Annotated in this window: 47 protein-coding genes and 2 pseudogenes (2 of these 49 cut by a window edge); 33 read left to right on the top strand and 16 right to left on the bottom strand. The window is 60.2% G+C overall.

What is annotated here, in order from left to right:
* Positions 1-893, top strand: partial view of a putative bifunctional diguanylate cyclase/phosphodiesterase gene (locus tag NKI10_RS24215; protein ID WP_023808103.1) — the 3' end only. The gene continues 1,018 nt to the left of window position 1, outside the view; 893 of the gene's 1,911 nt are visible here — the last part of the coding sequence; the start codon falls outside the window, past its left edge; its stop codon occupies positions 891-893.
* A gap of 94 nt (positions 894-987) precedes the next feature.
* Here the strand turns inward: NKI10_RS24215 and NKI10_RS24210 are convergent, their stop codons facing one another.
* Positions 988-1,269 carry a DNA -binding domain-containing protein gene (locus tag NKI10_RS24210; protein ID WP_081725593.1) on the bottom strand — a complete coding sequence of 94 codons (282 nt, stop codon included), beginning with the start codon at positions 1,267-1,269 and terminating at the stop codon, positions 988-990.
* 104 nt (positions 1,270-1,373) lie between these two features.
* Here NKI10_RS24210 and NKI10_RS24205 point away from each other — a divergent pair, with 104 nt between their 5' ends.
* The 10 genes and pseudogenes from NKI10_RS24205 to NKI10_RS24155 all read left to right on the top strand — a co-directional run.
* On the top strand, positions 1,374-1,607 hold the full coding sequence (locus tag NKI10_RS24205) for a helix-turn-helix domain-containing protein (protein WP_023694857.1): 234 nt from the start codon (positions 1,374-1,376) through the stop codon (positions 1,605-1,607).
* Positions 1,608-1,980: 373 nt separating this feature from the next.
* Entirely contained in the window at positions 1,981-2,943 is a 963-nt protein-coding gene (locus tag NKI10_RS24200) for an ArdC family protein (RefSeq protein WP_352862145.1), read from the top strand.
* 248 nt (positions 2,944-3,191) lie between these two features.
* Entirely contained in the window at positions 3,192-3,611 is a 420-nt protein-coding gene (locus NKI10_RS24195) for a DUF2958 domain-containing protein (RefSeq protein ID WP_352862144.1), read from the top strand.
* A gap of 78 nt (positions 3,612-3,689) precedes the next feature.
* A complete protein-coding gene (locus tag NKI10_RS24190) occupies positions 3,690-5,411 on the top strand; it encodes a ParB/RepB/Spo0J family partition protein (protein ID WP_352862143.1) in 1,722 nt (573 codons plus the stop codon).
* Positions 5,412-5,958: 547 nt separating this feature from the next.
* Positions 5,959-6,282: a DUF736 domain-containing protein gene (locus tag NKI10_RS24185; protein ID WP_023747246.1), complete on the top strand. Its 324-nt coding sequence runs from the start codon at positions 5,959-5,961 to the stop codon at positions 6,280-6,282.
* A 170-nt stretch (positions 6,283-6,452) separates the two neighbouring features.
* Positions 6,453-6,722: a helix-turn-helix transcriptional regulator gene (locus NKI10_RS24180; protein ID WP_023672373.1), complete on the top strand. Its 270-nt coding sequence runs from the start codon at positions 6,453-6,455 to the stop codon at positions 6,720-6,722.
* Entirely contained in the window at positions 6,719-7,267 is a 549-nt protein-coding gene (locus tag NKI10_RS24175) for a S26 family signal peptidase (RefSeq protein ID WP_023808109.1), read from the top strand. The genes NKI10_RS24180 and NKI10_RS24175 overlap by 4 nt, the downstream gene beginning before the upstream one ends.
* The gene (locus tag NKI10_RS24170) at positions 7,255-7,941 is read left to right on the top strand and encodes a lytic transglycosylase domain-containing protein (protein WP_352862142.1); all 687 of its coding nucleotides are present in this window, start codon (positions 7,255-7,257) and stop codon (positions 7,939-7,941) included. The genes NKI10_RS24175 and NKI10_RS24170 overlap by 13 nt, the downstream gene beginning before the upstream one ends.
* 186 nt (positions 7,942-8,127) lie before the next feature.
* Positions 8,128-10,095: a relaxase/mobilization nuclease RlxS gene (gene rlxS / locus NKI10_RS24165; RefSeq protein WP_352862141.1), complete on the top strand. Its 1,968-nt coding sequence runs from the start codon at positions 8,128-8,130 to the stop codon at positions 10,093-10,095.
* 1,288 nt (positions 10,096-11,383) lie between these two features.
* Positions 11,384-11,776, top strand: a pseudogene (locus NKI10_RS24155) (nodulation factor fucose acetyltransferase NolL); the annotation flags it as partial.
* Positions 11,777-12,183: 407 nt separating this feature from the next.
* On the opposite strand, the gene NKI10_RS24150 reads toward NKI10_RS24155, so the two are convergent.
* Positions 12,184-13,830 (bottom strand): MFS transporter, encoded by a 1,647-nt coding sequence (locus NKI10_RS24150; RefSeq protein WP_023704122.1) that lies wholly within the window; start codon positions 13,828-13,830, stop codon positions 12,184-12,186.
* A 548-nt stretch (positions 13,831-14,378) separates the two neighbouring features.
* Positions 14,379-15,458 carry a trans-sulfuration enzyme family protein gene (locus tag NKI10_RS24145; protein ID WP_352499323.1) on the bottom strand — a complete coding sequence of 360 codons (1,080 nt, stop codon included), beginning with the start codon at positions 15,456-15,458 and terminating at the stop codon, positions 14,379-14,381.
* Positions 15,459-15,471: 13 nt separating this feature from the next.
* Here NKI10_RS24145 and NKI10_RS24140 point away from each other — a divergent pair, with 13 nt between their 5' ends.
* A complete protein-coding gene (locus tag NKI10_RS24140) occupies positions 15,472-16,257 on the top strand; it encodes a helix-turn-helix domain-containing protein (protein ID WP_245260669.1) in 786 nt (261 codons plus the stop codon).
* A 49-nt stretch (positions 16,258-16,306) separates the two neighbouring features.
* Complete coding sequence (locus tag NKI10_RS24135; RefSeq protein ID WP_023672382.1) at positions 16,307-16,945, top strand: FMN-binding negative transcriptional regulator; 639 nt, start codon at positions 16,307-16,309, stop codon at positions 16,943-16,945.
* A 51-nt stretch (positions 16,946-16,996) separates the two neighbouring features.
* Here NKI10_RS24135 and NKI10_RS24130 read toward each other — a convergent pair whose 3' ends face one another.
* The 4 genes from NKI10_RS24130 to NKI10_RS24115 all read right to left on the bottom strand — a co-directional run bounded on the left by NKI10_RS24130 (position 16,997) and on the right by NKI10_RS24115 (position 23,464).
* Positions 16,997-17,350 (bottom strand): hypothetical protein, encoded by a 354-nt coding sequence (locus NKI10_RS24130; protein ID WP_023806673.1) that lies wholly within the window; start codon positions 17,348-17,350, stop codon positions 16,997-16,999.
* Positions 17,351-17,588: 238 nt separating this feature from the next.
* The gene (locus tag NKI10_RS24125; protein WP_023708043.1) at positions 17,589-19,652 is read right to left on the bottom strand and encodes a carbamoyltransferase family protein; all 2,064 of its coding nucleotides are present in this window, start codon (positions 19,650-19,652) and stop codon (positions 17,589-17,591) included.
* 1,139 nt (positions 19,653-20,791) lie between these two features.
* Positions 20,792-23,002 (bottom strand): xanthine dehydrogenase family protein molybdopterin-binding subunit, encoded by a 2,211-nt coding sequence (locus NKI10_RS24120; protein WP_023806675.1) that lies wholly within the window; start codon positions 23,000-23,002, stop codon positions 20,792-20,794.
* A gap of 3 nt (positions 23,003-23,005) precedes the next feature.
* Positions 23,006-23,464, bottom strand: a complete 459-nt coding sequence (locus NKI10_RS24115; RefSeq protein WP_023689394.1) for a (2Fe-2S)-binding protein — start codon at positions 23,462-23,464, stop codon at positions 23,006-23,008.
* Between the two features lie 392 nt (positions 23,465-23,856).
* Between NKI10_RS24115 and NKI10_RS24110 the strand changes: the two genes are divergently transcribed.
* Positions 23,857-24,099, top strand: a complete 243-nt coding sequence (locus NKI10_RS24110; RefSeq protein WP_023806676.1) for an ATP-dependent DNA ligase — start codon at positions 23,857-23,859, stop codon at positions 24,097-24,099.
* A gap of 527 nt (positions 24,100-24,626) precedes the next feature.
* On the opposite strand, the gene NKI10_RS24105 is transcribed toward NKI10_RS24110, so the two are convergent.
* Together NKI10_RS24105 and NKI10_RS24100 are read right to left on the bottom strand one after the other, a co-directional pair.
* Positions 24,627-25,529 carry a dihydrodipicolinate synthase family protein gene (locus NKI10_RS24105; protein WP_023806677.1) on the bottom strand — a complete coding sequence of 301 codons (903 nt, stop codon included), beginning with the start codon at positions 25,527-25,529 and terminating at the stop codon, positions 24,627-24,629.
* 52 nt (positions 25,530-25,581) lie between these two features.
* Positions 25,582-26,814, bottom strand: a complete 1,233-nt coding sequence (locus tag NKI10_RS24100; RefSeq protein WP_023806678.1) for a trans-sulfuration enzyme family protein — start codon at positions 26,812-26,814, stop codon at positions 25,582-25,584.
* A 74-nt stretch (positions 26,815-26,888) separates the two neighbouring features.
* Here NKI10_RS24100 and pdxR point away from each other — a divergent pair, with 74 nt between their 5' ends.
* The 4 genes from pdxR (at position 26,889) to NKI10_RS24080 (ending at position 32,450) form a co-directional block, all read left to right on the top strand.
* Positions 26,889-28,394: a MocR-like pyridoxine biosynthesis transcription factor PdxR gene (gene pdxR, locus NKI10_RS24095; RefSeq protein WP_023697829.1), complete on the top strand. Its 1,506-nt coding sequence runs from the start codon at positions 26,889-26,891 to the stop codon at positions 28,392-28,394.
* A 159-nt stretch (positions 28,395-28,553) separates the two neighbouring features.
* Positions 28,554-29,045, top strand: a complete 492-nt coding sequence (locus NKI10_RS24090) for an MOSC domain-containing protein (protein WP_031198755.1) — start codon at positions 28,554-28,556, stop codon at positions 29,043-29,045.
* Between the two features lie 6 nt (positions 29,046-29,051).
* Positions 29,052-30,002 (top strand): PDR/VanB family oxidoreductase, encoded by a 951-nt coding sequence (locus NKI10_RS24085; protein WP_023806681.1) that lies wholly within the window; start codon positions 29,052-29,054, stop codon positions 30,000-30,002.
* A gap of 51 nt (positions 30,003-30,053) precedes the next feature.
* The gene (locus NKI10_RS24080) at positions 30,054-32,450 is read left to right on the top strand and encodes a hypothetical protein (protein ID WP_023806682.1); all 2,397 of its coding nucleotides are present in this window, start codon (positions 30,054-30,056) and stop codon (positions 32,448-32,450) included.
* Positions 32,451-32,618: 168 nt separating this feature from the next.
* Here the strand turns inward: NKI10_RS24080 and NKI10_RS24075 are convergent, their stop codons facing one another.
* From NKI10_RS24075 to gmd, 3 genes are all read right to left on the bottom strand, one after another.
* Positions 32,619-34,040, bottom strand: a complete 1,422-nt coding sequence (locus NKI10_RS24075; protein ID WP_023806683.1) for a phosphomannomutase — start codon at positions 34,038-34,040, stop codon at positions 32,619-32,621.
* 352 nt (positions 34,041-34,392) lie between these two features.
* Entirely contained in the window at positions 34,393-35,337 is a 945-nt protein-coding gene (fcl, locus tag NKI10_RS24070; RefSeq protein WP_352862140.1) for a GDP-L-fucose synthase, read from the bottom strand.
* Positions 35,337-36,407, bottom strand: coding sequence for a GDP-mannose 4,6-dehydratase (gmd, locus tag NKI10_RS24065; protein ID WP_023806684.1), 1,071 nt, complete (start codon positions 36,405-36,407; stop codon positions 35,337-35,339). The genes fcl and gmd overlap by 1 nt, the downstream gene beginning before the upstream one ends.
* A gap of 974 nt (positions 36,408-37,381) precedes the next feature.
* Here gmd and NKI10_RS24060 point away from each other — a divergent pair.
* Both NKI10_RS24060 and NKI10_RS24055 read left to right on the top strand, forming a co-directional pair.
* Positions 37,382-38,368 (top strand): nodulation protein NodZ, encoded by a 987-nt coding sequence (locus tag NKI10_RS24060; RefSeq protein WP_023711832.1) that lies wholly within the window; start codon positions 37,382-37,384, stop codon positions 38,366-38,368.
* Between the two features lie 240 nt (positions 38,369-38,608).
* The gene (locus tag NKI10_RS24055; protein WP_023711831.1) at positions 38,609-40,024 is read left to right on the top strand and encodes a mannose-1-phosphate guanylyltransferase/mannose-6-phosphate isomerase; all 1,416 of its coding nucleotides are present in this window, start codon (positions 38,609-38,611) and stop codon (positions 40,022-40,024) included.
* Between the two features lie 201 nt (positions 40,025-40,225).
* Here the strand turns inward: NKI10_RS24055 and NKI10_RS24050 are convergent, their stop codons facing one another.
* Positions 40,226-40,600, bottom strand: coding sequence for a hypothetical protein (locus NKI10_RS24050; RefSeq protein WP_245263882.1), 375 nt, complete (start codon positions 40,598-40,600; stop codon positions 40,226-40,228).
* Between the two features lie 413 nt (positions 40,601-41,013).
* Here NKI10_RS24050 and NKI10_RS24045 point away from each other — a divergent pair, with 413 nt between their 5' ends.
* The 4 genes from NKI10_RS24045 to NKI10_RS24030 all read left to right on the top strand — a co-directional run bounded on the left by NKI10_RS24045 (position 41,014) and on the right by NKI10_RS24030 (position 46,210).
* Positions 41,014-41,496, top strand: coding sequence for a hypothetical protein (locus tag NKI10_RS24045; protein ID WP_023711829.1), 483 nt, complete (start codon positions 41,014-41,016; stop codon positions 41,494-41,496).
* Between the two features lie 313 nt (positions 41,497-41,809).
* Complete coding sequence (locus NKI10_RS24040; protein WP_245260670.1) at positions 41,810-42,322, top strand: hypothetical protein; 513 nt, start codon at positions 41,810-41,812, stop codon at positions 42,320-42,322.
* Complete coding sequence (locus NKI10_RS24035; protein ID WP_023711827.1) at positions 42,319-44,310, top strand: hypothetical protein; 1,992 nt, start codon at positions 42,319-42,321, stop codon at positions 44,308-44,310. Before NKI10_RS24040 ends, NKI10_RS24035 begins: the two co-directional genes overlap by 4 nt.
* 10 nt (positions 44,311-44,320) lie before the next feature.
* A complete protein-coding gene (locus NKI10_RS24030) occupies positions 44,321-46,210 on the top strand; it encodes a hypothetical protein (RefSeq protein WP_023711826.1) in 1,890 nt (629 codons plus the stop codon).
* A 103-nt stretch (positions 46,211-46,313) separates the two neighbouring features.
* On the opposite strand, the gene NKI10_RS24025 is transcribed toward NKI10_RS24030, so the two are convergent.
* The 3 genes from NKI10_RS24025 to NKI10_RS24015 are packed head-to-tail and all read right to left on the bottom strand — an operon-like array spanning position 46,314 to position 48,366.
* On the bottom strand, positions 46,314-46,970 hold the full coding sequence (locus NKI10_RS24025; RefSeq protein ID WP_023806687.1) for a hypothetical protein: 657 nt from the start codon (positions 46,968-46,970) through the stop codon (positions 46,314-46,316).
* A 4-nt stretch (positions 46,971-46,974) separates the two neighbouring features.
* On the bottom strand, positions 46,975-47,844 hold the full coding sequence (locus NKI10_RS24020; protein WP_023711824.1) for a hypothetical protein: 870 nt from the start codon (positions 47,842-47,844) through the stop codon (positions 46,975-46,977).
* Positions 47,845-48,366, bottom strand: a complete 522-nt coding sequence (locus NKI10_RS24015; protein ID WP_023806688.1) for a KwaA family protein — start codon at positions 48,364-48,366, stop codon at positions 47,845-47,847. It abuts the gene before it with no gap.
* Between the two features lie 245 nt (positions 48,367-48,611).
* Between NKI10_RS24015 and NKI10_RS24010 the strand changes: the two genes are divergently transcribed.
* From NKI10_RS24010 to trbE, 9 genes and pseudogenes are all read left to right on the top strand, one after another.
* Entirely contained in the window at positions 48,612-48,881 is a 270-nt protein-coding gene (locus NKI10_RS24010; RefSeq protein ID WP_023806689.1) for a site-specific integrase, read from the top strand.
* Positions 48,882-49,138: 257 nt separating this feature from the next.
* Positions 49,139-50,140: a ParA family protein gene (locus NKI10_RS24005; protein WP_023711822.1), complete on the top strand. Its 1,002-nt coding sequence runs from the start codon at positions 49,139-49,141 to the stop codon at positions 50,138-50,140.
* Between the two features lie 337 nt (positions 50,141-50,477).
* Positions 50,478-51,495 (top strand): annotated as a pseudogene (locus tag NKI10_RS24000) (IS110 family RNA-guided transposase).
* A 438-nt stretch (positions 51,496-51,933) separates the two neighbouring features.
* Positions 51,934-53,964 carry a conjugal transfer protein TraG gene (locus tag NKI10_RS23995; RefSeq protein WP_023711821.1) on the top strand — a complete coding sequence of 677 codons (2,031 nt, stop codon included), beginning with the start codon at positions 51,934-51,936 and terminating at the stop codon, positions 53,962-53,964.
* A gap of 119 nt (positions 53,965-54,083) precedes the next feature.
* Positions 54,084-54,497 (top strand): hypothetical protein, encoded by a 414-nt coding sequence (locus NKI10_RS23990; protein WP_023711820.1) that lies wholly within the window; start codon positions 54,084-54,086, stop codon positions 54,495-54,497.
* Positions 54,494-55,462, top strand: a complete 969-nt coding sequence (gene trbB / locus NKI10_RS23985; RefSeq protein ID WP_352862139.1) for a P-type conjugative transfer ATPase TrbB — start codon at positions 54,494-54,496, stop codon at positions 55,460-55,462. Before NKI10_RS23990 ends, trbB begins: the two co-directional genes overlap by 4 nt.
* Before the next feature lie 11 nt (positions 55,463-55,473).
* On the top strand, positions 55,474-55,782 hold the full coding sequence (locus NKI10_RS23980) for a TrbC/VirB2 family type IV secretion system protein (protein WP_023711818.1): 309 nt from the start codon (positions 55,474-55,476) through the stop codon (positions 55,780-55,782).
* Positions 55,782-56,054, top strand: a complete 273-nt coding sequence (locus NKI10_RS23975) for a VirB3 family type IV secretion system protein (RefSeq protein WP_023689361.1) — start codon at positions 55,782-55,784, stop codon at positions 56,052-56,054. The genes NKI10_RS23980 and NKI10_RS23975 overlap by 1 nt, the downstream gene beginning before the upstream one ends.
* Positions 56,048-57,671, top strand: the 5' portion of a protein-coding gene (trbE, locus tag NKI10_RS23970) for a conjugal transfer protein TrbE (RefSeq protein ID WP_023711817.1). 827 nt of this gene lie beyond the right edge of the window; the window shows 1,624 of its 2,451 coding nt (coding positions 1-1,624); the start codon lies at positions 56,048-56,050; its stop codon lies beyond the right edge, outside the window. Before NKI10_RS23975 ends, trbE begins: the two co-directional genes overlap by 7 nt.

The raw sequence follows: 57,671 nt of genomic DNA, 5'->3' as shown, positions 1-57,671 counted from the left end.
CGTCGAGCCTGACTGAAATGCTGTTGCGGGCCGATATCGCCCTTTATACGGCCAAGCGCCATGGCAGGAACGAATTTTGCCTGTTCGATGCCGAACTCGACCGGGAACTCCAACGCCGCCAGTCCATCGAACGGGACCTTCATTCGGCGATAAAGACGGGAAGATTGCAACCTTGGTTCCAGCCGATCGTGAAACTCGACACCGAGGCCGTGGTCGGTTTTGAAGCCTTGCTGAGATGGTCCCATCCGACACATGGTGCCATCTCTCCACCCGAAATCATCACAGCCGCACGCGAAACCGGAATGCTTCAGCTGCTGACGCAAACCGTATTCGCCGACTGTTGTGCTTTTATCGACGGCTTGGTGAAAGCTGACCGTCGTAACATTCGTGTGGCGATGAATGTTTCCCCGCGCGAACTGGAAGCCGGCGATATCGACGACATGGTTCTGGATGGTCTGGCGGCAAGAGGCCTGCCTGCAACGATGTTCGAAATCGAGATTACCGAAGAATCGCCGGTGGACCCGGACAGAGTGGATGAAAAGCTCGGACGGCTTTCGCATGCCGGTATTTCCATCGCGCTCGATGACTTCGGCACCGGCTTTTCTACCTTGGCATCTCTCAAGGATCGCCGGATACGCAAGGTGAAAATAGACCAGGGCTTCATTCGCGGCTTGGCTAAGTCCAGAGAGGACCGACTGCTTGTCAAATCGGTCATCGAACTCGGTGACATGCTCGGGATCGAGGTCATGGCCGAGGGCGTCGAAACAGAGGCGGATCGGCAAACCCTGCACAAGCTTGGCTGCCGAACCGCTCAAGGCTTCCTCTTCTCCAAGGCTGTGCCTTTGATGCAAGCACTGGAAATGGCAGTCAAACAGCACGCGAACCAGTTGTGACCGCTCCCGCAGCGCCGGCTGTCGCGGCCGTGCGCTGCCGAATTTGGCTACAGAGACTTGCCTGCTCGAAACACGTGGCAGTGGGCGCTGTGCATCAGCCGGCGAACAGTTCCTTGTAGCCGGTCGTCATCATCCAGTTCGCACGGTCGATATGGCTCCGAAGAGCTTTGCGGGCGCGGACCGGGTCAATGGACGGGTCTATGCCGAGAATGCGCTCGGCCATCTCCTTTTCGCTGGCATTGTCGGCGCAGGCATCCAGGATCCGCAGGTAGATCTTGAAATGCTCCCTGTCGTAGCTCGTGAGGTTCTCCGACCAGGGGACTTCATCGCTCAAAGTTGAGCTTCGCGTCTCATCTGTTCCCATTGGTCCATTCATGCCTGCGGATCTCGCCTGTGAGCGCACGCAGTATATCCCAAAATGGGATAATCCGAAACCGGGATTAGTCGCTGATCCGGTCTTTACCCGACCGGTTCGCCTCCATGCCCAAATCCCTTCGATCGCCCCGCCACCAGCGGTTCCTGGCCCGGCTGGTTTTGCTGCGCAAGACCAAAGGCCTGACCCAGAAGCAGCTGGCTGACAAGCTTGGTCGTCCCCAATCCTTCGTGGCCAAGTACGAGGGCGCAGAGCGGCGTCTCGACGTCATCGAGTTTCTCGACATAACTGCGGCCCTTGACGCTGATCCGTGCGAGATTCTGTCCAGCCTCCGGTCCTAGCGGGCGCCCGCGCGCCTGACGACGCGCATCAGGTGCTCGTGAACCGAGCCCGCTTTTCTTCGGCAAGCTCAGGCGGTCTCGGCCATTCGGCTTCGCCCCTTGGCGTGGGCAGCCCTTCGGGCTGAGACGGTCGCCGCCCTTGCGGGCGGCGCGGTTTGTCGGTTGGCCTTTCCCGGTGGGCGCGGGGTGGGCGGCACTCCCTTCTAGGCCCGCCGCGGCAGCCCGCAACCCTTCGCGTGCCGCGCAGGGTCCTCCTCTTCGTTCCGGTCCTTCGGATGCGGTCCGCCTACCACGGCGGGCCTTTCCGGTCGCGACTCGCCGCCCACCCCGCTTCCGGGGAAAGGCGCGGCGATTGGTGAGCGGAGGATAACACATGCGTGCAAACAGCAAGCGTACCACCAGCACAGAGGCTGGCGCAGGCAAGGGCAGGCGCCCGGGCGCCAGCCTCTATCAGGAGATCACCGACCGCATCATTGCCGAACTGGAGCGCGGTACCGTGCCATGGGTCAAGCCATGGGGCAGCGCAAAAGCAGGCCTTGGCCTGCCGAGGAATGCGTCCACGGGGCGCACCTATTCCGGCATCAATATCCTCATCCTGTGGGGCGCCGTCATCGAGCGCAGCTATCCCAGCCAGAACTGGCTGACCTTCCGGCAGGCGCTTGCCCATGGCGGCAACGTCAGGAAGGGCGAGCGCGGCACGACCATCGTGCATGCCGACCGCTTTGTCCCCAAGGACGAGAAGGAGCGCGCTCGCCACGAGGGCGATGAACCACTGGCGGTGCCTTTTTTGAAGCGCTTCACGGTCTTCAATGTCGCGCAGTGCGATAATCTTCCGGAAGAGCTCCATGCCGCCGCCGAGCCTCTGCCTCAGTGCGAGATCGTGCCGCAGGCCGAGACGCTCATTCGCGCCAGCGGTGCGGATTTCAGGGTCGGCGGCGATCGCGCTTTCTACATGCCGGGCAGCGACCACATTCAGGTACCGCCGCAGCCGGCGTTCCATCAGCAGATCGACTATTACCGAACCTGCTTTCACGAGCTTGGCCACTGGACCGGCCACCCGACGCGGCTTGCTCGCGACCTCTCCGGCTCGTTCGGCTCCAAGGCCTACGCGCGTGAAGAATTGGTCGCCGAAATCGCTGCCGCCTTCGTCTGCGGCAATCTCGGTATCGAGCCGACCGTGCGTCACGCCGATTACATCGGCTCATGGCTGAAGGTGCTGCGCGAGGACAACCGCGCCATCTTCCGTGCCGCCAGCCTCGCCTCGAAGGCCGCCGATTTCGTGCTTGGCCTTCAGGCCGATGCCGAAGGCGAGGCGCAAGAAGGGATTGCGGCATGACGATGCGCGATCCTCAACTGGCCGCGACCGAGCCGACGCCGCAAAGGAGCAGATGCTCATTCCTGGCGTCCAGCCCATCACCACGCGGGCAAACCCTCCTGATGGACGCGCCGATGTGTCCGCGCGCGGCGCAAAGCTGCTCGAAGTCGGCCTCTTAATGGTGAGGCGGATCAGAGGAAGGTCCAGGGAGCCTTTCTCCCGCCGGACGCAAGAAATCAACGCGACCCGTTCTGACAAGGAGTCTTTCCATGATCCTGATCACCAATCCACTGCGCGCACGACTGCTCGCCCATGGCGCCGCCGGCGCCGACATCGACCATTTTCCCGTTGTGAAACTGTTTAATCCGACAGGTGCCGCGACCTGGCTTCTGAGCGAACTCGACGCCGATGGCGACACTCTGTTCGGTCTTTGCGATCTCGGCTTCGGCTTCCCCGAACTTGGCAGCGTCAGTCTGGCCGAGCTTGCATCCGTAAAAGGTCCGCTTGGCTTCGGCATAGAGCGCGACCTGCATTTCCAAGCGTGCTTTCCGCTCTCCGTCTATGCCGAAGCCGCCCGCATTTGCGGCCACGTCACCGAGGCCGAGCGACTGATGCTGCAGGCAGCAGACGCCCTATCAAAGCCCCATTCCGAGCTTCCGCCCGACACGGCGGAACAGCAGCGCCGATAGGCGCAAAAACGTCCCGCCGCGCCGGCCTTCGGCCTCTGCGGCGGGGACAACCTTATCCAAAGCAAAAGGAGAGTAACCATGCAGCTTGCCCACATTCCCTTGGATCAGCTCAACATTTCCGCGCTCAACATGCGCCATGGAAAACGCGCGCCCGACATATCCGACATCCTGCCCTCCGTGCGTGCGCGCGGCGTGCTGGTGCCACTCCTTGTGCGGCCGAACGGCCAGCCGGAAACCTTCGAGATCGTCGCCGGCAGGCGGCGCTATTTCGCCGCGAAATCGCTTGCCGACGAGCGCGGCGAAGGCGATCCCTTGCCCTGCGCCATCATGGAGGACGGTGACGACGCCGATGCGCTGGAAGCTTCGCTGATCGAAAACCTCGCCCGCCTCGATCCTGACGAAGTATCGCAATGGGAGACGTTTTCGCGGCTTGTCAGGCAAGGCCGCACCGTTCCCGACATCGCGGTGACCTTCGGCATCACTGATCTCAAGGTCAAACGCATTCTGGCGCTTGGCGACCTCTTGCCCAAAATCCGCGAAGCCTATCGGCGCGAGGAGATCGATACCGAGACGGTGCGCCATCTCACCATGGCTTCCAAGGCGCAGCAGAAGGACTGGCTGGCACTCTGTGCCGATCCCGATCAATACGCGCCGCGTGGCTATCAATTGAAGCAATGGCTGTTCGGCGGCCAGTCGATTTCCACCAAGGTGGCGCTGTTTGCCATCGAGGAGTATCACGGCCTGATCACCTCGGACCTGTTCGGCGAGGACAGCTATTTCGCCGATGCCGACCTGTTCTGGCAAAAGCAGAACGAAGCGATTGCCACCAAACGCGACACCTATCTCAACGAGGGCTGGAGCGAGGTTGTGCTGCTGGAACCCGGCCAGTATTTCCACGCATGGGACCACGAGAAGACCCCGAAGAAGAAGGGCGGCAAGATAGTCATCACTGTCTCGCATCGCGGCGAGGTCGAGTGTCACGAGGGCTGGCTGTCACGCAAGGAAGCCCGCCGCGCCCGCGAGGGCGGCGAGCAAGAAGAAACAGCCGCCAAGCTGCCGCGCCCCGAAGTCACCGGCCCGATGCACAACTATATCGATCTGCATCGCCATGCCGCCGTGCGCGCGGCCATGCTCGACCATCCCGCCGTGGCGCTGCGCCTCGTGGTGGCGCACGCCATCACCGGTTCGGGCCTGTGGCAGGTGCGGCCCGAGCCGCAGCGCGCAGCCAACGAGACGGTGACTGCCAGCCTTGCCGGCTGCAAGGCTGAAGCCGCATTCGGCAAAAAGCGGCGAGAGGTATTGGCCCTGCTCGGATCACCGGATGAGGATAGCTTGGTCGCCGGCGGCAATGGCGACGCCGTTGCTATCGCCGGCGTGTTCGCGCGCCTCTTGGCGCTCTGCGACGACGATGTCATGCGCGTTCTCACCCTTGTCATGGCCGAGACGCTTGCAGCCGGCAGCGCCGTCATCGAGGCGCTCGGCAACCACCTGAACGTCGACATGGGCATATGGTGGCAACCGGACGATGCCTTCTTCGACCTCTTGCGCGACAAGGAAATCGCCAATTCGATGCTGGCCGACGTCGGCGGCAAGCTGGTCGCGGACGGCAATGTCGCCGAGAAGGTCAAGACGCAAAAGAACATCATCCGCGACTTCCTGGCGGGCGAGAATGGCCGCCCCAGGGTCGAGACCTGGCTGCCGCGCTGGATGAAATTCCCGGCCGAAAGCTACACCAGCCGCGGCGGCTTCCGCACCGCCGATCAGTGGACACAGGTGCAGCCGCTGTTCGTGCGCGAATAGTCGATCAGGGCCCGAGCGGCGGTTCTCTCGATTACCGCCGCTCAGGTCGCGCGCGCCGCTATGGGCCACGCCGGCTGCCGATTGGGCGTCTTGTCGAGCCAGTGCCGCGCGCGAGAAATTCCGACGCCAGTTCGCCCCATTTCGGCAGCCCCGCACCGCGCCGGGTTGCTTGCTGAGGCGCCAAAGGCGCATGGGGCCAATTGTCCGATCCGGTTGCGGACAGAGCCCGCGCAGCCGGCGCCCTGCATTGCCGCCGGCTTCTTGTGTCACCGATCGCGCCACCTGTCTCCATTGTGTCTCAGGGACCATTCCCCTGCGGCTGGCTTGTCGACCTATGGGCGGATCCGGCCCGCCCGAAACCCTCGCCGGCAGCTTTTTTCCCCGCCGCCTGCGGCGGCTTCCTCGCGCCGCTTCGCTTCAAAAAAGCTGCCCGCGCGGGTCCTCCGCTATCGCTGCGGCCGTCCCGGTTCCGGCGGTCCGGACGCGCCCATCACGGTCCGCCATCGCAGGGGAATGGTCCCCTGCGAGCACCAAGAGGAGACTGGAAATGACCGCGATCGGATACGTCACCAAACAGGAAAACGGCGGCTACAAGGGCCAGCTCAAGACGCTCAGCGTCCGCGCCGACATCGATATCGTGCCCAATCAGGCAAAGAGCGCCGACACCCATCCCGACTTCCGGGTGCTGACGCAAGGGATCGAAGTGGGTGCGGGCTGGATCCGCACCGGCGAGACCTCCGGCAAGGACTATGTGAGCCTGTCGATTGCCGCCCCCGAGTTTGGCCCCCGCAAGCTCTACGCCAATCTCGGCCGCGCCGCCGGCCAGGATGACGACGACACTTACGCCATCATCTGGAACCCGGTCGACTGACCGGCCGATCCGGAAAGCCCCGCGCCGCCACCGGCGCGGGGCCTCTCTCAGGACCCGTGAGGCCGCCGAAGGGGGCGGCGAAAACTCGCCCCCCACTCTTCGCCCGTCCCCAAAACGATCTCGCTCGCCGATCCTCGCCTTCGCTTGTCCGTAGCGAAACGAGGATCATCATGGACGACGAAAACGAACGCGCAGCCCGCGCCAAGAAGGGCAGTCCGTTTCTCAATACCGCGCAGGCGGCCTTCTATATAGGGCTGTCCCAGCGCACGCTGGAGAAGATGCGCCTCAAAGGCGGCGGCCCGCAATTCCGCAAGCACGGCCGCTATGTCCGCTATCACATCGACGAACTCGACGATTGGTCGAAGGGGCACGCGCAGGAGACCGGGCCCGAGGACGGCGGGCACGATTCCGGCTCGGCCGGCGAGGGAGGCCGCTCATGAGCCGGCGTCCCACCATCCATCTGATCGGCAGCCATCTGCGGCGCATTCGGGCGCGCAAGACGATCGCCGTGGCCACGATGGGCCTTGCCCTGATCGGCTTCGCCGCCTTCGGCAAACCATCGCCCTGGCTGGTCTGGAACGCCTCGGCGAGTGCGCCGGTCGGCCTCTATCGCGTCGCGTCCGGATCGCCGGCTCTTGGTGATCTCGTACTCGTCCGCCCGCCAAAACCGGTCGTCGATCTGGCCGCCGAACGCTTCTATCTGCCCAGCAACGTGCCGCTGGTCAAGCACCTTGCCGCGCTGCCTGGCGAGCATGTCTGCGCCTTCGGCGACGCCATCATCATCCGCGGCGAGATTGTCGCGCGCCGGCTTGCAACCGACACGCAGCACCGCCCGCTGCCTTGGTGGAATGCCTGCCGAAAGCTCGCCGCTGCCGAGGTTTTCCTACTCGGCAGCGACAAAAATCGCTCGTTCGACAGCCGCTATTTCGGGCCGGTGCCGACCGAAAATATCATCGGGAGGCTCGTGCCGCTATGGACCGAGTGACCCTCCTGATGCTGGGCATGGTGTCTCTCGCACCATGCGCCTGTTCCGCGGCGACCAACACGAAGCCGGTCGTCATCTCCCATAGTCCGCAGCTTGCAAGATGGCAGCCCTTCGTAGCCGAAGCAAGCCGGCGTTTCAGCATTCCACAGACCTGGATTTATGCCGTCATGGATGCCGAAAGCCGGGGGCAGACAAGGCTCAATGGACGGCCGGTCACGTCGAGCGCCGGTGCCATTGGCCTGATGCAGGTGATGCCAGGCACCTACGAGGAGTTGCGCGCAGAGCTTGGCCTGGGAGCCGCCCCGCACGACCCTCGCGACAACATTCTGGCAGGCACTGCCTATCTGCGCGCCATGTATGACCGCTTCGGATTTCCAGGCCTGTTTGCAGCCTATAACGCCGGGCCGGAGCGCTACGAACAGCATTTGCAGCGTGGGCGGCCACTGCCCAGCGAGACGGTTTCGTATCTGGAAGAGGTCAAGGCGGCGGGCATTTCGGCCGCCGATATGGACGCGCTCACCGACAAATCCCGTTCCAAAAGCGCGCCGGGAATCCCGTCCGGGCAGTCGCTGTTTTTCCTCCGAAACGGTGTTTCCGTGACCGGCCCGAATGGCCAAATCCTGGTGCCGCTCGGATCGGAGCGAGCAAGGTCAGGCCGGCCGGATCGCAGGTGAGGGCAGCGGCTACCGTGGTTCGGGCGGGGGGCAGGGAGGCAGGTCCGCGGAAGGCAAGATAAAGGCATCGCCTCCTGAGGCGGCGAAGTGTTTGTCTGCACATCGTTTTCCCGGGAGGTTGCCTGCGGGTCCAGGAGGGTCTGGCGCGCAAGCCTCTGATTTTGCTGCTGGTTCATCGGAGGCCGCATGCAGGATGACGAATTCACGCCGAGGCTCGGCAAAATTGGCTCGCGCGGCTCGAAGGCGGGCAAACGCTACGCTGGCCAGGTCCAGGCCGCGGTCAACCGAGCAGGCGGCAGGAGCGGACGCGGCAGCCGCTTCATCGGAAGCCGGGTGGGGCGCGGCGGGGCTGCTGCCGCCGTTCTTAGAGCACGCGACCGCCACGCGGCGTTTCGGCAGCGGCGCGCAGTCGTCAAGGCACGCATCGTCAAGCTGGCCGGCAAGGGAGTCGACGGAGCTCGTGCGCACCTCCGCTACCTCCAGCGCGACGGCGTCACCCGGGAAGGCGAGCGTGGCGAGCTCTACGCTGCCGACAAAGACCACGCGGACGGCAGGGCCTTTCTCGATCGCGCGAACGGTGACCGTCATCAGTTCCGCTTCATCGTCGCCCCTGAAGACGGTATCGAGTATGATGACCTGAAGCTGCTCACCCGGCGCCTCATGGCGCAAATGGAAGAAGACCTCGGCACCAGGCTAGACTGGGTGGCCGTCGACCATTTCAACACCGGCCATCCTCACACCCACATCATCGTGCGCGGCAGGGACGATCACGGCGAAAACCTCGTCATCGCGCGGGACTACATCTCCTCTGGCCTGCGCGAGCGCGCAGCCGAACTGGTTAGCCTCGACCTTGGCCCGCGCACCGACCGCGAGATCGAGCAGCGCTTGCGCCAGGAGATGGAGCAGGAACGCTTCACCAGCATCGACCGGCAGCTGATGCGCATGCGCGACGAGGGGCATGTCTCACCAGCCAGCCGAGACACCTTTCGCCAGACGCTGCACCAGGGCCGCCTGCGCAAGCTCGAGCGGATGGGCCTCGCCGAGGAGATGCCTTCGGGTCGCTGGCGCCTGGAGGATGATCTCGAAGCCACGCTACGCCGCATCGGCGAGCGCGGCGACATTGTCAAGACCATCCATCGCGAGCTGACCGGCAAGGGGCTCGTCCGCAGTGCCGCCGACTATCTTATCCACGATCGATCCGACGGGTCGGCCCAAACCGTGGTCGGACGTGTCGTCGGGCGCGGGCTGGCCGACGAAATCACTGACCGCCATTACCTCGTCGTCGACGGCGTGGACGGCAAAAGCCACTATTTTGATATCGGCAAAGGCGGGGCCACCCAACCGACACCAGAAGGCTGCATAGTGCGGATCAGGCCGAGGGACACCGGGCCAAGAAAAGTCGACCGCACAATTGCCGGCATCGCCACGGTCAACGACGGGCGCTACAGCATCGATATCCATCTCAAGCATGACCCCTCGGCCACCGAACGCTTTGCCGAAACGCACGTGCGGCGACTGGAGGCGATCCGCCGTGCGACCGGTGGCGTCGAGCGCGAGCCGGACGGCACATGGAAAGTCGCGCCCGACCATCTCAACCGCGTCGCGGATTACGAGCGTCAACGAGCGAGGGCCCAGCCTGTTGTCGTCGACAAGCTCTCATCAATGCCGCTGGAGAGCCAAGTAGGCTTTGACGGCGCCACCTGGACCGACCAGGAGCTGGTATCAGCCCACCATGAGTCCTTGCGCGACTCTGGCTTCGGTCGAGAAGTACGTCAGGTCCAGGCCCGCCGACAGCAGTGGCTGATCGCGCAAGGTCTTGCCCAAGATGCGCAGGATCGGGTCATCTATCGCGCCAACATGCTTTCAATGCTGCGCCAACGAGAGCTGAACCGTGTTGCCAGTCAGCTCTCGGACGAACTCGGGCTCTCGTATTCTGAAGCGCAGCATGGCAATCGAATAGACGGTACGCTGCGCCGCTGCGTCGAGCTCGCCGGCGGAAAATACGCTGTCATCGAGAAATCGCGCGAGTTCACGCTGGTGCCCTGGCGGCCGGTGCTTGAGCATCATATCGGCAAGGAGGTGTCTGGCGTGGTGCGCGCCGAGGGGATTTCCTGGACGATCGGACGGCAGAGGAGCGGGCCTGGCGTTTCGTGAACTGGCTACAATTTATTTGTTCACGTTGAAACAGGTACTCAGCCCAGACGGAGTTCCTCCGCCTGCTGCTTGCTCGCAGCATTCATTTGGCGGAGAGTCAGTGTTCTGCATTTTGTAGTTCGCTCTGTCAAAAAGCGCTGGGAATATGCATCATGTTCTGCGTTGACACGGAAGCCGGGCCGACAGGTGCCGCCCTGTGGTTGCGGATCGGCTCCCGATGGCTGCCAGCTAGAAAGGTGGGCTGACTCGTGATAGCGCAAGGGGCTATGGCGGCCGCGGTACGGCGAAGCGAGCTCTGGCATCGAGGATGAAGCCGCACTTCCCGATCTTATTCTACTCGCAGGACCGGCAGACGCGGCGGCCGCCCCTGCGGGTGCTGTTGGCCCTGGCGTGAACTGGCAGTCCGTCCCGCGGGGACTTTGTAACGGAGAAAAGTCGCTGCGATGGCCCGGGTGACGATGCGGTCAGCGACCATGCCAGACGAGATCGGCAGCTTTCTGCCGCGGCACGGCGCCGGAGCCATCAGGCCGCCGCGACATCGGGTCTGGCGCACCTTCGGATGTTGGCTGGCCGCGGTTTACTTCGAGCAGCGCCGGGTGGGTCATGCGGTGCCGCTACTGGGCACCGAGGCAGCTTTGGGCATGAGACCCGTTCAATCGCGCCGGCCACGTCGGTCATCGCGACATCTGGAGTCGAGGCCAGGTCAGACCGGGAAAAAACCTGCTCGTCGCGCGGGAGCCCCGGGTTGCGCCGTCGATCCTTCCGCCCAACTCAGCGCCGCGCGACCAGCAATAGCCCCTTGCCCCGAAACTGACGCCAAGCCGACGGACCCGCTCTGCGCATACCGATGCCGTCCGCGCCGTCGTCGGCGGAAACCAGCGAGCCGTGGACCTCACACAATCTGAGCCGCTGGTGACGATGTGCATCGCCTACTTCCATCCGCACTCCTATCGACGAACTCGCCCGCTGCCCGCGGTGATGCGAACCCGTGGATGAATATTTCGCCGAAGCCGCAGTGGGGGCTCAGCCTCGACGATTTTTTTGCCTTGCCCCGGCGGGCGGCGCAACCGAGCATCGAGACAAAAAACGGGAAAGGGAGGGCACCAGCCCGTTAGAGCCGTGGCCATGATGATGTGGGGACGATCTCCTGGAAGAAATGTGGAGATCGACGCTCTCCTGACGCGCTCATCGAAGATTTTAGGCCGCGCCGACGTGGCTGCTTGAGCGATAACACTCACTCCGGAGGCCCCAGTGCGGCTCCTTGGCCAAGCTGCTCGGCACGCCGTGAGTGTGCTTTCTTGTTTGGGGAAGGGACTTACGTCTACAACAATCTCGTTTCGATCTACGATGGAGAGTCGGCGAGACAAGTGTTGCTGATGTTCATTGGCTCCGTAGCAACTTCTGCAGTCACAATGCAGCTTATGTTCCTATGCTGGAGAGTTGGCCATTCAACTCGCGTAGCTCGCTTTGTTGCGGTGGAGCTTGGTCAGAGCACACTGCTGCTTTACCTGCTTCAGGGCGCCGTGTTTCGCTTCATGGATCTAATAGGGTTCGGAGAGCTTTGGGATCTCCCGAGCAGAATCGGGTTCGCCACTTTGCTTGGTGCCGCGATCGTTGTCTCCGCTTGACAATTCGCAGGATTGCGCGTGACCACGGATGGTTGTCGCGCGGCTACGCTTAATATGTGACGACGCTTGCGCCTTGTAGGCAATTGTTGCGGCCGCCCACGGCCGACATGAACGTGCTTGGCCGCACGTTTTCTAAGTGAGGCGGAAAGAGGCGCGCGACCCCTCTCCCCAGCAACCCGCCTTGCGGATTCCTCCTCTGCCCGCTTCGCAGACGGGGATACCCTCCGCCCCCTTGCTATTCGTTGCCCGCCGCTATGCAAAGGACGGGCGACCTGAATCCGTGCTCAAGCCGATCTGGCGGCAGAGGGGGGCGGGCTGAACATGGGACCCGTGATTGACATAATTGCCGCGCGAATTCTCATGCTCGCCTAACCGGCCGGAACGATTTGCAATCCGGGCAGGCTCGACAAATCAAGGAGTAGCTCGTTCCGTGTCCAAGCCCAGACAAGTCTTGGTTATCTCACGGGCGCGATACAAAAGGCACAGGCTGGACTTGGCTGCCGGGGGCGGGGCTTGTCGACCGCTCGATTGAAAGTGAGATGCGAGGCGGAGAATCACCCATGTGCAGAGCGGCAAGGCGCTCGCCTACCTCCCTGTCATTCACCGTCAGCCGATGGTTTAGACGAAGATAGTCCGTCCATGTCGGCGTGCGGAATGTCTCGGTCCAAAGCGTCGACTTCTGAAGGTCGCGCTGGAGGGTCCAGTCCCGCGCACCGGCGCGGCTCTGAACGCGCCGCCTTTCGCGCATGCAGCTCAGAAATTCATCGATACTCTCCTCGGGTATCGAGTACTCCACCTTGATCACGATCGGACCGCTCCTGGGTTTCAAAGGGAGGGCCAGTTCTGGTGGCCTGAAGTCGACGGCCGCTTGATCCGATTCCTCCCATAGCCGCACTGGCAATAGCTTTCCCACAGCCGCGACCAGCAACAGTGCCGCTGCAGCACCTTCCAAAGCCCACGTCAGCGAATAGTACTGCGCGACAGCACCCCAGATCCAGCTGCCCGCTGCCATGCCGCCGTAGGTCAGGGCGTAATAGATGGACAGGGTCCGACCAACGACCCACCTGGGGCTTGCCAACTGCACACACACGTCGGTTCCGGTCCAGGTGACAACCCAGCCAGCGCCACCGATTGCAAGCGCGATCGCCGCCACAGCCACCGACGATGTGAGGGCCATCAAAAGGCAACACGTTGCGCAAGCAACGGATGCGAGCGTGATCAATCGGTTCTGGGACGTAATGCGTCTCAAGTAGCTGCTGCCAATGCCGGCTATGAAGGCGCCTGTGCCGAAGCCAGCCAATAGCACCCCGTAAACAATTGGCCCTCCCGCCAGCTGGTCGCGAACCAGGAGGGGGAGCAGAGCAAGGATCGAGATGCTTGACAGCCCGAATAGGGTTGCACGCACAATCGCCACTCTGATCTCTGAGGATATTGCCGTGAATCGCATGCCATCATGAATGGCCGTAGTCATCCGCTCGCGCGGAAGAGGCGAAAAGCGAACTTGCCACTTTGAGCGCAGAACAGCGCTCAACGGGACCAAGTCACTCAGCGCAGCGAGGGCGAAAGCCGTAAGGGGGCCTAGCAAAGCTAAGATTACACCGCCCAGCGCCGGTCCTATGCTCCGAACCACGTTGTAGCCCACCGACATCAGCGTCACTGCGGCGGGTATGTCGCGCTTTTCCAGGATATCGCCTACCGACGCGTGCCATGCTGGATCGTTCAAGGCAAAGCCGCATCCGGCCAAGAAACTCAGTCCCAGGATCAGCCATGGACTAACAAAGCCCAGTCCCACAGCGAGTGCCAGCGCCGTGGATGCCAGTGCGATAAGGCAGTGTCCGGCAAGCATCACGCCGCGGCGGCTGAAGCTGTCTGCAATGGCTCCAGCAAGGATCGACAAGAAGAACGCGGGCAGTGTCGATGCAGCCTGTACGAGCGCAACCATTAGATCGGAGGCTGAAATCGTCGCCATGAGCCAGCTTATAGCCACGCTCTGCACCAGCCAGCCAAGGCTGGATATCTGCGTGGCTGTCCAGATAGAACGAAAGACCGGGTTGTGAAGAGGGATCAGTGTGTTTGCCGCAAAGCGCGGAGGATCTTGACGCCGCATCACTTCTCTCCTCCACTGGGTGTCGTTCGTCCGCTCATTTGCTTACAGCGGTGCGCTCTGTGCACAGACTGCGTCACAACGAAGTTCCGAAATCGCGCTCGCAACAAGGACAATGTGACATCCATGGTGCTGATGCGCCTTGAGGTACCAACCTGGCCGTTAGCTGATGGGTCCCGCAGCCCGCTGGGTGCGGTCAGTTCTGCCCTGCGACTCTTGGCTTTGGACGGTGCTAGCGCCCCGATGGCCGGCTTGTCAAACTGCCGTAGTGCCAGCACATCCATCCCATCTGTTGACCGCGATCTCCGACGAGGTCGAGCAGCAGTAGGTCAACGGCAAATCTGGGTATTTCCGCTATCCGGTCGAGCGCGTGGCCATCGTCCGGAAACCCGAAGACGTTCATCACCCAGGCGACCACCACGCCCGAGACAATGCGACACGGCGGTAGCGGTTCACCAGAGGACGTGCGTTCTACTCAGCAGGAACATTGTTCTGCCGATCGTCGGCTGCGCCAGCCGTCACGTAAAGCGGCGCCAGAGTTCTTGCACCCGTCATTGGACTCCCGCTTTGCAGGTTTCGCCTAGGGCCTGCATCAGGTCATCTATAATGTCCTGAGGATGTTCAAGCCCTACAGAAATTCGCAGCAATCCGCCTGGCGCTTTGGACTTCGCACCTTCAACGGATGCGCGATGCTCTATCAGAGAATGCGTCCCGCCAAGGCTTGTCGCCCGGACAACAATCTTCAGGCGGCCGGCCACGGCCATTGCAGCATCGGCTCCGCCCTCGACGATAAAGGATAGCATCGCTCCGTAATGGCTCATTTGCCGCGTAGCAAGATCGTGTCCCGGATCAGTTTGCAAACCAGGAAAGAGCACTTTTTCGACGCGCGGATGAGACGCCAGGGCCTCGGCCACTTTCTGGGCGCCTTCGCAATGGGCGCGCATGCGGACCGGCAATGTCTGCAGGCCCCGCAACGCCAGCCAACAGTCGAAGGGCGCTGCGACGCTGCCCTTGTGTTTCTGGACCATCCGCAATGGGCGACCGAGGGGTGACGCGTTTGGGACAATGACGACACCGGCCATCAAATCCGAGTGGCCGCCAATGTACTTTGTCGCCGAGTGCATCACCGCGTCTGCCCCGATTTCGAGTGGCAGTTGAAGCACTGGGGTGGCCCACGTATTGTCCACCACCGCCAAGGCGTCTGCCTCGTGCGCGATTGCGCAGATGGCCGCAATGTCGACAACGCGGATCATCGGGTTTGACGGCGTCTCGACCCAGACGAGGCCAGTCCGCTTCGATGTCACCGCGGCGCGCAAAGCGTCCAAATCGCGCATGTCGACGGGGGCAAAGTCGAAGCGAGACCCAATGTCGGTCTCTTCGATCAGCGAACGAATGCCGAAATACATGTCATCCGGCAGAACGATCCGACCCGCCGACGGATGGCTCTCGAAAATTGCAGCGATTGCGGCCATGCCCGAAGCGAAGGCGATGCCGTCTCCCCCTCCCTCAAGCGTCGCCATGGCCGCCTCGAACGCATTGCGTGTCGGATTTCCATCCCTTGTGTATTCGAAGCCGGACGGAAATGACCCGTTGGCGCCTCGTTCGAACGTCGTGCTGGTGTGCAGCGGCATGGATACGGCCCCCGTGGACGCGTCGACACCTCGGCCGCAGTGGATCGCCTTCGTCTCAAAACGCATCGGTTATTCCTTCCTAACGGGCAGTTGCAATTTCGTGCCGGTCATTATACTGACCGCAATACGTGAGCCGAGGACCCAAGTCAATATAATGACCAATGTTACGGAAGCGTTTGATGCCGAGCAAGCGCTTGGGCAAGCGATAGCAGCCCGGATCCGAGACTTGAGGCGTGACCAAAGCCTGACCCTGGATCGCCTGGCTAAACTAAGTGGCCTATCGAAGGGAACCGTGGTCGCGCTGGAGCAGGGTAGGGCGAACCCCAGTATCGGCATACTGTGTCGGCTGGCGGCGGCGTTTTCGCTCTCGGTGGCCGATTTGTTGAACGAGCACCTTTCCACGGTGCGCCTTCCGATCGAGCGGACAGAGACCAGGAGGCTTTGGACGAGCGCCAAGGGAAGCTCTGCGCAACTGCATTCGTCGACCTCGGGACGCACGATGTTCGAACTGTGGAGCTGGGTCATGATGCCGGGCGATGTGTTTTCCGCGGACGCTCATAGTCCGGATACGCGCGAGCTGATCTCGGTCAGTCAGGGTGCCCTGAGCGTTGTGGTAGGTACCCACGTGGAAATTTTAAGCGAAGGCGAGAGTGCGCGGCTTGTCACTGACCAACCTCACTCATATGCGGCGGCATCTGATGTGCCCGCCCACTTCACGATGGCGGTGCTTGAGCGTGGTGGACACCGAAATCCGGGGCACTCGTCGACGGCAGCGAAGATTCAGGGGCACGTTCCGTAAGGCCCCGCCGATTACTAACAACCGCACATTCGCGACAGGAGATAAACCGTTGTACGTTCCGCCTCATTTTGCCGTCCCTGATCAGAACGCCCTGTTTGACCTTATCGAGAGACACCCGCTGGGTATCCTCGTCACCCAAAGCAAAGGCACGCTGGACGCGAACCACCTCCCTTTCGAGCTTGACCGCTCGAAGGGAGACAAGGGCGTTCTCAATTGCCATGTCGCTCGCAAGAACCCAGTCTGGGAGGAAGTCGCCAATGGCGATGAGGTTCTCGTAATCTTCCGTGAGGCCGACGCTTACATCTCGCCGAACTGGTATCCGAGCAAGCATGAATTCCACAAGCAGGTGCCGACCTGGAACTATCTCGTCGTCCATGCCCACGGACGCATCACTGTCCGGGATGATGAGCGGTATGTGCGCCGCAACGTGGCGAAGCTCACTCACATGCAAGAAGCCTCGCAGCCGGTCCCATGGAAGATGGGCGACGCGCCGAAGGACTTCATCGACACGATGGTCAGGGCAATCGTCGCCTTGGAGATCGAGATCACCGGCCTGGTTGGAAAATCAAAACTCAGCCAGAACAAAGAGTTGCGCGACATTCAGAACCCTGGCGAAATGCTGCGTGCCCAAGGGGCCATTGCGATGGGAGAAGCGATGCTCGCGGCTGCGGCGGTCAAATCCCAATAGCATGTGTCTTGTCCCGACAAAGCCGCTGGTGCCGGCTTCCCGACGGGTCACCTAGTCCGCCTTGACGCACGGCAATAGCGTTTGACGGCCTGAAGCGACGCTGTGGTCACCCTTGTGATGCTTTTCCACGCGCCTGGTCAGGCGACAGGATTGCTCCGTCGTGAGGACAGGCGGGAGTTTGCAGGTTGCGGTGGGCGGGTTCGTTTCCGGCGCCTGCGCCCCGTCGTATGTCGCGAGTTGAGGAATGCGATCGAGGGCGATGTGCAGGATGCGCTGCGGGAACGTCGTCGGCTGGCACAGACGGACTTCCGATTTCACCTCGACCACCCGCGCAGCGGTTTTGAATGAGCGCAAACGCACGCGTGTCGAATTGGGCGATTTCCCTTGGGCGCCGAGCTCGACCATGCGCGATGATGCGCTCGACGCAGCTCCAGCTGGCGGCGCCTTCAACGAACTCCTTGAACCTGCAGACCTTGCCCGAAAGCACTTGCTCTTACGGGAGATGATTGGCTTTGTCGCCGAAGCGACTGATGGAGATGTTGGTGGGCGCCGCCGCGTAGGCGACGACCCCGTAATCACAGCGGGAGCTCGCAGGCGGGGTCGACAAACACCCTTGATTGGCCGAGCTTGAGGTGCATCTCTATCAGGCTGATTGCTTATTGGGCTGGTCCAGCGTTTGATCGGACCCATGATCCATCCGACCAGCTTGTGAGGGATGCAACCGAACCAGGCGCTGCTCCCACAGTCTTCGCAGGCCCTCCATTAGAGCTGCATGCCTGGCCTGATCCGGCTCAATCATATTGAGGTGATCTCGCAACACGGCTTCGCCCTCGATCCGCATCAGTAGATTAAACAAGTCGTTTGAAATTCGCACACTGTCAATGCTGGAGTGGTTCGGAATAATCTCGCAGACAGTCTCCTGATGATCTCGCGCTGTGTAAGCACGGGTTTGATGGAGGGAGACTGAGGGAGGCAATGAAATCGCAAGCGCAGTCCAATCCTGCAGCGTTGCAGCCCGTTTTTTTACCAGGAAGGGCCCGACCACAAGTCCATCCAGCTCTGTCGTCAAAAATGTGGCAATCGCGTCTGCAACCGTATCCACGATCGGTTCAGCATTGTTGTTAAAGGACGTATTGAGCAGAATTGGAGTGCCTGTCCGCTTCTTGAAGGCATTGATGACCTCCCAGTAAGCTGGGTTGGCATCGCGCGATACTGTTTGCAGCCGAGCCGTACCGTCGACGTGCGTAATGGCACCCAACAAGGCGCGCTTTGAGTCACGCACGCGAACGACGAAATTCATGAATGGAAATTCGTGCTTACCGTCCGGGAGGTCGAAAAATTCGCTCGCATCCTCTTCCAGCACAGATGGTGCGAAAGGCCTATAGCCTTCGCGCTTCTTGACCATGGCATTGATCCGGTCCTTGTTTGCAGCGGGCCGAGGGTCGGCAAGAATGCTGCGGTTGCCCAGCGCACGTGGCCCAAACTCCGAACGACCCTGCACCCAGCCGATCACGGCGCCGTTGGTGATCCAGTGGGCTGCACTGCTCGCTACGTCATAAGAGCGTTCAACCTCGAGATGTCCGGACCATGCATTCAGTTCCTGTTCCACGGCGCGGTCGCTCCCGAGATCAGGACCCCAATAGACCTCCTGCAGTCGCTCACGCGGCGCGGGGCGGCCCATCTCGTTAGAGACTATCAGCGCAGCTCCCAATGCGCAGCCAGCGTCGTGAGACGCGGGTTGCACGAAGATGTCTTCGAAAAGCCCTGAATACAGCAGCTTGCCGTTCATCGTGCAGTTGTGGGCTACCCCTCCCGCCAGACACAACCGCTTCATGCCGGTGGCCTCACGGTGGTGCCGGAGAATGTGGAACACGATCCGCTCAAGCGCTTCCTGCAGTGACGCACTCACATCTCGATGCTGCTGGGTGAAAGGCATTCCCTTTCGCCTGATCTCGATGTTGCGGAGCAACGCCGGACCGATGCGGTCGAGGTGAACACGGTAGCCACCGTTGGCGGAGAGCTCGTACAACTGCTCGAAGAGCTCGCGATAGGGAGCGGGGTCGCCATAGGGCGCGAGTCCCATTACCTTATACTCGTCGAACATGCCGTAGCCGAGACAGCGGATCGTCTCGAGATAAAACAGCCCAAGAGAATTGTCCTCCGGGAAAGCCTCGATTTGCGTAATTTCTGTGCCAGACCCTACCGCCACAAGGCCCGACAGGAAATCACCACAGCCATCAATCGCTAGAATGAGACTTTGTTCGAAGCCCGACATTGCAAAGGCGCTCACGGCGTGCGCCTGATGATGACCTACGAATGAAATACGCGAACTGTCCAACTTAGTGCCGAACTCACGCGCTAACAGGTTCTGCACCAACATTTTAGCATCCAACGGAGTGGAGAGAATGTCCGGTTGGGAAGCGGACATACCTTCAAGCATGGCGTTGGCATAGGGCTCGCTGGCGTAGACCGCGACACGATCAATGTCGCTGAGCTGAACCCCGGCCGTCGAGAGACAGTATTGAATCGAACCACTTGGCAGCTTGTTCGAGTGCTTGATTCGATTGAGGCGTTCCTCTTCTACGGCGGCTATCACCTTTCCGTCTCGGACGAGCACCGCGGCGCCATCGTGCATAAAGGCGTTCGGACGCTCGAATCGGTTTTCATGGACTTGGTCAAGTCCGCCGCTGATTCCTAGGCACAGCATTTCTTTCTCCAAATAGTAACGGGAAGCCAAATTGGCTTACCTCGACTGTTTCCAATTAAATAGGCGTGTTGTCGCCTGCAGCTGCGACCGCCCGTCAGGCATCAGCGGCATCGAAGAAAGCCTCATAAACGATCAATGAGATGCTTCGACTGTGACGCCTACAGTGCCATCACGCCGAGAGCTTGGCTGGATCATCCAATCCTGAGCGGCTGCTGACATGTATCCGGCGATGTCGTTTTCATCGGCAGAACCAACTTGCGATGCCGCCTGTTCTTGGGAAGGGCGGCCGTCGACGAATAACAGTACCGCCCCCGTGAACTGGCCCGATTTCATTCTCCGAAGCGACCATGGTCGCACCGCCCGACATTGTCGGCCAGTTGCAACTCACTTTCTCGGCACGACCTCCACTGCACGTCAGGGCGCATCGAAGATTTTCTCCTTTGGATTATACCTAAGGCAGCTTTCGTCACGCGTTAGAGCAGCGTGTGATTGGTGCGTGAGGCTCTTTTTTGTCCATGCACGATTCCGGAAGAGTGATGAAATCGATTGTTTTGATCAAAGTCATCCACGCTATGAATAACAGCCGCAGCACATGCGTTTTCAAAGCGCTTCAGGCTTCCCGGATGGCTACTCCGATGTGAAGCGCATGGCATTCCAAGCGCTCTGTCAACCAAACGATGAGTATCGGCGTCGACCCTCATTGCCTTCGTCTTCGCGACTCCGTGACAGCGGCTGGCATTGTGTTTGTAGGGCATCGGGCGAAGATCATGTCGATCGGCCATCTCGCCTGCCTATTGACAAACCCTTGAACAATGATCCACGCACCAGCGCGATTGTGATCACGAGCGCCTCTGAGCTCTGGAGGTTCGGTTTTCTGGGGGTTCCTGGGTCTCCGAAGCGATGGAGGTAGCTAGCCTTCCTGGTGCTATACGGTTGTGCTCTTCATGGAGTGGACGCATTTGCGTCTCGAAAGCGGTTCTTCAGTGGAACCGGCGCCAAGGCCCGTCTGTGGTCGTTCAGAACACGGGGTGCCGTCTCCAAACCGGATATTGGAGCGGGCAGCCGCCGGAATTTGACCCATGGAAATGAGCGCCTGTCAGGAGGCGTTCGAAAACGGCGCGATCTTCATCGCGGCTGTTTCATGGTGTCATTCCTGACATGTTCTTTATAATCGGCAGCTTGCGGATAGTCTTGCCCGTCGCCGCCCGTAGCGCATTGGCGACGGCCGGGCCGATCGGCGGCACACCTGGCTCACCAACTCCCGTGGGCGGCTCCTCGGACGGCAAAATGTGCACCTCGACTCGCGGCATCTGCTCGATCCTGAGCGGTGTATAGGTATCGTAGTTCTCTTGGTCTACGACACCGCCCTTCAGGGTCAGCTCCTCCTGGAGGATCGCACCTAGCCCGAATCCGATACCGCCCTCCATCTGAGCGCGAATCTGGTCAGGATTTATCGCGGTGCCGCAATCTACCGCGCAGACGACGCGGTCGACCTTGAAACCATTTTCATCGTTGAGGGTGATCTCCACCACATCGGCGACATAGGTCGAGAGGCTTTCATGCAGGGCCACGCCGCGGAAACGGCCTTCCGGCAGAGGCTTGTCCCAGCTTGCCTTCTCAGCAGCCACTTTAAGCACGGCGGCATGCCGTGGATGGTGACCGAGCATTGACAAGCGGAAGTCGACCGGATCACGGTTCGCAGCGGCGGCGAGCTCATCGATCAGGGTTTCCACCGCGTAAGCGGTGTGGGTGGAGCCTACCGAACGCCACCACAGCACCGGGATGTTCACGTCCGTGGTGGTCAGCTCGACCTTCAGGTTCGGGATCGCATAGGGCAGGTTGGTGGCGCCCTCTACGGAGGTTGGATCGATGCCGTTCTTGATCATCGCCGCAGAGGTCGAACCGCCCAAGACCGATTGACCCACGATGTGGTCATGGAGAGCGACGACATTGCCTTTCTTGTCGAGCCCCGCCTTGACTGCGTGCACATAGGCCGGCCGGTACCGCCCACCCCGCATGTCATTCTCGCGGGTCCACTGCACCTTCACTGGCTTGCCGCGTCCCAGTGCACGCGCTGTGGAAACAGCTTCGATAATGACATCTGCATCCAAGACCGCGCGGCGGCCGAAACTGCCGCCGGTCTTCATCACGTGCAGCCTCACCTTGTCCGGCGTGGTGCCGCCTACCTGAGCGGCAGCCGCCTGATAAAGGTCGGGCATCTGGTGTCCGCCCCAGACATCGATGGTGCCGTCTTCGTTGATTCGGGCGGCCGCGTTGAGTGGCTCGATCGAAGCATGGACAAGATAGGGGAATTCGTAGTGCCCCTCGATGATTTTCTCAGCACTGGCGAACGCTGCGGGAGTGTTACCGTCGTCGCGCGCGGTGGCCGCGCCCAGATCGTCTGCTGCCTTGTTGTATTCGGCCATGATCTCGGCCGTGCCGCGCTCTTCGGCCTTCTCCTCGTTCCAGGTCACCTCCACGACGTCGCGGCCCTTCAGCGCCGTCCAGGTGTCCCTGCCAACCACGGCAAGGCCTCGCGGCGTCTGGACGACATCGACAATGCCGTCGAGTGCCTTGGCCTTGGTTGCGTCGAAGCTCTCGATCTCGGCGCCGAACTTCGGCGGATGGATCATAACGGCCGTCTGGAGTCCCTCCATCATGAGGTCGATCGTGTAGGTCTGCGCGCCGTTGGTCTTGCCGGCGGAATCGTAGCGCTTGAGGCTGTCCGATCCGATCTGGGCCCACTTGTCGCGCGGCTTTAGCGGCACGTCGTCGGGAACCGGCATTCCCGCTGCGGCTTCAGCCAGGTCACCGTAGCGCGCCTGCATCCCTGAGGCGTGCGACACGACCCCGGAAGCGACTTTGATCTCGCCGGCTGGCACGTCCCACCGCTGCGCCGCGGCCGCCACCAGCAAGGCCCGTGCGGCAGCACCCGCCTTGCGGTAGCGTTCCCACGACGAGCCCATCGACGTGGAGCCACCAGTTGCCTGTGCGGCCCCGCCCCAGGCGAGATTGCCGTAGAACGCGGTATTGCCATATCCGCCGACCACGTCCACCTGCGCCCAGTCGCCGTCGAGCTCTTCCATAACCAGGGTGGCGATGCCGAAATAGGAGCCTTGTCCCATCTCGAACTGCGAGGAGTGGATGATGATTCGGTTCTCCTTTGTGATCTCGACATAGGTCTGGAAGGGGTTCGCCGGAACCTTTGCAGGGGTCGTTTGTGCGATGTCGGGCGCGGCCAGCACTGGCCGGTAGCCCACTGCGAGGCCGCCGGTGGTAACGCCCGCGCCGACGAGGAACCAGCGGCGCGTGGGCCGCACGGCAGTATGCTTCGAGAGAAACTGCGACATGCCTCAAGTCTCCAGCCGGTTGGCGGTCTCGTGGATGGCCGCGCGGATGCGATGATAGGTGGCGCACCGGCAGAGGTTGCCGCTCATCGCCGAATCAATATCATCGTCCGTCGGCTTAGGCGTTTCTGTAAGGAGGGCCACGGCCGACATGATCTGGCCAGACTGGCAATAGCCGCATTGAGGTACGTCGAACTCGGCCCACACGGCCTGGACCGTTTCGCCTATCTTGCCCGACACACCCTCAATGGTGGTGATCGAGGCTCCTTCGATGTCGCCGACTGCGGTCTGGCACGAGCGCGTCGGCATGCCGTTAACGTGAACCGTGCAAGCGCCGCACTGGGCAAGCCCGCAACCGAATTTCGTTCCCGTGAGTCCGATGACGTCACGGACCGCCCAGAGCAGCGGCATCTCTGGATCGACGTCGAGTGTTCGCGCCTCGCCATTGAGGGTAAAAGCGACCATTGCTTGCTCTCCTTGTCCTGAGCTGGCTATCTCGTTGAGCCTCCGCCCGCCTGGCAACCGAGCTCTTGTTGCTGAGGCCTAGCGACCACACCGTAGGAACGCGCAGCTCAAGCAACAAGCCGCTAGGTTGGCGAGTTACGAGATCGTGAAGTGGGTCGTGTCGAAAGGCTGGAGGCAACTGAATGTCATTTTTTGGGCGGACAGGCCGCTTTAGGCTGGGTTACACGAGACTGGACATTCGGGTCGTCGCGAACATCGACCGCTGGTCGGCCGCGTCCGGCAGGGCCCTGATTGGCTACACGAAATGAAATGGGACTACTATCGACGGGGGCCTACCTCGACCCGCAACCTCCACGACTGGACCCTCAGGTTTCCGGCTATCGTCCCGGGCGGTGGCCGAGCTCGGCGCCTCGGACGCGATAATAGACGGTGAGGCGTTCGTCGTTGACCAGAAGGCTTGTCGCGCATTCCAAGTCTTCAGAGGGCTCTTGGCCGCGGCGGGAGACGTCAGGACCATGCTTGCCGGCTTCGACCTGCTCAAGATCGACGGCGAGGGTCTTCGCGATCGGCCACTCGTCGATCGGCGCAAAGCGCTAGTTAACCTGCTGAGACGCCGCGAAACGGCATCGTTCTGAGCGACGAGATCAGCGGCGGCAGCGACATTCTCGCGCAAGTCTCCCAGTTCGGCCTCGAGGGCATCGTCTCCAAGCTGCGTGTCAGTCCATATCGATCCGGCCGGCGCCAAGAATGGGTGAGACAAAATGCGTGCTGAGTGATGAGTTCATCGTCATCGGCTGCGAACCCGGCAACAGTTACGGCGGTCGGGAAGCGTGCTCTGGCGAATGTCGAGGACGGAAATCTGGTGTTCGCCGGCGGCATTGGCACCGGCTTCAATGCGCGCACCGGGCCGGAAGTAAAGCGCCGGCTCGATGCCATTCCAATGGATAAACCACCGATTCCTAGTTTGAAGGCGAACGGTGCGGCATGGGCGGAGTGCCCTGCGCAGTCTGTACCTCCGCAGTCGATTGTCGAGTTCGAAGGGGGTGTGATTGGCGTCGAGACCGCTCCAGCCATGGCTATCAGCACGCCGAGTGCGTTGTTTTCGATCAGTTCTCGAAATGAGCGGGTAAATACCTTTCACTTGCCGAACGGGGTTTGCTGTTCACCGGCTGGCATCCGATGGCAAACCTTTCAACGCGGCGGCGATCTGGCGCTTCGCTGCTGGGGGCAGAGGCAGGATGGGACGCGGGGGTTCGGCACTGCAAATGTCGAGCAATTCAGCGAGTGCATAGACGACGCGAAGGCTCGAGAACTCCTTGAAGACGCTCCAGATCGGGACCAGCGCGGCATTGATCCGTCGCGCTTCGGCCGCATCGCCCCGTTGCGCCGCTGTGACGATCGTCATGCAGACCTCGGGCAGGATGCCCGCGAGGACGCTGTACCATGTGTCGGCGCCGGCGATCATGGCCTCGGCGGCGTTCCAGTCGCCGCTGTAGCCAATCGAGAACCCTTCCGGCAGTGTGCGCCTCTGGGCGGTCAGGTGGTTCTTGATCGCATCGCTTTTGTCTGTCGGATTCTTGATGGCGACAATCCCAGCCACCTTTGCCAGGCGGCTGACAAGGGGTGGACTGAAATGGAAATGCGTCGTTCCTGGATTGTCGTAGACGACGATCGGCAGGCCACTTTCGCGCGCCACAGTGGAGAAATGATCGAACACCTCGTCATCAGTAAGCGGGGTGTAGGAGGCGGCGGCAAGCAAACCCGCAGCTGCTCCAAGGGCCTTGGCGTCTTGCGCGAGCCCCACGGCTTCATCGGTGCGCAGCGCGCCCACACCCACCACGACCGGCATTTGCCCCGCCGTTTGGTCCAAGGTCTCGGAGAGCGCCCGCCGCCGTTGCTCGCGCGACAGATAGATGTATGTGCCGGTGCTGCCGAGAAGACCGATGGAATCGACCTGAGCAATGCCAAGCCGAGCAATCAGCCTGCGCAAGGCAACGCTATCGACGCGGCCGTCACGATTGGTCGGGGTGATGGGGAACGCGGAAAGACCGCTCAGGAATGCCATGGCAAGGCTCCAGATCTATGTGTGAGCGCAGAGATGGCCGCACGCCAGGTCATTACAAGACGTCCAAAGCCCGCCGCAGATCGGCGATCAGGTCATCAGCGTCTTCAAGCCCCACCGAGAGACGCATGAGATCCTCGCCGACTCCATCGGCCAAATGGGCATCCTTGCGGATCGGCTGCCGAGCACGGGTGAGGCTTGCTGGATGATAGATGAGGCTGTCGGCATCGCCGAGGCTGACGGCGCGAATGATCAGGTTGAGCCGGTCCATCATCCGGCGCGCTCCTTCGTATCCAGCGTGGAGGCCAAAGGCCAACATGCCCGATCCGTTGGACATCTGTTTTCGCGCCGTCACCTGATCAGGGTGCGAGTCGAGGAACGGATAACTCACAAATGCCACCGCCGGGTGCGCTTCCAGCGCCCGAGCCACCGCAAGGGCTGTGGCGCTGTGCCGTTCCATACGCAGCGTCAGCGTCTTGAGACCGCGCAGGATTAGGAAAGCTGACAGGGGCGAGAGCGCTGCGCCGGTGATGTAGCGCAGGCCCGTTTCATGCAGCGTACGGAGCGTTTGGGCGTCGCCGAGAAGCGCCCCGCCAAGGGCATCGCCATGACCATTGATGTACTTGGTCATCGAATGGAGCACGATGTCCGCCCCGTGCTCAAGCGGTCGCTGGAGCGCGGGCGAGGCGAAGGTGCTGTCGACTGCAACCCTTACACCGCGCGCGTGAGCGCGCTCTGCAATTGCCGCTATGTCGAGGATGCGGCTCAGCGGATTCACCGGCGTCTCGAAGAAAACCAGCCGCGTCCGCTCGGTGATCGCAGCATCGAGATTGTGGGGATTTGACAGATCGACCGCGACGACCTTGATGCCGAAGCGGGGGACCGCCTGTTCGACCATGGCAAGCGTGTTCGCATAAAGCGTCTTGTGGACGATGAGTTCATCGCCCTGGGACAGGAGCGACAGGATCAGAGTGCCGAAGGCCGCCATCCCCGAGGCAACAACCAGCCCCGCCTCGGCTCCTTCCAGATTCGCGAGCCGCTGCTCGAGGATCTCGGTCGTGGGATTGTATTCGCGCGCATAGAGCCTTCCACCAAGGGCGGCGGCGGCATCGTTTGCTGCCACGCTTTCGAACCCATAGGTTGACGTCAGGAACACTGGCGGCTGGACGGCATTGGAAAAGCCGGCCGGATCGTAGCCATGATGGATCGCCCGGGTGGCAAATCCGGGGCTGGTGCGGTTGAGCGACCCCGTGGGAGCATCGGTTTCGGATTGATGGGAGCTGGTCATTCGGCCTCTGCGATCTCTCTTGGGGTTCCGAAAGATTGACGGCAACCTGGCCAATGTGAAATATCCAGTTGGCGATGAAAGAGATGGTCCAGTCTTCAAGTGCCGGGTCTGCAGCGCGCTCGCACGCGATGGGTGCACGCCAGATATACGAAGCCCTTCGCGAGCAAATCCTCGGCGGCGTCTACGAAACCGGCAGTCAGTTGCCATCCTCCCGGGCCCTGGCAAATGACCTCGGCGTTTCGCGAACCACGGTGACGGTCGCCTATGAGCAACTGGCTGCGGAGGGTTTCATCGAAGTCCGTCAAGGCGCACGACCTCGCGTTGCGTCTTCGTTGATGGGCCATGGGACGGGGCGCACTCACGCGCAACGGGTCGGCCCAATCCACCTGTCCGCATATGGCGAGCGGCTGCGCGCGACGTCACCCTGGCCAGATTATCTGCCGACTGGGCTGAAGGTCGAGTTCCGCTATGGCGACCTCGCGCCGTCGGATTTCCCTTCATTGGTCTGGAAACGCGCGATGAACGAGGCGATGGGGCAGCGCCCGCTGCGTCTTGCCTATGACGATCCTCGCGGCTCGCGCCGGCTTCGCCAGGCGCTTCAGGGCTATCTCTGGCGCGCCCGGACCCTGAGCTGCGACCTCGACCAGATCATAGTTGTGAACGGTTCGCAGCAGGGCCTTGATCTGTGCGCGCGCCTGCTTCTCGATCCCGCCGACCGTTTCGTCATCGAGGATCCGTGCTACAGGATGGCGCGTCAGGTCTTTGCCAGTACGGGTGCCTCACCCATCCCGGTCATCGTCGACGAAGACGGGATGAGGACCGAGTTGCTGGCGGGGATCGGAGCACGACTGGCTTATGTGACGCCATCGCATCAGTTTCCGCTGGGCGGCGTCATGCCGATCGCGCGCCGCCATCAGCTTCTGAAATGGGCGCGGCACAACAACGCCTATGTGATCGAGGACGACTACGACAGCGAATATCGCTACGACATCAATCCGGTCCCTCCGCTGCACAGTCTCGAGGACCACGGGGCTGTCATCTACCTCGGCACGATCTCCAAAACGCTCTCGCCGATGCTGCGCATCGGCTACCTCGTCGTCCCGCCCGAATTGCAGGAGGTCTTCGCAACCGCCAAACAATTCGCAGACCGGCATTCGCCGGTCGCTGAACAGGAAGCGCTGGCATCGTTGATCGAGAGCGGCGGCTACGAAAGCCATGTGCGCCGTGTGCGCAGGCTGAACGGCGAGCGTCGGGAAACGTTGTTGGGTGCCTTGCAGCACAGCTTCGGGGATCGCATCACTGTCCAGGGAGCAGATGCGGGACTGCACGTCGCCGTTTGGTTCAATGACCTGCCACGATCGCGGGAAACGGCCTTGGTCGAATCCGCCCGCGACGCTGGCCTGGGGCTACACCTGATCTCGCCGCTCTACGAACGGCCATCGGACGAAGGCCGCACCGATCGCGTCGGACTTGTCATGGGCTATGCCGCCTTGAGCATTCGGCAGATCGGGAAGGGCGTTGAGGTCCTGCGAGAGGTTGTCAAGCAGGTGCAAGACGCGATGCCGGCGCGGAACAACTGAGCCGGGGCGACGCCGAAAGCTGGCGCTGAAAACGGTCCGAGGGCCCCCCGTATTTCTTTCCAAACAGCCAACTGGACCGGGAAAATGCCATGCAACTGGCGCTGTTGATCAGGCCAGTTTTGCAGCAGGTTTCCACGAGACGAATTTCCGAGAGCGATGATGACCTGGCGAGGAAAGCTGCTTCACGTCCATATCGCGCCTGCCGCCTCCTATGAAATGGAGGAGCTGGCGCAGGCGCAGCTTATTGCCGGCCAAGGCGTTGTCGGAGACCGCTACTACCTGGAGACGGGGACCTATTCCGCGCGTCCTGACGTTCGCGAAGTGACGCTGATCGAAGCTGAAGTCTTGGACGCCATCGCGCAGGGCGAACCCAGAATTCCGGGCTTCAAGGCCAAACTCGCACCCGAAGATCACCGGCGCAATCTGACGACACGAGGCGTTCCGCTTAGCCATCTTGTCGGCAAACGCTTCCGGGTCGGGGAAACGATTCTCAGGGCCGCCCGGATGAATGTGCCGTGCAAGTATATCGAGGAGTTGCTCGGGCTTCCGGGTCTCTACGAGGGGCTTCTGAACCGCTCCGGCCTGAACTGCACAATCGAGGTCGGGGGCGTGATCCGCCCCGGTGATCTGATCTTGCCCATCGACGAATGAAACGCCATGGCCTCGCCGCGCATCATCATGAAGCTGACCGTGACCGCCGCCCGCAAGGAGCCGGGCGACGTGCTGGTCATCGACCTGAAACACCCACGCAAACCTGTGCTGCCGGCGTTCGAAGCGGGTTCTCACGTCGACGTCCATCTGCCTGAAGGGAAGGTGCGTCAGTATTCACTTTGCGGCGACCCGACCGAGCTTGGCCGCTACACCATCGCGGTGAAGCGCGAGAATGACGGCCGTGGCGGCTCGGCGTGGATCCACGAAATCATTGCCGTCGGCTCCACACTGCCTGTCTCCGCGCCACGCAACCATTTTGCGCTCAAGCCAGGCGAGGGGCCGAATTTGCTGCTGGCAGGGGGAATCGGGATCACCCCGATTCTGGCCATGGCGCGCGCGCTCACCCGGCAGGCCAAGCCCTTCGAGTTGCACTATTTCACCCGCAGCCGGGCGCTCACGCCACTCTTGGCGGCGATCGGGAGCGATCTTCCTGGCGGCAATGTGCGGATCCATTTCGACGACGAGCCTCAGACCCGGCAGAACATCGCCGCGCTGCTGGCGAACCGTTCGGACGACGCGCAGACATACTACTGCGGACCGCCTGGCTTCATGGCGGTTGTGGGGCGCGCGGCTCAACACTGGCCCGAGGGTACTGTTCATTTCGAAACTTTCCAGCCTCCCGAGTTTGATGGCGCGCCACCGGAACCGTTCGTCATAGAACTGGCTGAGGGCAGGGTGGTTGAGGTTTCGGCTGAGACCACGGCACTGGCCGCCTTGCGTGCGGCCGGTGTGCCGTTGATGGCCTCGTGTGAGAACGGGGTGTGCGGGACCTGCGAATGCGCAATGCTGGGGGGACAGCCGATCCATCGGGATGCCGTCCTGTCCAAGGAGGCACGCGGCCACCGCTTCATCCCCTGTGTGTCGCGCGCGACAGGTGTGTTGAAACTCGATCTTTGACCATTTGGGCGGGGGTCCTGTGAGACCGGCAGCTGATTTGCGGGAAACTGAATGACGAGGAAACTGGAATATCTGAACGAGATCGAGCGCTGCGTCTCCTGGCTCGCAGCCTGGACGATCCACCACGCCAACCACGTCCGCGAGGGCGATGAGATCAAGGTCGGGGGGCATCAGGCCTCGTCCGCGTCGCTGAGTACCATCATGACCGCGCTCTACTGTTCGGTCCTGCGCCCGCAGGATCGGGTGGCGGTCAAACCCCATGCGGCGCCGATCTTCCATGCACTTCAGTATCTGGCGGGCAACCAGACCCACGAAAAGCTCATGAACTTCCGCGGCTACAAGGGCGCGCAGAGCTACCCTTCGCGGACGAAGGATGTCGACGATGTCGACTTCTCGACCGGGTCGGTGGGTCTCGGCGTTGCTCAGACGCTGTTCTCGTCGCTGGTGCAGGACTACGTCTCGGGTCACGGCTGGATGAAGGAGCGTGCCGAGGGCCGAATGGTCAGCCTGATCGGCGACGCCGAGATGGATGAGGGCAACATCTACGAGGCCCTGATCGAAGGCTGGAAGCACGGGCTCAGGAACTGCTGGTGGGTGGTCGACTACAATCGCCAGTCGCTCGACGCCGTGATCCGGGAGGGCCTCTGGCAGCGTTTCGAGCAGATTTTTCGCAACTTCGGCTGGGACGTGATGGTCCTGCGCCACGGCGCTCTGCAAGAGGCTGCCTTTGCCGAGCCGGGGGGCGAGAAGCTGCTCGAGTGGATAGAGCGCTGTCCGAACCAGCTCTATTCGGCGCTGACCTTCCAAGGGGGTGCTGCCTGGCGCAAGCGGCTGCTCGACGAGATCGGAGACCAAGGGCCGGTCACCACTCTGATCGAACGCCGCTCCGACGACGAGTTGCAGGCGTTGATGACGAACCTTGGCGGGCATGACATGCCGAGCCTCCTCGAAGCCTTCGAGGCGGCGTCCAGGCATGACCGTCCCGTCTGCTTCATCTGTTACACCATCAAGGGCTACGGTCTGCCGCTTGCCGGACACAAGGACAACCACGCGGGGCAGATGACGCCCACGCAGATGGAAGACTACCGCCTGCAAATGGGCGTAAAGCGGGGTGAGGAGTGGGACAAATGGGCGGCCGCCACCTTGCCGGAAGCGGAACTTGACGCCTTCTTCGCAAAGGCGCCGTTCTTCAGTGAGGGGCGTAGGAGGCTGTCTGCGCCGTCGGTGCCGGTGCCTGAAACCCTTCCGTCACCGGGGCAGCCCGGCAAGCCGCTCTCGACTCAGATGGGCTTCGGCCAGATCCTGAACGACATCGCACGCGAGCGCAGTCTGCTTGCCGACCGCATTGTCACCACCTCGCCCGATGTGACGGTCTCGACCAATCTCGGTGGCTGGGTCAACCGGCGCGGCCTTTTCGCCCGGGAGACCATGGCGGACACCTTCAAGGCCGAACGCATTCCGTCGACCTTTACCTGGGAATTTGGGCCGAAGGGGCAGCACCTCGAGCTCGGGATCGCCGAGTCGAACCTGATGATCATGCTCGGGGCACTCGGTCTCTCGCACTCGATCAATGGCGTGCGCCTGCTGCCGATCGGGACAGTCTATGATCCCTTCATCTACCGATCGGCCGACCAGCTAAACTACGCCTGCTATCAGGATGCGCGCTTCATGCTGGTCGCAACGCCCTCGGGCGTGACGCTGGCGCCCGAGGGCGGGGCACACCAGTCGATCGGCACCCCATTGATCGGCATGGCGCAGGATGGGCTTTGCGCCTTCGAACCGGCCTTCGTCGACGAACTGTCCGTGATCATGCGCTTTGCCTTCGATTACATGCAACGTAATGGCGAGGGGGATCCGGATGAGACGACGTGGCTGCGTGATCAGACCGGAGGATCGGTCTATCTTCGCCTGTCAACCCGGCCGCTCGAGCAGCCGCTGCGCGACATGAACCCGGCGCTCGCGCGGGACATCGTCAATGGCGCCTATTGGCTGCGTCCGCCTGGGCCCAACGCGAGTGTCGTCATTGCTTATCAAGGCGTCGTCGCGCCGGAGGCGATTGCCGCGACGGGTCTTCTGGCGGAGGACAGGCGCGATGTCGGGCTGCTCGCGATCACCTCCGCGGACCGGCTTAATGCGGGCTGGCAGGCGGCGGAACGTGCCCGGCAGCGTGGCGCGATTGGCGCCCTGAGTCATATCGAGCGGCTGCTCGCGCCGCTATCGCGTGACTGCGGCATCGTCACCGTGATCGACGGCCACCCGGCGACGCTCGCGTGGCTCGGTGGGGCTAACGGGCATCGCGTGAAGGCGCTCGGGGTCGAGCAGTTCGGCCAGACGGGGACTATTGCGGACCTATACCGTCACCACGGCCTGGACACCAACGCCATCGTACATGCGGCGCAGGCGGTCAGTGCGGGACCGGCTGTTCGCTTCCGGAAGGCGCTGCCTTGACCATGAGCTAACGGATGCTCCGTGGCTGGTACGGATCGGCTGTTTCCACGGGCGTTCCGGTTCGCTTCAAAGCGCACAGGGCCGGGACACTGTGGACGTTCTGATCGCGCTTGAGTAGCTTGTGCGACCCCCAGGGTCACCTGGAATACGCAGGGAGGCGGCTTTTATTTAGCCTTGCGTCCAATTACGAACTCGATCCAATCCAGTCCGGAGCAAAAGCTCCGCGTCCTCCCGATTTTCGGCTTCGACGTAGCACCGCATTTCCGGGGCATTTCCGGATGGACGCAAATGCAAGACACGCTTATCCGCGAGAGTGATACGAAGTCCGTCAACATCGCTAACCTTGCTTACCACTCCAATCGACCCGACGAAGGCGGCAATGTTAGTTTCCGCTGTACGAAGGTATGTCATGAGGCGAGTGCTGCTTTCGACGGAAAAATTTTCCAAGCGATCCGCCGCCGCTGCCGGCAATTGAAAGGAACTGCCAATCTCTGACAGTGGCTGCCCACTTGTATTAACAAGGGAAAGTGCCGCGAGGATGGGGAGAAAACTGTCGCGTGTAGGTAGCGCTGGCAGTTTAGTTCCGTTCGGGTCAAAGTCCGTGCCGGTCAACAAACCACCGTTTGCTTCGAAACCAACCACGCGCTCGTGACCCGACGCAACCAAATCGAGCATGGCAGCAATAACAAATGGCGATCCAACCTTGGTACGCACGACTTTAAAAGAACCTGCGGTCTCGATACCAGAGTTTGATGTGACCGGCGTGACGACTGCCTTCGCTTGCAGGAAGTTCGCCGTAATCAGGCCTAACAAATCACCGCGAAGGGGGTCTCCGTGGTCGTCAGCTACCAGTGGGCGGTCACCATCGCCATCTGCCGAGACGACCGCATCAAGCCGATGCTCTTTGGCCCAGAGCTTGAACTGTTGAGCAGTCTCGTCAGAGACCGCTTCAGTGTCGACAGGAATGAAACCTTCCGAACGTCCCAGGGTTACGACCGTCGCACAGTGATATGAGAGAATGTCAACCAAGAGATCGCGCGCGACTGTGCTGTGCTGATATACGCCCACCGTTAAGCCCTTTAGAGCATTAATCTCCATAAGCTTTCGATTGCGCGCCGTGAAAAAGGCCTTGCATTCGGCCTCCCGGTGCTGCCGACGTGCAACAGCACCTTCAAGGACGTATCCGCGCTTCTCCAGCTGCAAGGCGATGCGCGTTATCTCCCGCTCATCACCCTTGTCGATCTCACCGTCGGGTCGATAGAATTTTATTCCATTACGGTCGGCCGGAATGTGCGAGCCTGTGATCATCAAACAACCACTCTTACGCGCCTGAGCATACAGTGCCAGGGCAGGGGTGGGGACTGCGCCGCAATCGACTACGATGAAGCCGAGCGCGGACAGTGCCGCCGCACAGACGGCGGCGATGGCCGGACTCGAGGCGCGAAAGTCGCGCCCTATGAGTATCTCGTCGCCAATTCTGGCCAGGCCGGATTCCAGCAGGAATGTCGCGAATGCCGTTGCATATAGGGCAGAGGCGGCTCCTGCCAATTCTGTCGCCAGGCCCCGTAATCCACTTGTTCCGAATTTCATACCAAATCCGACGTTGCTAACCGGGTTTTGAAGGTAACATGCTCAAACTTTGGCTCGTCCGGAATGCCCATCGACAGATCCCTCGGACGAGAACAAGAAGTACATTCGGTTACCGTAGACGCGTTCGGTTATCGACGGTTACCCTTGTGAGGATTGACGCAGTCGGCGTCGGCGTGGGCAGCGCACCGTGACCTTCACGGCGACGAGGTTGGAGCGGATGGGGTCCGGGTCCGGCGGGGCTCCTCGCGGCTGGCTCACATGAGCGCTATCGCCATCGAGTGATTGTCTCAGTCTACATTAGCTCTGGGTCCCGAAAGCGCGTACAGGCCTGAGACGCAGCAAATCCTCTTATCTACCGCCGTTCGGTGTAGCTCCCGTTTAGAAATGCATGATAGACACTCTCGATGCCTTCCATGAGAGTGATCTTTGCTGCCCATCCCAAAGTGCGCAGCTTGTCGACGCTCATCAGCTTTCGCGGTGTACCGTCAGGTCTAGAGTGATCATGCGCAATCTCCCCAGTAAATCCGACTACACGGCAGATCATTCTAGTCAGCTCTAGGATCGTGATGTCCTGTCCGCAGCCGAGATTGACGTGATCATGGTCAGAGTAGTTCTTCAGAAGGAAGACTAATGCGTCGGCGCAGTCGTCGACGTGCATGAATTCCCGACGTGGTGTGCCCGTGCCCCAGATGGTGATTTGCTTATCACTTATGAGCTTAGCTTCATGCGCTTTCCGGATCAGCGCTGGGATGACGTGGCTTGACTGCAAGTCATAATTGTCGCCTGGCCCGTAGAGATTCGTCGGCATAGCGGAGATGTAGTCGCGGCCGTATTGCTGGCGATAGGCTTGAGCCATTTTGATGCCGGTGATCTTGGCGACGGCGTAGCATTCGTTGGTGCGCTCTAGTGGCCCGGTCAAAAGCGCGCTTTCAGGAATGGGCTGTGGTGCCATCTTCGGATAGATGCAAGACGAGCCGAGGAAGAGGACGCGGTCGACATTGTTTTCGTGGGCTGCCGCGAAGATATTGGCCTCGATCATCAGATTGTCGTAAAGAAAGTCGACCGGATAGGTGGCGTTCGCGAGAATACCACCTACCTTTGCCGCCGCCATAATGATAGCGTCCGGTTTCATCACTGCCACGAAGTTTTCAACCTCGGTCTGTCGCTTGAGGTCTAGCTCTCCCCGAGGGGCGGCCACAACTTTGCAGTCTTCAAACGCGAGTCGGCGTACAACAGCGCTGCCCACCATACCTTTGTGGCCAGCGACCCACACGGTTTTTCCGTTAAGATCATACATTACGCTTCCTTCATGACTACAGATGTCTGCATGACCTTCAGGTCTTCGCGCACCATTTCCGCAGCAAGCTCGCGCACGGATGTCTCATGCACCCAGCCGAGCTTCTCCTTCGCCTTGGTAGCGTCACCCAGGAGAAGATCGACTTCCGTGGGGCGGAAGTAGCGTGGGTCCACTTGGACTAGGCATCTGCCGCTCGCTACATCATAGCCCTTTTCGCCGACACCCTTGCCACACCATTCGATCTCGACGCCGATATCTTCGAAAGCCCACTCGACGAATTGGCGGACAGGAGTCGTTTTGCCCGTAGCCAGCACGTAATCATCCGGTTGATCCTGCTGTATCATCATCCACATACCTCGCACGTACTCACGCGCATGGCCCCAATCGCGTTGAGCATCGAGATTGCCGAGATAAAGCTTGTCCTGCTTGCCCAGGTAGATAGCAGCGGCAGCGCGGCTGATCTTGCGCGTCACAAAAGTTTCGCCACGAAGGGGGCTTTCGTGATTAAAAAGAATGCCGTTGGAAGCGTGCATACCATAGCCCTCGCGATAATTGACGACCATCCAGTAGGCGTAGAGCTTGGCGGCGGCGTAAGGGCTGCGCGGATAAAAGGGCGTCGTTTCGTTCTGCGGTACGGACTGCACGAGGCCGTATAGCTCCGAAGTCGAGGCTTGATAGAAGCGGGTCTTGTCCGTCAGACCGAGGAGGCGAATCGCCTCAAGAAGTCGCAATGTACCGATACCGTCCGCGTTTGCTGTGTATTCAGGTGTTTCGAACGACACCTGCACATGGCTCTGAGCAGCCAAGTTGTAAATTTCGTCTGGCTGAGATTCCTGAACCACGCGGATGAGGTTAGTCGAATCAGTGAGGTCACCGTAATGCAAGATCAGGCGCGGATCGGATTCGTGCGGGTCTTGGTAGAGGTCTTCGATACGACCCGTGTTGAAGGAAGAGGAACGTCGCTTAATCCCATGAACGATGTAGCCTTTTTTGAGAAGAAGACGGGCAAGATAGGCACCATCCTGTCCAGTTATGCCCGTAATAAGAGCAACTTTTCTGCTATCGCCCATTCTATTCCTGCTCTATCTAAAGTTTAAGGTTTCGGCTCCGGCTCGCCACGCCGACACAATGTGCGGCCCGCCCCGTGCCCTATGGAGCACTTCGACAGATGCGGCGCGAAGCTCGTCATTGACAGTCTGCCAGCCGAGCACACCTGCTCTTGCTTGGAGTCACAGCAAAATAGAGTTGCGCCGCTAACTGGGATTCGTACATGCGGTCAGAGTGCCGCTCAGCTCACGCCGCGAGCGACTGTACTCCAAGCACCTTGCAGCTGATTTGCTCATCTATCAGCGAGTGAGGACGCCCTTCTTTCTTGCTTCAGCGTCTTCTAATGGGAATTGTTTGGATCAGTGAAATCGATTGTTTGGATAAAGTGCATCCACAGAATGGATGGTCTGACCGAGCAGCCGGGGCGCATCGCCGGCCCGGAGTCGTAGGTCCCGAGCTTCCGTTCGGGGCGAGGACAAAGTTCGTGGCCGCGAGCCCTCACCACAGCATCCGGCACAGGTCGTGCAGAACTTTGGGAGCAGACTGCAGATTCTGTCGATCAGCTGGTTCCAGGCGCGTCGAGCTATCGACCTCATCTCGCCCGGGACGGTTGCTGTATGCAGCCTTGCACCCTTGGCGTGTGGCGTCGACGGAACGATTTGCTCCGGCAGGCAGTCTCGCAGCGTTCCCCGGCTGTTTCGGCTCTATTGGCCGGGCCCGCGTCAGCCGAGCCCCTTCATCACGGCATCCAACGCATGGATGGCCGGCATCCACTCAATAGATTTTACACATGCCGCGGAGGCCCAGTAGAGAAGGCTGAACCGGAAGCGAGGGCATCGGCTTCAAGCCGTGCGAGCGTCACGGGATTAGTGGGCAGTGCTGAGTGAGCTCTTCTGCCCTATGGCCCGGCCTCTGCCAAGCGCCCGGCGTCGGGTCTACGTGTCTACTAAGGATTCCAAACCGGATGCAACCTCCTCTCTGAACGAGATTTCCGAAAATGCATGTTAGTGGATTGGAAAAGCGCCGGTTCGTCGTCTCTCGGAGGCGTACGGGGTTCGGTGATTGTCTGTGGTCATTGGCGGCCGCTTGGCGCTACGCGCAGCGGTCGGGACGAACTCTAGTCATCGACTGGCGGGGGGCCTGCTACCTCGACCAACCCTTCACAAATGCGTTTCCGGTGTTCTTCCAGCCGATCAATGACATCGCTGGCGTGCCGGCTATTTCCGACGACCGGATCAACGACGTTTCCTTCCCTGGTCCATTCTTCCCGGAGTGGTGGAACAGGCCGGCGATCGAGTGCCTTTACCGGCCAGATGAGCAGATTTTCCAAGAGCGCGACGAGTTGGGCGAGCTCTTTCAGGCCGAACACGATGTCGAAGCGAACACAGTAGTGTGTGACGCTTGTCTGATGTGGCGGTGCGATGAGGATGCAGAGCGGCAGGTGTTCCAGAGTGTCCAGCCTCGGCCAGAAATTCAAGCCCGCATAGATGCCATTTATCAGGAATGTTTTGAGGGGCACAGCATCATCGGGATTCATGTTCGGCACGGTAACGGTGAAGACATCATGGAGCATGCGCCCTACTGGGCCGATCCGGAGCTCGCCGTTCGGCAAGTGTGCGCTGCAATTGACAAGGCTAAGGCGTTACCGCACCCCAGGCCTGTGCGGCTGTTCTTATGCACGGACAGCGCGCGGATACTGGATCTTCTGTCGGCCAGGTTTCCCGATCTGCTCACTGTCCCGAAGCACTTCGGATCCAATCAAGGTGGCCCCTTACACACTGCAGCACTCGGGATTGACGGCGGAATTTCCGCCCTCGTTGAGATGTATCTTCTCGGGCGCTGCGATACCGTAATTCGGTTTCCCCCGACGAGCGCCTTTACACGATATGCACGCCTTTTCGCACCACGGGTAATTGAATTCGATCTGAAAGAGCCAAGTCGTTTGACTTTGATAGAAGGCAGCCAAGTCTCTGATCTCAGTTAAGACCCGCCACCTGCGCAATTCGGCAGACGCAACCAACAGGCATAGTTGAATGCGCATTTCTCACCGACGCCAGTGGAGGCGTCGTACATTACCGATACCGTCGTCATCTGACGCCGCCTGCAACGCGCCAGAACTTCGCTGTTACGCGGGGGCCGCAGACAAACCAGAGCGACGGCGATCGTGACGCTGACGCTCGAAAGAACGCGGGCGATCACTCCAGAGACGAAATTGAGGTTGGTTATGAAAGTCATTCCCGTGATCATCAGCGGCGGAGCCGGATCGCGGCTATGGCCCGCCTCAAGGCAATCGCACCCCAAACCTTTCCTCAAAGTGGCGGATGGATATTCTCTCATTCAGCAGACTGTGCTGCGCGCCGCTTCGATAGAAGGTGTCGTGGAACTCGTCGCTGTGACATCCGGGGACCACCTCTTCCTGACCAAGGACGAATTTGACGAACTGGATTCCGTGGTCCTGCCACGCACCTTTCTGCTCGAGCCCGAAGCTCGGGATACGGCCGCCGCCGTGGCTGCAGCCGCGATCCATGCGAGGGCAACGCAAGGCCCTGACGCGATCCTGTGCGTCTTCCCGGCCGATCACCTGATTAGCAACCTGCCTGCGTTTCTAGACGTCATGGGCCTGGCCATGGAACATGCGAAGCTCGGGCGGATCGCCACATTGGGCGTCACCCCAACCAGACCGGACACCGCATTCGGCTACATCGAAGCAGATGGTGAGAACGTCGTCCGTTTCGTTGAAAAACCGAATCTGGAGACAGCCAAAGCCTATGTCGCGTCTCAACGCTTCTTCTGGAACGCCGGCATCTTCTGCTTCAGTGCGCAAACCATGCTCGACGAGATGGTTTTGCATTGTCCCGAGGTGCTCCAGGCCGTCGCCGACAGCTATGAGAACGGCCGCGCCAGTCAATGCCAAGGCTTTGCCAAAATCGAACTCGCGCCTGAGCATTTCGGTTCCGCGCCGCGAATCTCGCTCGACCACGCTGTCATGGAGAAGACTAACAGACTTGCCGTGATTCCCTGCGACATGGATTGGAACGACATCGGATCTTGGAACGCAATGGCCGATTTGATCGCCCCCGACGAAAGCGGGAACAGGATACGCGGCGATGTGCACATGGTCGACACGACCGGCACATATGTGAGCTCCGACAAGCGCGTCATCGGCACGGTGGGCGTAAGCGATCTGGTGATCGTGGATTCCCCGGACGCTTTGCTTGTCACATCCCGCGACCGCGTTCAGGACGTTAAGAAGCTCTTCGAGGGCCTCAAGGCTTCGGGACATGAAGCTCATCTGGTCCATAGCACGGTACACCGGCCCTGGGGTACCTATACGGTTCTGGAGGAAGGCGAGCGCTTCAAGATCAAACGCATCGAGGTGAAGCCCGGTCGCCAGTTGAGCCTGCAGATGCACTATCATCGTTCGGAGCACTGGGTCGTGGTCAGCGGCTCCGCCAAAATCGTCAATGGCGAGCAGGAGTTGTTCCTGGGGACAAACGAATCTACTTACATCCCCTGCGGCCATAAGCATCGGCTCGAGAACCCAGGCAGAATTGACCTGGTTATCATTGAAGTGCAGAGCGGCGATTATCTCGCCGAGGATGATATCGTTCGCTTCGACGACGAATATGGTCGAACGTAGATAACAGTACAAAAAACGTTAAACGGCGAGCCGTCGCTCAAGGATCTCTGTCGTGGGTTCTGGGCCTAACATTGACAAAGCAGCGGGCCGAGCGTGTCATAGTATCCGCCCCGCACTCTCATCAGGCACTCGATCCTGGTCGAAAACATCGGTGAGCGCTTGACAGCGCGCCGTCCGCGGTAACGAAGACTTCAGATCTTTTTAGGCGGACCCGTTGCTCAGCTGTTCAACGGCACAGCCGTATTTCAGCCTGTAGGCGGCAACGAAATCCTCATCGCTGCAGATGCAGCGGCCGCTGGAATCTTTGGCTTTCGGATCATGGAGGTAAGAACCAAGGGGGCGCAGTAGATTCACGCGAGTGCTGGTCGTCGGACTCATCGGAAAACCCGCACTATGCTTGACCAGGTCTGCGGCAAGCATGATCCCGGCAAGCGCTGATTGAAAGGCCATCGGAACCACGGTTCGAACGAGACGACTTCCATCGCTAAGCTGGAACCCGCCGCAGATAGCCTGCTGATAAAAGGAACGGAGGGGCTGGCCAACAAACGCGGCGAGCGGCCCAAACGGCACAGCCATCGCCGTAGCCACCCGAGCTACGAAGGAATTGACGGGGGCCCGCACAAGCGGTGGAGCATCAAGGGCGGTGGACCGAAGGGCGTTGGTTGCAAGGGCCACCTTAGAGAGGCCGACCTCCGCCTGACCTGCCAACACGTAGCGCTGCAGGTTTGAGAGTTCGATAGCTTCGTGGCCGGCGATCTATCAGTTGCGGCATTGTCCCGGCAGCCGCCTGAGGTTCGCCTGTGTCGTGTCACCTGCAAATTCGAACAAAGTCAGGACAACGACTTTGACAAATCTTAGAATCGGCGGATGATGCCCACTCAACTTACCAGTGATTCACGTCTAGTTTGGATGCTGTGGCCCTACGAACGGATTGACGGCCGTTTAGGCTTTACCAGCTTCACCATTCAACAATTGATGGGATAGAAGTCATGGCCAAAGACTCTGCGCTTCTGTCTGAGCTGCATAAACTCATCGGGCAACGGATGGAGGCTGGCCAGATCGCGCAGCCAAGCGAGATCGTTGAGGAGATATTCAAAAGTAAACCTCTGACAGGCCCGCATGCCGACTTCTACAGAGCATTTGCCAAGAAAGAACTTGTGGGTGTCGTTACACGTATGTTGAAGCGCGTGGGCATGAGCGACGATCCTGCGTCCCCTCAGATGGTCCTTCCTGGCCATACTCGCTTAGTCAAATCGTATCCTGTGCTTCGGAACGGCGAACGGTCTCTGGTTCCAATAGGCCTCTGCACAACGGAAGAACTTTCTGACCACGTCTCGCTTCTTCGAAAGCAGGCAAAGGGCTGCGAAAACCACGCTGCAGAATTGGTTGAGTACCTTGCCACCAAAACCACCCGGGCGAAAATTGAAGCGCAAATCGAGAGGTCTGAAAGAACCGTAGCCGAACCGGCATGATAGCCGATGTCGCTATTTCCACCATTTCCTCACCTACTTCAGAATACGCCGAAGTAGTGCCTGACCAGATTAGCGGAATTAAACCGTTTGAGATATCGTGGTCCCTGCGTTGGGGGGCACTTCTGATATGGATGTTTACGTCGAAGGAAAGGGGCCAGAGGGTGAAGCTGGGACGCCTTTCCGAATATCGCTTGAGCCGAGCTATAGACATCGCGACGCGCTCAGGCTGCTTTTCATCTTGGTTGCGGGAAGTGAAGATGTCGACAGGCCTACAGAGGAGGTCGTGAGCGTTTTTCGAGCTGAGAAGCGCTTGATGGCAATGGACTTCCTCGTCCGTTATCCTGACTATTTGGGTGACGCCCTGCTGGATCTCTATGAGGAGACCCGCGAACCCGAACTGCTAGAGGCAGTTCAGCGCATCTTCATCAACGACGAGCCTTCCATCAGACTGGTGCGGATGGTCCGCTGGCGGCACGGCGCCTATCAGAACGTCGAGGACGCCCTTGCAATGCTGAGCTACTACGGCTTAGCGAGACCGATGCAACTCGCCGGTGACGACGGCAAAATTCGTCGGTACGAGTACCTTATATTACCAAAGGCGATCTCGTTTCTGGAAAAGTGCGTTCAGGATTACCCGGAGTTGGCGTGGTATCGCGACCGATTAGCGTTGGTAATGCGAGTCGCCAGCGGCAAGAGCGGCTCCGCCCTAAAGGAATGGCAGTATGAGCACCCGCAATATGGAAGCACCATCCAGGGCGACGTGATACCGACTATCCAAGAGCAGGTCGAACAGCGTCTGACCAAATTCGCCGGATTGGAACCATGAGCAAGGAACGGATCATCGAGTCGACCGAGTACGGCTGGATAAGAGCCATAGCCGAGGATAGCACCAGTCCGGAGTCGGATGTTCGAAGCGCGTTGCTCAAGTATGGCATTCGCGCGCAGACTACTCCGCCGCGCGCCAAGAGCCTTCGCTTCGACGGCATCAAGTTGACGGGTGTTCGAGCCGAATCCGAGCGCGACGGACCGTTTCATCTGTCCTGGTCAGACCTAGGGATCGGCATCTGGGCCGTGATGTCCGAGCGCAATCTGCGAGGAAAGTCATCCATCCTGCACCTACTCAACGCAGCTATCCGCGGCGACTTTCCCGGTCGGGTGAAGCCCGACGTTTGGAAGTGGCTGGAAACCATCGAAGTCCGGTATTGTGTCGATGAAGTCCTGCATCGCATGGAGCTGCGCAAGCCTGCCGGCGAGGAGAAGGCGGCGGAGGGCAAGGCCACGCTGAGCCGGAGTGTCAGCGACGGTCAGTGGATCACGCTCTATGAAGGTGACGCTGGAGACGGGCTGAAGTCTCAGACCGAGCACCTGATGATGGAAGAACTAGATTTCCCGGTGATTTATGCCCACAACAAGAATACCGGCGGTCATCCCCATGGCTGGCCTCTGATAGCTTCGACGTTCTTCCTGTCGAGTTCTACTGAGCCGAAGGCACTGTTCGGCGATCTGCCCATAGACGGGCTCCCGCTTCGCCTGCTCCAACTGTTCATAGGGTTGCCGTGGGTCTCTACCTATAGTGCTGCGTTAACCGCGCAGAAGCAGCTCGAGCAGGCACTGGCCGATAGGCCGAACCATTCTGGCGTGAGCGTAGTGCTCGATAGCAGGCTTATCGAGGTTGAGGGCCAACTCGCCAAAGCGAAGGAGGCTCGTGGCACCGATGACCGCAGCGCAAAAAGGCTGGAACTGGCGCGCCTCGATGAGGAGACCGTGACCGATAGGAAGGTGGTCGAGACCGCTCGAATAGCCTTAGAGACGGACACGGCGACCGTCGCGGCCGTCACAGTCAGCTACGACGACGCGCGGCGAAGGCTCAAGCAGCTCGAGGACGAGCGGTCGGCAGGATACTCGTTCCGTCAGCTCAACCCGACTTGCTGCCCTGCCTGCGAGGCAGCGTTCGAGGAGGCCGCGCCTGCGGTTCAGCACGCAGACCACAACACCTGCGCCTTGTGCAAGAACGACTTGCCGGTCCACGAAAACGATCTGGATAGCGATCGCATCCAGTACGCGCAGATCCTGGTTGAGGAACTGGCTTCGTCGCTCCAGATCGCCAAAGCCAAGTTCAAAGCCAGCGAGAAGACAGCAAGGGAGGCGACCGAACGCCTCCGCACCGGAATGAACAGGATGCGAAACCTTCAGGACGCCATCTCAACGTTGCCGACCGACCCCGAACTCATCGTTGTGCAGTTGGAGGCCCGGGCCGAGCAGCTTCGGGAACTGGTCGCCTCACTGCAATCGCCTGCCAACGACGACACCGAGACGCAGAGCGAACTCAAGATCCTTCGTGCCGCTACTGACGCCAGTAAGACGCTGATGACCTCTATGCAGTCGGACGTTCTGACAGAGATCGCTGATTCGGTGATGTCCCTCACGAAGAAGTTCGGTGTTTCCCACATCACCAGCATGCACCTCGACGGCGGTGGGAGGCTGAAGGTCCACCAAGGCGGCGCCGATATCTATTTCAGCAACCTTACGATGGGCGAGAAATTGCGCATTAAGATCGCGACCTCGCTGGCGGCTGTGGAGGTGGCCAAGCGTCGCGGGCATGGCCGGCATCCAGGCTTGCTGATTATCGACTCGCCTGCGTCGGAAGAGGTCGTGAACGAGGACTTCGAGCAGATGCTGGACAGCGTTGCCTCTGCTGCGAAGGACATCGGAGGCGTTCAGATCATTCTCGGCACCATTGCTCGCAGCGCGGTGGAGGCGGTTGTGTCTATTGATCATCGGCTACACGCTAAGGGGGATAAGTACCTCTTCTGAGTGGTCGGCGATGGAAGACAGATTCGAGCTCCTGACGACGGAAGGCACGCCCATCCTAGACCCGGGAACGGCTCAAGAGAACGAATTGCTGGCCGCGATTGAGGCCCTGTCTTCCGAAACCGCGCGCGCAGACGCGTTCTGCTGGATGACCCGCTGGGTGACCGCGGCCGCCGTTCAGCGCGCGCTGCTGCGGATACTCGAGCGAGAGGATGACGCCACCTCTGTTGCGGAAATGGTCGACTGCCTCGACGAACTGCCCACAATACCGCAGGCTCTCGGGCGCAGTGCGTGGGAAATCTTCCGCCGCCGTTTCGAGCCCCGGTCTGAACATAGCTGGATGCGATCGCAGGCGTTGCGCGGCGCGCTTGTCGTAGTGCAGGGCGACCACAGTTTGGTCAGGCGCCTGCAGTCGTATCTTCTGGACGTCACGACAGACGACGACGGGGCCTATCTGCGTCACGTCGCCAAGGTCACGGGCACCATTCTGCGTCGATACCCCGATGACGACTTCCGAGACCTTCTCTCCAACCTGGCGCATGTGGGCGAGGCAGCAGACGAAGCTACCCTTGAGCTCGGACTTGATCGCTTGCAAGACGGGTTGCTGGCCAGAACGCAGGACGCGCTCATGTCAGCCTTGACGGCGGCGCAGGGTTGGTTTCGGCGTTCCCTGGCGGCGAGCGAAGGACGTTCGGATGCTGCGCTGTATGATATCTGTACGTCTGTTCTGATCGATGTGCAGAACAGAGGACTGCACTCCGATCTTGCGTTGGATTTGCCTAAACTTCGTAGGGCAGCCATCGAGTACTCAGCCTTTGCCGTCGATCGCCACTCCGCCCAGTCATGGCTCGGGGCGCCATCGCGCGAGCGTTTTCACTGGCTGTCGATGGCCACGAAGTTAGCCATGGCTGCTCACACGTTCACAAAGGACACCTGGCTGCAAGCGGCCATTGTGATCGAGGACGAGTTGCTATCGATCTTTTTTGCGAGTGAGAGCGTGTTCTCTCGATCCGATGGCCACGGCGCCGATATTCTCGGACGAAAGGCACTCGTCCAATCGCTGCAGAAGCGGCGATACTATCTGCAGACCTTAAATCAATGGCTCGCCGAGAACGTTGATAGCGATCTAGCTCCGAATGTCGGACAACTACGCGACACGGTGCAACATTCACTGGCCGGAGCTATCCATCGCAGCCCTTTTGACGAATCGACTGAAGGCTGGCTGGTCGATGTCCTCAAGAAAGCCGGCCTCGACGCAGCTACAGCCGCCATGACCGCAGCGCAGTTCGACGTGGGGATGGATCGCAATCGGCAAGTGGCAGAGCTGTGGGCCGCCGTTATTGAGAAGCTCTCGGACAATCCCGATTACCAGCGCGACCATCCCCGAGCGCTGCTGGAACACATGTGTACGCTCATTGTGCGTTTTCTCGATTTTCGCGCCAACGTTGGCAGAAGTACCGACCCGTCTGCTGAGTACGTGTTTCGGCGCGGCGCCGATCTGCCGGTCGAACACGACCTTCAACTAGATTTCCTGAAGTTCCTCACGATGTCGGACGCACCGTCGTTCCGAGCCGAAGCCCGTGACTCCGGTGGCGGTCGCGCTGACATCGCTCTCGAATATCGTGGCGTCAAGTCGATCGTGGAGGTGAAGAGGGACGACAACGTGCTCAACAATGCGGAACTTGCGGAGCGGTATGCCGGCCAGGCGACGGGCTATCTGACGACCGGTGTCTGTTTCGGTTTCCTCCTGGTGCTAGATCTCACGGATCGGAAAGGCCATCAACCGCACATTTCCGAACAGATCAGTGTGGAGCAAAAGGTGCCGGATGGATCTAAGGTAAAATACCATATTGTGGTGGCCAGAATTCAAGCCAATCGCAAGACGCCGCATGAACTGCGGTAATGTTAGCTTTCCTTTGACGCATACCGATACCAGTGAAGGCGCACAACTCAGAGATCGGTGTTTGCGAGATCGAATCTATACGCTTCCGGAGCGGCAATTTGGCTTAGTCAAGCAGATGGTCGAGGCCACTCCTTCGATGAGCAACTTTCTCGAGGTAGGCTGACTGTTCGGTCGTGAGGCACGGCTTAACGAGCGCCATTTCCCAGTCCTTCAGGGACAAAAGTTGCGCTTTTTCCCGGCCTCGGCGGATCGTGAGCTTGAAGTCTTGAGGGCTGTGCACGACGCCTTTCTTTCTTAACCTCCAGAGAACGGTCGCCAGTTGTTTGGGGGTGAATGCACCCCGCGTCTGCAAATAGTCTATAAAGGAATGAACATCGAAATTGGGTTCAACGTTCGCCAGCGCCACAAGCGCGCTTACTAATCGCCTGCGGCGCGCGTCCTCGACAAGTTGTCGCCGATCTCGATCGACCTTCTTACGAGTGGCGAGCGTGTCTAAGGTGCGGCCTTCTTCGTCGGTCGCAGCTATACCAAAGCGATGAATGCATTCAGATCCGATCAGCAGCCTTGCGGCCGTATGCAAATTGCGGATTTCGAATTGGTAGCGGATGTCGGGATGATCACAGAGTTCACAGTTAGCGGAGGGCGCTTCGAGGTCATGGTAGTCACCAGTGTAGCGCCACTCGCGAAGAGCTTGCGAAAGGCTGCCCTTGTCCCAACTGAGCGGGAGCAGGTTATTCGCAGCCCTCGTTTCCCAACTCATTGGGCTAGGCCAGAGGTCGGTTTGAATTGGTTATGAAGAGCTGTTGGTCGATAGGCCCGAGATAGACCTTATTCAGTAGGAAACTGAATAGAGCCTTTGCGCCTTTTCGATCGGCTGGTATCTCGATACGGCCTGCATTTACGGCGATTGGAAATCCTATAGCCACTGCCTGCGCCTGAATATTTGCGACCGGGTGATTTCCAAGAACGTTGGTCTTCGTGATTGCAAGAACGTGCTTTCGGATACCTTCATCAGCTCCGGCTACGAACGCCGCAGCATCCCCGATGGCGAGGCTAGCGTGGCCGCAAAATGCAGCTAGCTCAGGATCGGTTGCGTCTCGGAAGACAGGGGACATATCGAGGACGCGCCGTAACATGGAGTAACTCTTGAACCGGACCAGTCCTATCGCGTCGACGGTTGCTACCAATTTATTATCCAGTGAGAATGCCGGTTCGACGAGCCGTCGAAAAACATCGCCCTCATATAAAAACGCGAAACGATTAGATAGCACCTGTTGCGGGCCAAAGTTCTGGATCAAGAGCCGCCGATTTGGGCCATTGCCGAGGACGGCGAATAGGCCCTTGACGGATTGATCTTGAAAATTGGCGACATCGAGTACGGGAAGTGCGACCGCGTTCTGGTCCGCTGCAGCTAGCAGCGCTTGTGCCTCTGGCAGGCTTTGGATGAAGAGCACATCCTCGCTGTCTGGAATCCAATCGCCCGTGAATGCAATTTCGTTGGCGATGCCGGCCATGAATTGAGCTTCTTGGTTTTCGAACACCCCGTTTAGTTGGGCCTGCAGCGGATTGGCCAATTGAATGTGTCTGACTTCGGCTATCTCGGCCGGACGGCATACGGCGTAGAGTTGAGTCATTTATTTTCCCCCCAGATCGAGCAGAATGTATTCTGTGAGCTGGCCTACCTGCAATTCCGTGGCGGCAGTGCGAAGATGTTTCTTCGTTATCAGCACGAAAGTCACCCCTTCAGCAGATTGGACTTTGTAGAAGTGCCACCCAAGCAAGCCAAGCAAGGGGTTGAAATGGTAGTTGTACCCAGTGGCGGTTATCACGCCAAATATTGCGACAGTTGGCACCCAGAATTTCCAATCTAGTGTGTTGAATTGCGACGTGAATAGCGGCATTACATAGAGGAGGAGAAACGCGGTGTTCTCATGGTCCGCAGCCTCGATTGACGCTGCTTTGAATTTAGACGCGGGCAGTGAGCGTTTAGCGGTCCAGAGAATCCCGACGCATAGGACACAAAGGATTAGGCAGCCTGTCAGGATGAATTTTGCCGTCTGGGGCGCACATTCAACCCACGCAACCCAAGCATAGGTCAATCCGACCGGGGCGAGGGCCGTGCTTGTGAAGACTAGTCTGGCAAAAACATTGAACATTTGGCTCTTCTATCACGTTGCAGCATTCGGCGGCGATACGACTACAGAAGTCCACAGCGTTTTTAGGCGAAGAGATCGCTTCGTCCTGATAAGGCCCTCTATCGGGCCCGCCCTGTTCCGATCTTAGGTCCCATGGCAGCTTTTATCGGCATCTGCTCTCGAAGCTGCCATTCAGGTTTACGGCCCCTGAGCGGTAGTGTCGTGCGACGTTCTCTCTCGGCCAATCAAGGCCGAGGAGAACTCACATGGGCCATTCTCAATTCGATGATGCCAGTCGCGAGCGCGCAGCTTGGAATGCCGGAAAGAGGGTCGTCACCAAGCGTCCGTTCAACCAGAAGCAGATCTGGGCAATTCGCTTTTTCCTCGATCGCAAGAGACGCGTTCGGGACCGTGCGCTATTCGATCTAGCAATCGACAGCAAGCTTCGCGGTTGTGACCTGGTCAAGATCAGGATTCGCGATGTGGTCGCCCGACCGGAGATAGGGACTCGCGCTGACACGTGGAATACCGGGTAGCTTCGACAATTGTGGGGTGGGAAGCGGACGGACAGCTCTTGAGCTGGGCATGCGACGTTTCAGCCGTTTAAGCACATCGAGGAGAACCGTAAAATTCAACGAATTGCTGGCATTCCCAATGCACGACCTTGACTGCTCTTATGCGGAGGCCTGAGGACATTCCACATTTGTACCGCAATTCGAGGAAGATTAATTTCATATCTGTGGCGAACCGACCGTGGGCCGCTTATGGTCATCACGAACAAAAGGAATTTCAAATGACCAAGAGCATTGCGATTTTCAATAACAAAGGCGGTGTCGGAAAAACGACCTACATGTATCATGTTGGGCATCTTCTCGCCGCGCGCGGGCTCACCGTCCTGATGGTCGATTGCGACAGTCAATGTAACCTGAGTGCATATTGCTTGAGCGACACTGCTATTCGACAATCGTGGGGCACGGAGGGAAACAGTATCTACCGAGCCATTGAGCGTGTCGCACGAGGCATCGGCGACATTCGCCAGAGACAGCCTAGTCCGGTTCCACACGCTCAGGGCAAGCTGTATCTCGTGCCGGGGGATCTTCGACTCAGCGATTTTGAAGACACATTGGGCGACACCTGGAGTGCTGCACGAGGTGGCAACGAGCCTGCGGTGCGAGCTCAATCTGCAATCCATCGCTACATTCAATGGGCTAGCGAGAAAGTCCGCGCAGACTTGGTGCTGTTGGATCTCGGTCCCAACCTGGGCGCGCTGAACCGAGCTGTTCTAGCCTCGGCGGATTACTTCATCACGCCTCTGGCTCCCGACCTGTTTTCCATTCAAGGAACGGAAAACCTCGGCAACAAGCTGGTCGGATGGCGGAAAGAGTGGGATCAAACTAATACCGCATGGAAGGACCCCACTCTCTCTATCCCCAAGGGGAGACCGAGCTACCTTGGCTACGTCGTTCAACAGCATAACGTACGTTCAAATGCTGTTGGGATGACGGAAGGTTGGCAAATTTACGGGAACGAACTCGAGCCTGCGATTCGCGCAAACATTATCGAAAAGCTTACTCCTCTGAATCAAGTACAGGTTTGGCACGATGATGATTATAAACTGGGTTTGATCCCAAATCTTCACAGCCTTGTTCCATATTCTATGGACGCCAAGAAGCCGATCTTCTACTGTAATTCTAGCGATGGCGTTCGCGGTGCTCATCTTGCGAAGGCTAGGGATTCGGCCGATCATTTTGCAGAGATAGTTGACACCCTCAACTCAGTTTCCGCTTGGCCTTAGAGATTGCTTGATTGACCTCATACTTCTGCATTGAATTGGGGGATGGGTATTGCTTTGGGCCGCTGCAAGAGTCGAAATATACTCCCAACAGCCGATACGATTCTCGGCCGAGATCGGTCTCGAAGTGCTCCTAACTCAGTCCACTATTGGAATCGAACGAACGGCAAGTTTCGGGCGACGACATGATCAAACCGAAGGGCTGACTTGGGGTCGGGTGCCGAACGGCGGCTTTCTGAGTTTCTCGGCCAGAACCGGACAGTCGGCAGATGATGCGGTGGACGGCTCTCCTCCCGCCCTGCGGTATGATCGTTGGGCCAGAAGCTGGAGGAGATCTATGATAGGCAACGTTACGACGATTGGTCTGGATATTGCGAAGTCAGTGTTTCAAATCCACGGGTGGATGCGGCGAGTGAGGTTGTCGCTCGCAGGAAGCTGACGCGTGGGCGCGTGATGGCATTCTTCGAGAGCCTGCCACGTTGCCTGGTCGGTATCGAAGCCTGCAGCTCGTCGCATTATTGGGCTCGCGAGCTAATCGCACGTGGTCACGATGTGAGGTTACTGCCGGCACAATATGTGAAGCCTTATCTGAAGCGGCAGAAGAATGATGCCCCAGATGCAGAGGCGATCTGCGAGGCGGTCACTCGGCCGACCATGCGCTTCGTGCCTGCGAAATCACCCGAGCAGCAAAGTGTGATGATGGCTGCACCGGGTCCGGTTGATGCTCAACCGCCAGCGCACGCAGATATCGAACGCGTTGCGGGCACACCTATCCGAGTTCGGGATCGTAGCGCCGATCGGGCGGAATGGGATTGAGCAACTGCTCGTGGTCGTCAACGACGAGAACGAGACCAGGATACCAGCTGACGCGCGGCTATGCCTCGCTTGAGGCGCAGCTCAGGGTCGTGAAGAAACAGATCCTCGAAAACGATCGTAGGGTTCGGGCGAATGCGCGTGAGACCGAGCTTGGTCGCAGGTTGATGGAAATCCCAGGCGTCGGCCCGCTGCTGGCAAGTGCATTCGTGGCTACGGTCGCCGATGCGCATGCGTTCAAGTCGGGGCGCTGTCTATCGGCATGGATCGGACTCGTGCCGAAGCAGCACTCGAGCGGGGGGAAGGAGAGGCTCGGCAGTATCTCCAAGGCCGGCAATCGCTACTTGCGGCAGTTGCTCGTGGTGGGTGCGATGGCGGTCATCCGCTATGCCGAGCGCAACGGTACCAGGAGGCCATGGCTCGTGCAGTTGATGGCGCGGCGAACAGCCAAGGTTGCGGCGGTTGCGTTGGCCAACAAGACCGCCCGGATGGTCTGGGCACTGATGACGAACGGCGAGCGCTACAGGGAGCCGGTCATCGCATAGAACAAGATAAGGCGAGCGATCGCTGACGAGGTTGGAAAGGGCGGACAGGAGCTAATGCACAAAGCCGGTTGATACCGCCGGATCAGGAAAACCCACTGGGGCCGTGCACCTTGAGTGCGAGCTTACGATCGGGACCTGAGACGCGCGAATGGCATTATGGCCAGCGGCACATGATAGGCCGCACCTACAGGTCGGATACATGGCCGCACCAACCAGCAACGGCAACGCTCAAAGAATCCCTTGCCAACGGAGAGCCGTCCCTACACGGCCCCATACAAGTCATTCGCTCGTGCCTTCGCGATGACATTTCTTGGCGCCCCCAATCTTCTAAGCCTGCAACGTTCACTGCATCGCACGGGCGCGTATATTGGGTATCTTCAATATTCTGAAACGTCACGCCATCCTGCTTCCGTTTAACAAAACTCGGAGGCTGCGCCCATGACACCGACGAAGCTCCTTGTCGGTCAGATAGTCGTTGTGTTCGCCATCGTCATTCTCGGCGTATGGACAGCGACTCAATGGTGCGCCCAAACTTTAGATTATCAGCCGCAACTCGGACCCCCATGGTTTGTCGCAGCCGGATGGCCGATCTACAAGCCGTGGCAACTGTTCGAGTGGTGGTTCCATTTCGACGCATACGCGCCCGAGGTCTTCGACACGGCCGGGATGCTTGCGGCCACCACAGGCTTCATGGGCTGCGCGGCCGCCATCGCTGGCTCCCTCTGGCGTGCGCGGCAGCGCGGCCTAGTCACCACTTATGGCTCGTCGCGATGGGCCGTGTCTTGCGAGATCGAGAAGGCAGGGCTGTTTCGACCAGCCGGTGTTTTCCTTGGCAAGCTGAAGGATCACTATCTGCGCCATGACGGGCCGGAACACGTCATGGCCTTTGCGCCGACACGTTCGGGCAAGGGCGTCGGATTGGTCGTTCCAACTCTTCTTTCCTGGACCGGCTCGGCCGTCATTCACGACATCAAGGGCGAGAACTGGCAGCTGACCTCCGGCTGGCGGTCGATGTTCTCGTACTCCCTTTTGTTCAACCCGACTGATCCAAGGTCGGCGCGGTACAACCCGCTGCTGGAAGTGCGCAGGGGCTCAGATGAGGTCCGCGACGTTCAGAACATCGCCGACATTCTCGTCGATCCGGAAGGCGCGCTGGAGCGGCGGAATCATTGGGAGAAGACTAGTCATTCACTCTTGGTCGGGGCCATCTTGCACGTGCTCTACGCCGAAGAAGAAAAGACGCTCGCCCGCGTCGCCACTTTCCTGTCGGATCCGCAACGCTCGTTTGCCACGACACTGCTGCGGATGATGACCACCAACCACCTCGGCACGGCGGACAAACCTCGGGTCCATCCCGTCGTGGCCTCGGCGGCTCGCGAGGTGCTTAACAAATCAGAGAACGAGCGCTCAGGCGTTCTCTCGACCGCCATGTCGTTTCTCGGTCTCTATCGTGATCCGACCGTGGCCGCGGCAACATCGGCCTGCGACTGGCGCATTGCGGACCTGATGGATGCCGAGCGGCCGATGTCGCTCTATCTGGTCGTGCCGCCGTCGGACATCTCGCGCACCAAGCCGCTGGTGAGACTGGTGCTCAATCAAATCGGCCGCAGGCTGACTGAGCGCCTGGAGGGTGACCCGAAGAAGAGCCGCAGGCATCAACTCCTCATGATGCTCGACGAATTCCCGGCGCTCGGACGCCTCGATTTCTTCGAGACCGCGCTTGCCTTCATGGCAGGCTACGGCATCCGCGCCTATCTGATCGCTCAATCCTTGAACCAGATCTCCAAGGCCTATGGCGAGAACAACGCCATTCTCGACAATTGCCATGTGCGGATTGCCTTTTCTTCCAATGACGAGCGCACGGCCAAACGCATCTCGGACGCGCTCGGTACAGCGACGGAACTCAGATCCATGCGCAACTATGCCGGCCATCGGCTGGCACCCTGGCTTTCGCACGTCATGGTGAGCCGCCAGGAAACTGCGCGACCGCTGTTGACACCAGGCGAGGTGATGCAATTGCCGCCTTCGGACGAGCTGGTGCTGATATCAGGATTGCCGCCGATCCGTGCGAACAAGCTCCGCTACTACGAGGACCAGAATTTCACCGAACGGGTGCTGCCGGCGCCGGTGTTGCGCGACGGTCTGTACGCGGACTGTCCTGCGTCGCGCCCCGACGATTGGAGCGGACTAGTCCGCAGTGTTGACCGCCGTCTCGCTGCAGATGACGAAAACGCCGGCGCGGCAATCGAAGAAGACGGCGGCGTGCAACAGCAGCGTCATCCCGGCCTGCCTGAAGACCACGTCGTCGTCTCTCAGGAGCCTGATCAAGACGACCTCTTCAATCTGGCCGACGATGACGCCGAGGCACTCGCAGACAAGCGCGTCATGGACCGGGTTTCCACCGCAGCCAGCGCCTACGGTATCAACGAGGGAAGGGGCGACGACAAGGACATCATCCCCGGCTTCTAAGCGCTTTCGCAGCTCAGGCGTATCTCAGCGTAGATAACGCCCATAAGCGATTTTTCAGATATCGGCGATGTTCGTTGCCGCCGCCGGCGCATCAGCGCCGGCCAGTCGGAACGAGCCCCATGAAGCCCCATCGCATTCGCCACCAGTTTCTGCTCGAACCCGCGTTAAGCGAGAAGCTGGAAACGCTGAGCCGCAACCCGTCGACCACAAAATCGGCGATCGTTGCGAAAGCAGTCGAGGCCTTCATCGAGCGGCGTGGCGAGAACGAACTCGACAATCGTTATGGCAGGCGTCTCGACCGTCTTTCTCGCGACCTCGACCATATCCGAACCGATGTCGAGGTGATCCTGGAGAGCCTCGCACTCTTCATACGCTTTTCGATTACGCTTCATTCCCACACGCCGGTCCCGGATCGGGCGACACAGGCGATTGCCCAAGAGCGCTTTGACAAATTCGTCGAGCAGGTCGGTCGCCAGATCGCCTCCGGGAAGCGCTCGCTTGGCAACGGCAATGGCAATGGAGGCGAAGGATGAGCTCTCATCCCGCAGCCGACCACCGCCGCCGCGCCATGCTGCGCACAGCCATGGGCCACGCGATCACCGAGGCCCTTGCCGATCCGACCGTCATCGAGGTGATGGTCAACCCCGACGGCGCGCTGCGGCTCGACCGGTTGGGAGAAGGCCGGGTCGATACCGGCGTGCATATGCATCCTTCCGAGGCCGAACGCATCGTCCGCCTCGTTGCCTCTCACGTGCGCGCCGAGGCGCATGCGGACAACCCAATCGTCAGTGCCGAACTACCCTCAGGCGAGCGTTTCGAGGGTCTGCTACCGCCGGTCGTGCTGGCGCCATGCTTCGCCATCCGCAAACCGGCGGCAAAACTCTACACGCTGGCCAACTACGTCGCCGATCGCGTCATGCTCCCGCTGCAGGCTGATGCCCTGAGGAAGGCAGTGCGCGAGCGGCGCAACATCCTGGTCGCCGGCGGCACATCGTCGGGCAAAACGACACTTACCAATGCTCTACTGGCAGAAGTCGCCGAATGCGATGAGCGGGTGATCCTGATTGAGGACACCCGCGAGCTGCAATGCGCGGCCAAGGACTGCGTTGCCATGAGGACGAGGCGGGGCTCCATCACACTCGCCGATCTCGTACGCTCGACCTTACGGCTGAGGCCCGACCGCATCATCGTCGGCGAAGTCAGAGGCGCGGAAGCGCTCGATTTGCTGAAGGCATGGAACACCGGACATCCCGGCGGCATTGCCACCGTTCACGCCAATTCGGCACGCTCCGCACTCTATCGTATTGAGCAGCTCGCTCAGGAAGCCGTTGTCACCGTTCCCCGCCGGCTGATCGCCGATGCCGTCGACTTGGTCATCTTTATTGCCGGAAGAGGACCCGCGCGCCGCGTTGACGCGATCGCCGAGGTCACGGGTCTCGACGACAGTGGCGACTACGCCGTTGGCCAGCTCACTCTTCCGCAACTCCAGCAGCTTTGAAAGGTCATCTCATGCGCAAGAAAATTTGCTTTCTTTCGTCCGCCGCCGTCGCGCTTCTTCTCACGGCCCAGGCTCACGCTGCCGGCTCCGGCATGCCGTGGGAACAGCCGCTTCAGCAGATCCTGGAATCGGTGCAGGGGCCGGTGGCCAAGATCGTTGCCGTGATCATCATCATAACCACTGGCCTTACCCTTGCGTTCGGCGACACGGCGGGCGGTTTCCGCCGGCTGATCCAGATCGTCTTCGGCCTGTCGATCGCCTTCGCGGCCTCGAGCTTCTTTCTTTCCTTCTTCTCCTTTGGCGGCGGGGCAGTCGTCTGATGAGCACCGGAGAGCAGCATATCGAAGGCTTCGAGGTTCTGGTCCATCGGGCGCTCACCGAGCCGATCCTGCTCGGCGGCGCGCCGCGGGCGGTGGCGATCCTCAATGGCACGGTGGCCGCCGCCATCGGCCTAGGCCTGCAGCAGTGGATTGCCGGTCTGATCCTCTGGATCGCCGGCCACACGCTCGCGGTCTTTGCCGCACGGCGTGATCCGGATTTTGCCAGCGTGCTTGTCCGTCATCTTCGTCAAAAGGGCTGGCTTGCATGCTGAAGCTTTCCGAATACCGCGGCAAAGCCGACCGGCTTGCCGACCATCTGCCCTGGGCAGCACTCGTCGCGCCCGGCATCGTGCTCAACAAGGATGGCAGCTTCCAACGGACATTGCGGTTTCGTGGCCCCGACCTTGAAAGCGCGACGGAGGCCGAACTCATCGGCATATGCGCGCGGGCAAACAATGCGCTGAGAAGGCTCGGCTCTGGCTGGGCATTATTCTTCGAGGCCGAGCGCATCGAAGCGCTGGGCTATGCGAGCTCGGCCCTTCCCGATGCTGCCTCATGGCTGATCGATGAGGAACGGCGCGCGGCCTTCGAGGGCAAGGTCGCGCATTTCGAGAGCATCTATCATCTGACCTTGGTCTTCATGCCCGGGCCCGATGGCCAAGCGCGCGCGGAAAGTGCTCTCGTCGACTCGCATGACTTGGGAGGGGAAAGAGACTGGCGCCAGGAGCTTGCCCGGTTCCGAGACGAGACTGACCGCGTTCTCGATCTTCTTTCGGGCTTCGTGCCCGAGGTGCGCGCGCTCGACGATGCCGAGACCCTGACTTACCTGCACGGCACGATCTCGACACGCCGTCATCCGGTCGCCGTGCCGGAAACGCCAATGTATCTCGACGGCGTCCTGGTTGACGCGCCGCTGACCGGCGGCCTAGAGCCGATGCTGGGCGAGCAGCATCTGCGCACGCTCACAGTTCTCGGCTTTCCGAACGTCACCCGGCCAGGAATCCTTGATGCGCTCAATAACCAGGATTTCGCCTATCGCTGGGTGACGCGCTTCATTCCACTCGACAAGGCGGAAGCCACGAAGACGCTGACTCGGCTCCGCCGGCAGTGGTTTGCCAAGCGCAAATCGATCGCGGCTATTCTGCGCGAGGTGGTGACCAACGAACCGGTGCCTCTCGTCGACAGCGACGCCGACAACAAGGCGCTCGATGCCGATGCAGCACTGCAGGCATTGGGCGGCGATCATGTCGGCTTCGGCTATCTCACCACAACGGTGACGGTGTGGGATCAGAACCGTAAAGCCGCCGCGGAAAAGCTTCGCGCCGTCGAGCGGATCGTCAACGGGCTCGGCTTCACCACCATTCGCGAAAGCATCAATGCCGTCGAAGCGTGGCTTGGTTCATTGCCGGGTCATGTCTACGCCAACGTTCGCCAGCCGCTCGTTCACACGCTTAACCTTGCCCATCTCGTGCCGCTGTCGTCCGTGTGGGCAGGTCCAGCGGAGAACGAGCACCTTGCCGAGGTCACCGGCGATCACGCTCCGCCGCTTCTTTTCGCCGAAACCAGCGGCTCGACGCCGTTTCGGCTTTCGACCCATATCGGCGATGTCGGCCACATGCTGATTGTCGGGCCGACCGGTGCCGGCAAGTCGGTTCTGCTTGCCCTGATCGCTTTGCAGTTCCGGCGCTACGCTGGCGCGCAAATCTATGTCTTCGACAAAGGCAATTCGGCCCGCGCCGCCGCGCTTGCCATGGGCGGCGACCACCATGCGTTGGGTGCGAATGGTGCGCTTGCTTTCCAGCCGCTGCGCCACATCGACGACCCGGCCACACAGAGCTGGGCGGCCGAATGGATCGCCGGCCTCATTGCCCACGAGAATGTCACCGTCA

It is taken from the genome of Mesorhizobium sp. M0802, assembly GCF_040320115.1.
Classification (GTDB): domain Bacteria; phylum Pseudomonadota; class Alphaproteobacteria; order Rhizobiales; family Rhizobiaceae; genus Mesorhizobium.
Note: the sequence above shows the minus strand (reverse complement) of the source record. Positions and strands in the feature narration are given on the sequence as shown.

Excerpts from the sequence above, each read along its gene's own strand:
- NKI10_RS24210 (WP_081725593.1), bottom strand. The coding sequence starts at position 1,269 with ATGAATGGACCAATGGGAACAGATGAGACGCGAAGCTCAACTTTGAGC.
- NKI10_RS24205 (WP_023694857.1), top strand. The coding sequence starts at position 1,374 with ATGCCCAAATCCCTTCGATCGCCCCGCCACCAGCGGTTCCTGGCCCGG.
- NKI10_RS24200 (WP_352862145.1), top strand. The coding sequence starts at position 1,981 with ATGCGTGCAAACAGCAAGCGTACCACCAGCACAGAGGCTGGCGCAGGC.
- NKI10_RS24195 (WP_352862144.1), top strand. The coding sequence starts at position 3,192 with ATGATCCTGATCACCAATCCACTGCGCGCACGACTGCTCGCCCATGGC.
- NKI10_RS24190 (WP_352862143.1), top strand. The coding sequence starts at position 3,690 with ATGCAGCTTGCCCACATTCCCTTGGATCAGCTCAACATTTCCGCGCTC.
- NKI10_RS24185 (WP_023747246.1), top strand. The coding sequence starts at position 5,959 with ATGACCGCGATCGGATACGTCACCAAACAGGAAAACGGCGGCTACAAG.
- NKI10_RS24180 (WP_023672373.1), top strand. The coding sequence starts at position 6,453 with ATGGACGACGAAAACGAACGCGCAGCCCGCGCCAAGAAGGGCAGTCCG.
- NKI10_RS24175 (WP_023808109.1), top strand. The coding sequence starts at position 6,719 with ATGAGCCGGCGTCCCACCATCCATCTGATCGGCAGCCATCTGCGGCGC.
- NKI10_RS24170 (WP_352862142.1), top strand. The coding sequence starts at position 7,255 with ATGGACCGAGTGACCCTCCTGATGCTGGGCATGGTGTCTCTCGCACCA.
- rlxS (WP_352862141.1), top strand. The coding sequence starts at position 8,128 with ATGCAGGATGACGAATTCACGCCGAGGCTCGGCAAAATTGGCTCGCGC.
- NKI10_RS24150 (WP_023704122.1), bottom strand. The coding sequence starts at position 13,830 with ATGCGGCGTCAAGATCCTCCGCGCTTTGCGGCAAACACACTGATCCCT.
- NKI10_RS24145 (WP_352499323.1), bottom strand. The coding sequence starts at position 15,458 with ATGCCGCTGCACACCAGCACGACGTTCGAACGAGGCGCCAACGGGTCA.
- NKI10_RS24130 (WP_023806673.1), bottom strand. The coding sequence starts at position 17,350 with ATGGTCGAGCTCGGCGCCCAAGGGAAATCGCCCAATTCGACACGCGTG.
- NKI10_RS24125 (WP_023708043.1), bottom strand. The coding sequence starts at position 19,652 with ATGCTGTGCCTAGGAATCAGCGGCGGACTTGACCAAGTCCATGAAAAC.
- NKI10_RS24120 (WP_023806675.1), bottom strand. The coding sequence starts at position 23,002 with ATGTCGCAGTTTCTCTCGAAGCATACTGCCGTGCGGCCCACGCGCCGC.
- NKI10_RS24115 (WP_023689394.1), bottom strand. The coding sequence starts at position 23,464 with ATGGTCGCTTTTACCCTCAATGGCGAGGCGCGAACACTCGACGTCGAT.
- NKI10_RS24105 (WP_023806677.1), bottom strand. The coding sequence starts at position 25,529 with ATGGCATTCCTGAGCGGTCTTTCCGCGTTCCCCATCACCCCGACCAAT.
- NKI10_RS24100 (WP_023806678.1), bottom strand. The coding sequence starts at position 26,814 with ATGACCAGCTCCCATCAATCCGAAACCGATGCTCCCACGGGGTCGCTC.
- pdxR (WP_023697829.1), top strand. The coding sequence starts at position 26,889 with ATGAAAGAGATGGTCCAGTCTTCAAGTGCCGGGTCTGCAGCGCGCTCG.
- NKI10_RS24090 (WP_031198755.1), top strand. The coding sequence starts at position 28,554 with ATGACCTGGCGAGGAAAGCTGCTTCACGTCCATATCGCGCCTGCCGCC.
- NKI10_RS24085 (WP_023806681.1), top strand. The coding sequence starts at position 29,052 with ATGGCCTCGCCGCGCATCATCATGAAGCTGACCGTGACCGCCGCCCGC.
- NKI10_RS24080 (WP_023806682.1), top strand. The coding sequence starts at position 30,054 with ATGACGAGGAAACTGGAATATCTGAACGAGATCGAGCGCTGCGTCTCC.
- NKI10_RS24075 (WP_023806683.1), bottom strand. The coding sequence starts at position 34,040 with ATGAAATTCGGAACAAGTGGATTACGGGGCCTGGCGACAGAATTGGCA.
- fcl (WP_352862140.1), bottom strand. The coding sequence starts at position 35,337 with ATGTATGATCTTAACGGAAAAACCGTGTGGGTCGCTGGCCACAAAGGT.
- gmd (WP_023806684.1), bottom strand. The coding sequence starts at position 36,407 with ATGGGCGATAGCAGAAAAGTTGCTCTTATTACGGGCATAACTGGACAG.
- NKI10_RS24060 (WP_023711832.1), top strand. The coding sequence starts at position 37,382 with ATGCATGTTAGTGGATTGGAAAAGCGCCGGTTCGTCGTCTCTCGGAGG.
- NKI10_RS24055 (WP_023711831.1), top strand. The coding sequence starts at position 38,609 with ATGAAAGTCATTCCCGTGATCATCAGCGGCGGAGCCGGATCGCGGCTA.
- NKI10_RS24050 (WP_245263882.1), bottom strand. The coding sequence starts at position 40,600 with ATGGCTGTGCCGTTTGGGCCGCTCGCCGCGTTTGTTGGCCAGCCCCTC.
- NKI10_RS24045 (WP_023711829.1), top strand. The coding sequence starts at position 41,014 with ATGGCCAAAGACTCTGCGCTTCTGTCTGAGCTGCATAAACTCATCGGG.
- NKI10_RS24040 (WP_245260670.1), top strand. The coding sequence starts at position 41,810 with ATGGCAATGGACTTCCTCGTCCGTTATCCTGACTATTTGGGTGACGCC.
- NKI10_RS24035 (WP_023711827.1), top strand. The coding sequence starts at position 42,319 with ATGAGCAAGGAACGGATCATCGAGTCGACCGAGTACGGCTGGATAAGA.
- NKI10_RS24030 (WP_023711826.1), top strand. The coding sequence starts at position 44,321 with ATGGAAGACAGATTCGAGCTCCTGACGACGGAAGGCACGCCCATCCTA.
- NKI10_RS24025 (WP_023806687.1), bottom strand. The coding sequence starts at position 46,970 with ATGAGTTGGGAAACGAGGGCTGCGAATAACCTGCTCCCGCTCAGTTGG.
- NKI10_RS24020 (WP_023711824.1), bottom strand. The coding sequence starts at position 47,844 with ATGACTCAACTCTACGCCGTATGCCGTCCGGCCGAGATAGCCGAAGTC.
- NKI10_RS24015 (WP_023806688.1), bottom strand. The coding sequence starts at position 48,366 with ATGTTCAATGTTTTTGCCAGACTAGTCTTCACAAGCACGGCCCTCGCC.
- NKI10_RS24010 (WP_023806689.1), top strand. The coding sequence starts at position 48,612 with ATGGGCCATTCTCAATTCGATGATGCCAGTCGCGAGCGCGCAGCTTGG.
- NKI10_RS24005 (WP_023711822.1), top strand. The coding sequence starts at position 49,139 with ATGACCAAGAGCATTGCGATTTTCAATAACAAAGGCGGTGTCGGAAAA.
- NKI10_RS23995 (WP_023711821.1), top strand. The coding sequence starts at position 51,934 with ATGACACCGACGAAGCTCCTTGTCGGTCAGATAGTCGTTGTGTTCGCC.
- NKI10_RS23990 (WP_023711820.1), top strand. The coding sequence starts at position 54,084 with ATGAAGCCCCATCGCATTCGCCACCAGTTTCTGCTCGAACCCGCGTTA.
- trbB (WP_352862139.1), top strand. The coding sequence starts at position 54,494 with ATGAGCTCTCATCCCGCAGCCGACCACCGCCGCCGCGCCATGCTGCGC.
- NKI10_RS23980 (WP_023711818.1), top strand. The coding sequence starts at position 55,474 with ATGCGCAAGAAAATTTGCTTTCTTTCGTCCGCCGCCGTCGCGCTTCTT.
- NKI10_RS23975 (WP_023689361.1), top strand. The coding sequence starts at position 55,782 with ATGAGCACCGGAGAGCAGCATATCGAAGGCTTCGAGGTTCTGGTCCAT.